Genomic DNA, 56,476 nt, shown 5'->3' with positions numbered 1-56,476 from the left:
GACATTCCGGCCGTCATCGTGCAGGGGCGCTACGACGTGTGCACCCCGGCCATGACGGCGTGGGATCTGCACAAGGCCTGGCCCGAGGCGGAGTTCCACATGATCCCGGATGCCGGCCACGCCTTCGATGAGCCGGGAATCCTCGACGCGCTGATCACTGCGACGGACCGCTTTGCGGCGTAGCGTTCTCTCATGACGTTCAACGACAACGCAGACATCTCGAGGGGCAAGGTCTCCAAGCGCGGGCGCAACACCGGCATCGCCGTCGGCGGCGGTGTCGGCGTGATCGTGCTGTTCGTGCTCTCGCAGCTGCTGGGCGTCGACCTCACCGGCCTGGCCGGGGGCGAGCAGGCCGGGCAGTCGCAGAGCGAGGAGGGCGAGAGCCTCGAGGCCTGCCTGACCGGTGCGGATGCCAACACCGATGTCGAGTGCCGGATGAAGGGTGCGGCGGCGTCGCTCGAGGCGTATTGGAGCGAGGAGTATCCACTGCTCGGCGGCACGTACGTCTCGCCCAACGACATGCAGCTCTTCACCGCGTCGACGCAGACCGGCTGCGGTGCGGCGTCGAGCGCGACAGGGCCCTTCTACTGCCCGCCGGAGCAGACGATCTACCTGGACACGAGCTTCTACGACGAGCTCCGCGGCCGCTTCGGTTCCAGCGGAGGCCCGCTCGCCGAGATGTACGTCGTCGCCCACGAGTGGGGCCACCACATCCAGAACATCGCCGGCATCCTGGAGCAGGCACAGGACGGTCAGACCGGGCCGGCCTCCAATGGTGTGCGCGTCGAATTGCAGGCTGACTGCTTCGCCGGGGCGTGGACCGCCGCGGCATCCGATGTCGAAGACTCAGCCGGCGTCGCGTTCCTCAAGCCGGTCACGCGAGCGCAGATCACCGATGCGCTGAGCGCGGCGGCCGCTGTCGGCGATGACCGCATCCAGCAGGCCGTGTCCGGGCAGGTCAACCCGGAGGGGTGGACGCATGGGTCGAGTGAGCAGCGCCAGCGCTGGTTCCTGGTCGGATACGAGAACGGTGCGGAGTACTGCAACACCTTCGACGTGAGCGGCTCAGAGCTCTAGGCGGCGCTCGCCGAACAGAAGGGAACCCTTGGGTTCGGATGAGTCACGCTCTATGCTGAGCGGAACTCTATGAGCAAAGGATGACGGATGCCCTGGCTGGTGAGGCGCGACCAGATACTTCTCAGCCTGCAGGGCGGGCTGGGCAACCAGCTCTTCGAATGGGCATTCGCCCAGGCGCTCAGCGATGCGGACCGGGACGTGCTCGTCGATCACGTGCGGTGCCGGGGGGACCGGCCGTTGGCTGTTGGCCCCTTGATCCCGGCTGGCCGGCGCCTCAGTCGAGCAAGCGGGTTGGCGCTCGCCCTCGCGCAGAAGGCAGGACTGATCAACGACTCCTCCCCGCTGCGCCTCGTCAAGCAGCGGGTGTCTGGCTTCGATCCCTCCGTCTCCGAACGTCTGGGCGGCCGGAGCTACCTGCTCGGCTACTTCCAGTCCCCGCACTATTTCGAAAGCTCGGCCGATTCGGTCCGCACCGAGGTCACCGGGCTGCTCCGCTCGATGCTCAGTCCGAGCGGGCTTGAGCTGGCGCGCCGACTGGAGAATGACGAACGCAGCGTCGCCATCCACGTGCGCCGGGGCGATTATGTCTCTGACCCGGATGCCGCGGCGCGGCACGGGGTGCTCGGCGGCGACTACTACGCACGCGCGCTCGCCCACCTCGAGGCCACAGGGGCGCGCACCAGGGTGTGGTTCGGTGACGACCCGGAGTGGATCCGGCAGAACCTGGCCGGCGACGGAGACCTGATCTGCCCCGACGACGCGGCCATCGCCGATGGCGGGGAGATCGCCCTGATGGCGGCGTGCGCCTCGCGGGTGATCGCGAACAGCAGTTTCAGCTGGTGGGCCGGTTGGCTCGGTCGGCCGAGCACCGCGGAGAACCCTGTGATCGCGCCGGTGATCTGGTTCGCCGACGGCCACAGCGATGCGAGCGACCTGGTCCCCGCCGACTGGCTGCGCCTGTGAATCACCTCAGGCGTCGTTGATCGACGCGCAGAAGAGGGGCCCTGCTGGTGCAGGGCCCCTCTTCGTGCCGGGTCAGTCACCCCCGATGTTGCCTATCTGTTGTTGCCTACTTGGCGTCGTAGTTCCAGATGCGCACGTAGTCGACCTGGTAGTCCAGGTTCTGCGTCCACTCCTTGTGGGCCGGGTCGGGGATTCCCCAGTACTGCGCCGACGGTCCGACGTGCAGGTTCATGCGAACGTGCAGCGGGCTGCCGAAGTACTTCTCGTTCCACAGGTTCGGGTGCGTCGCCGGAGTCGCCGTCGCAAGGGTCCTGCCGTCGGCGATGATCTTCGCGTACGTCGGGGTCAGCTCGAAGGCGAAGGTGTGGAAGCCGTCGTACACCGTCTTGGAGCCGCCGAAGTCGGCGTGCGTCCAGTAGTACTTCTCGTTGCCACCGGCAGAGGTCTGGGTGTGGATCGTCGTCGTTGCGCTTCCGATCCGCTGACCACCCGCGGCGGCCGTCTGGTTGAAGCCCCACGACTCCATGATGTCGATCTCACCCGAGTTGGAGTTGCGCAGCCAGAAGGCGGCGAGGGATCCATAGGTCTGCGGTCCGGTCGGGACCTTGGCGCGGACCTCCCAGCGGCCGTAACGCTGCTCGTACGACATGTTGCCCGACTTCAGCGCGCGCTGGTCCATGTAACCGGTCTTGTGCGTGAGTTCCTTCGGGCCGGCCTGGCCGTCGGGGCGGATGACCGGGGTGTCGAGCCAGTCGGCCTTGAGGTGCAGGATGCCGCTGGAGTCAACGGTCACCTGGTCGCGGCTGGGCACCGCGGCGTCAGGCAGCAGGCCGAGGTCGGTGCGGTCACGCACGTTCCACTTGGTCGGGTCGACCGCTGGCTTGCCCGTGGTCGGGCTGACGAAGGTGAACTCGTCGCGCCAGCTGGGCGAACCCCAGCCGTCGACTGCGCCGGTGCCGGCGTCGGGGGCGACGGGAGGCGTCGTGGTCGGCGGGACGACGGGAGGGGTCGTGGTCGGCGGCACGACGGGCGGCGTGGTCTCCGTCGGCGGGGCCACCGTCGACGACGTTGCCATCGTCAGCTTCGCGTCGAAGCTGCTGTTGGTGGTTGCACGCCAGTTGGACTGCACCTGCACCGAGATCAGGTTCTCGCCCTGCTTGAGCGCAGAAGCGGGAACCGTTGCGGTGAACGTCGCGGCGCGCGCAGCCTTCGACAGCGGGGCCTTGGTCGCGTAGCTGGAGTCGGTGATCGTTCCTGTCGGCAGATTCTGGCGGGTGACTTCCTTGCCGTTGACGTAGACGATGATGCCGTCATCCGCCCACGTGGTCAGGGTCATGCCGGCTGCAGGAACAGTGCTCAGTGAGAACGTCTTCTGGAAGTAGCTCGCGAGCGGCTTCTTCGTGAAGTCGTTCGGCAGCTTGGTTCCGAGCGTGCCCGGGTCGGTGCCGAAGCCGAGAGGAGCGGCACCGGTCTTCCAGGCCGCCTTCGCGGTCTTCCAGGTGCTGACGGGGGCGGTGGTGGCGCGGTAGTAGGACCAGGCCTTGTCGCCGAAGCCGACAACCGTGGTCGTCTGCTCCGCGGCAGTGCGGACGCTCGTCGTGGATGGAGCCGCGCTTGCCGGTGCGGCGGGAATGAGGATCGCAGCCGAGAGGGCGGCAACCACCATTGAGGAGAGGACAGTTGTTTTACGCACTAAGAAAGAATGCCTAACGAATACTTGAATGGGGGACAATGCCCGTATAACAAAACGCCCCCAAAACAGGGGGGTGGGCAGGACTCGTCAACGGTATACGGCATATTCTGGCAAAACCCTGAATCGTGCTCATTTCTGACTTCTGGTGACATGATTACTGCAAGGAAGTCGGATTGGCGCAACTCAGGGATCACAGAAGTGAACTGGAGGCTCGATGGCCGAGGTATTCTCGCTCGAAGATCTGGCGCGCAGCATCACGCGTCAGTGGCGTCTTCTGCTCGTCGTCATCGTCGTGGCGCTCGCCGCAGGCGTCGGTGCCAACGAGCTCTGGCCCGAGCGCTATGAGTCCACAGCGGTGATCACGGTTGAGCCGATCGCCGTCTCGACAACGGGGCAATCCAGCGAACCGGCGAACATGGACACCGAGCGTGTCGTGGCGTCGTCGACAGAGGTGTTGACCCTCGCCGCGAAGGAGCTGAACGGTCCGAGCGTGGCCGAACTCAGAGACGGCCTCGTTGTGATGGTGCCGAAGGGCGCAGAGGTGCTCTCCTTCACCTTCACCGCCGACACCGCGGATGGGGCCGCTGCCGCCGCGAATGCCATCGCGTCCGCCTACCAGGAGAACAGGGTGACGACGGCGCGCACGGTCGTCGAGGAGGCATCCGCCGGCCTCACCGCCGGAATCGCCGAGATCGCGGCGGAGGCCGCAGCCCTGCCGGCCGACAGCCCGGTCCGGGCGACGCTGGAGACGCAGATTCAGGCGTTGCAGGAGCGCCAGGCGATTCTGCGCTCGGCCTCATTCAACGCGGGCTCCATTGTGAGCCCGGCTGTCGCCCCGTCAGAGTCCACGAAGCCATCGATGCCGATCCTGCTTGCCGGGGCGCTCTTCGTCGGCATCTTCGTCGGCTGCTTCGTCGCCATGATCCGTGCCCGTTTTCAGCGGAGCCGTTCCGAGGCGGATGCCGGCGAGGTCCGCACCGGCGCCAGGCGTCAACGCCCGGCCAAGATCGGCTCGGAGAACGCCGCCTGAATCGCGGCACGCATAGTTGGAGGATCCCGCGGTTTCAGCCGGCCACGGGGCTCAGCGCCGCGACGGGCTCGCCCCAGATTTGCTCGACGAGCTGCACGGTGCCGCGGATGTGGCCGGCCGTTGACGCACCGAAGACGATCGCCGGATCGGCCGGCAGGGAGTGCAGCCACTCCAACGCCTCTCGAGGCGCGATGGCACCGGAGGCGTAGACCGACATCGCGATCGGCCGGAATCGGCGCTCGGTGAGCGCCAGCTCATAGGCGTCGATGCCGCCGGACACCCGGAAGCCGAGCTTGTTGATGTTGGAGCACACGATCGGGTTCTCCTCGCCGACCCGGTCGAGCGCGTCGAGCAGCATGGGCAGGTTCATCGTGATGAACCCGGGTTCCGCGTTGTAGCGGGAGCGCACGTGGGAGCTGAAGATCGCAAAGGCCTCATCGAAGCCGAGTCCGAGCAGCAGGTCGACGACCACGTTCTGCAGGAAGATCACGGGTGTCGAGAGTCCGGCGAACATCTTCATCTCGGCGTCGACGAGCAGGGTGACGATGCCCTCGATGTCCTTGGAAGCCAACGCCTTCCCGCCGCGGAGTGCTGCGTTCATAAAGCCGTCATCCGGCATGAACTGGCGCAAGGCCCCGAGCATCCCCTGCTCGGTCACGGCGTTCGCGTACTTGTGCGCGTAGGGCATGCACGGGTAGAAGGTGAAGCCCTCGTAGCGCTCCGGATGTGAGCGCACATGGTCGCACACCTCAGCGATGCGCTCGTGAGTTGTGCACATGAAGGTTCGGATGCCGGCGTCATACGCGATGTCGAGCACCTCGATGATCGCCTCGACCGCGTGGAATTGGATGGCCTGCGCGCGTGCCTTCTCCTCGGACATGTGGTTCACGCCGAAGAACTGGTTGTCGCCGAAGAGCAGCCGATCCATCTCCAACCCCTTTCGTGCCGCGCTCAGCGCGCGGCGGCTCTCGTGCTTCGACCACCGAACAGTGACTTGCGCGGCTTCGTCGCCGGAGGCGTCGTCGTCGTGGCGCGCACCGGATTCTCCTCGGCCGAGGCCGAGACGAGCACCATCTCGATCATCCGGTCGGTGGCAGCCGCGCTCGCGAAATCATTCTGCGTCGCCCCGCGGGACTCCGGCCGAGCGAGCACCGCTCGCACGAAGTGGTCGATCTGCGCGCTGTACTCCTCGCCGCGGAGGTAGAACCACACCGGGGGCGTGAGGGTCGTGGTGTAGCGGGAGTTCCAGCCGTGGTGGTACCCGGCCGGCGGCTCCGCCGTGTCGCGCAGGTAGACCTGGCACTCCTGACGATCGACGACGATCTTCCCCGCAGAACCCCAGATGGAGAGCTTGGTGGTCATCTTCCGTTGCGACTCATCTGACCAATCGACAGAGAGCTGTGCGCTGACGGCATCCGCGAAACGGAGGGTGCTGTACACCTGATCGTCGGTCTCGGCCGAGAACACCTGGCTGATCACCGTGCCGCCCGCGGAGACCGCCTCTCCGAAGTACCAGCTCAGCAGGTCGAGCGGGTGGGCGGCGTAGTCGTAGAGGCAGCCGCCGCCCGAGACCCGCTTGCTCCGCCACGTTCCGCCCTTCGGCTTCAGCACCACCGGCCCGTAGGACTCGGCCAGGGCGTGGCTGACGGTGCCGATCGCACCGGCGTCGAGGAGGCGCTTGACCTCCTGAAAGGCCCCGACGAAACGGTTGTGGTAGCCGACCTGCGTGACGAGCCCCTTCTCGGCCGCGACAGCGGCGAGCTCTTCCGACTCGTCGGCGGAGAGCGTCAAGGGTTTCTCGCAGAAGACGTGCAGCCCACGGCCCAGCGCTTCGCGGATGAGCTGGACATGTGAGGCGGAGGGGGTCGCGATGATGACGGCATCCGGCTTGACCGTGTCGAGCATCGTCGTGAAATCGGTGAAGGTGGTGAGGCCCGTGTACTTCGACAGAACGTCGAGCACGTAGCCGATCGAGTCGCAGACGCCGACCACCTCGACGTCGGGATGAGCGCGCACCATGGCGAGATGGGACAGGCCCATTTTGCCGATTCCGACCATTGCGACTGTGACCATGACACTCCCGAGGATCCTTCGGAAATAGCCCTGTGCTGCGGCGTTTGTTCATGCTAGCGGAAGCATGTGCCGCGACGGTAGGCTCGGTCTGCCCTCACATCCTGGGAGGAAATCGTGACTGCACCCGCCGTCAGCGCTGTCGTTCCGACGCATAACCGCCCGGACATGATGCGCCGAGCGGTGCAGAGCATCCTCGACCAGGGCTACCAGGGGCACGTCGAAGTGATCGTCGTCTTCGATGCCTGCGAGCCGGTTCTGCCCGATGTCGTCGTACCGCGCAACCGTGAGCTGAAGGCACTCGTGAACGACCGCAGCCGTGGCCTCGCCGGGGGGCGGAACACCGGAATCCTCGCCGCGGAACACGACTACGTGGCATTCCTCGACGACGATGACTATTGGATGCCGCACAAGCTGGAACGCCAGATGGCGAAGTTCCTCGAGCACCCCGACTCTCTCCTGGTCGGCACCGCCATGATCGTCGACGATGGCGAGCGCACCCATGAACGCCTCGTGCCCTCGGAGTCGATCAGCCATCGCGAGTTCCTGCACGACCGCCTCGCCGGGCTCCACTCCAGCAGCTTCGTCTTCCGGCGAGCCGCGCTGCTCGGACCCATCGGGCTGATCGACGAGGAACTCCCGCGCAGTTACGGCGAGGACTACGACATCCTGTTGCGCACCTCGGCGATCACCGACGTCGTCGTCGTGAACGAGGCGCTCGTCTCGGTCACCTGGCAGGGGCAGTCCTACTTCTTCGGTCAGTGGGCGGCGTATGCGGAGGCGCTGCAGTACCTGCTCGAGAAGCATCCGGACTTTGCCAGCAGCGGGCCGGCCATCGGCCGCATCGAATCGCAGATCGCATTCGCGCTCGCCGCGAGCGGCCAACGGAGCGAGGGCGCGCGCTGGGCACGGCGGGCGATCGCCCATTCCGGGCGCCAGACGAAGGCCTACCTCGCCCTGGCCATCGCCATGCGTCTCACCACGGCGAACGCGGTCGCGCGCACCGCCGCACGATTCGGCAAGGGGATCTAGCGCCGTGCGGGTTCTCATCGTCTGCTCGTCCGGCGGCCACCTGACCCAGGCGCTCGCGCTGAAGGAGTGGTGGGGTCGGCACGAGCGCTCCTGGGTGACGCTGCCGACCGAGGATGCCCGATCCAGACTTGTCGGCGAGAGGGTCGTCGAGGCGCACTACCCGACCGTGCGCAATCTTCCGAACCTGGCGCGGAACTTCTCGCTGGCCCGCCGGGTGCTCCGTGCCGAACGCCCCGACCTCGTTTTCAGCACCGGCGCCGCCATCGCCCTGCCCTTCTTCGCGCAGGCCCGCTTCTTCGGTGCACGCACGGCGTTCCTGGAGCCGGTCGACCGGATCACCTCCGCCTCGCTGAGCGGTCGGCTCGTCTACCCGTTCTCCGACAGTTTCTTTGTGCAGTGGGATGCGCTCGCGGAGATGTACCCGGGTTCCGAGAACATCGGGGTCGTGCTGTGATGCGCCCGTCGGTCGTCGTCAGCGCCGGAACCTACCATCTGCCGTTCAACCGGCTCACCGAGTGGATGGAGCCGTGGACGCAGGCGCACCCCGAGGTGCACGTCGTCATGCAGCATGGCCCTGGCAAGCCCCTGGGGGGCGCGGAGAACCACGCTGTGCTGCCATACGCGCAACTGCTCACCCTCTGCTCCGCCGCTGACGCCGTGGTGCTCCAGGGCGGTGCTGGAGGGGTGATGGACATGCGCGCGTTGCGTCGGATCCCGATCGTCGTTCCGCGCGTCCCCGTCGACGACGAGGTGGTCGACGACCACCAGTTGATCTTCACGGAGCGCGCGGCAGAGCTCGGGATCATCCGCAGGGTGCTGACGCGGGAACAGCTGTGGAGTGCGATCGATGCCGAGCTGGCCGGCGCACGGGAGAGCCCGTCCGCCCCGGTGCCGACGCCGGGCGTCGCGAACCTCGCGGCGGCGCTGGAGCAGTTGCCCCCGCCGCTGGGGCTCGGCGACCGCGCGCGTCGATTCGCGCGCGTGGCCCACGGGCTCCGCGCCTGATCGATCGTTCGGGCTACCGGCGCCGACTCAGCGGGCTGGTGGACTCGTCGGCACGGCCGGCGCCGTCCGGGCTGCTCTCGGCGGGGTCTGGAGACTGCTCCGCGTAGCGGCGCATGACCGGCACCTCCCGCCACAGAGCCACGATCCCGAGCCGGCCGCGGAGGAACCACAACACCACCAGGTAGATCGCGCCACAGACGAGGAGCCCGCCGATGAGGGCGGGGAACGTGGCACCGAACACGATGCGGACGGTCAACCCGCCGACGCCGAACACCGCGAGCGGGATCGTCATCGCGAGCAGCAACTTCCGCGGCTCCAGCAGCATCCTCATCCGCCTGTGCACCTGCCACGAAGCGATCGCCGTGTCGATGATCACGCACGCCGTCCACGTCAGTGCCGCGCCAAGGATTCCGAGCACGGGCACGAGGAGGAGGTTGAGGCCGACGCTGAGCGCCAGCGCGAAGGCCTTGTTGTACATCTGCCAACTGCTCTTGCCACCCTGCAACAGCACGCTCTGCAGCATGCCGGCGCTCGTCGCGATCATCATCGCCCCGGCGAGGATCGTGAGCACGATGGATCCGGCCACGAATTCGGGGCCGAACATCGCGAGCACGGCGGGGCCCATCGTCGCGAGTGTCAGGTAGAACGGCCAACTCGTGAGGATCATGGCGCGCGTGACCTTGGTGTGCAATGTACGTGCACCCAGCAGGTCTCCGCGCGCCAGCAGGCGGGAGATCGCCGGGCTCACGGCAAGCCGCATCGCCTGGTCGACGACCTGCCCCGCTCGCACGGTGCGTGTCGCGATTGCGTACACGCCGGCAGCCGACGGCGAGGCAAGTGCGGCAACGATCAGCACATCCGACCACTCCAGCGTCGTCTCAAGCGCGCCGCCGACGGCCCGCGTTCCGCTGAATGCCCAGAACCGACGGGCTGCGACGCCGGCCGGCTCAGTCGCCGCCCTGCGCGCACGCCAGTCGAGGATGACGGGGCGCGCCAGCACCGCGACGGTGACGATCAGCCACAGCGGGAGCACCGCCATCCACGCGCGGACGGCCCCCAGCGCGTCGGCGGCCCACACGAGTGCGAGGGCGACGAGCAGCACCCGGCTGAGGGGGAGCAGGATGTTCTGCAACAGGGTGAATGCCACGATTCCGCGCATCATGCGCGTCGCCGTGAGGAGCACGGCGAGGACGGCGGATGGCACGACATACGGCGCGATGTCCCGAAGCAACTCCTCAAGCTCACGGGTCTCTCCCGCCCCGCTCAGCCACTCCGCCAACGGTGCTGCGGAGAGGTAGATCCCGATGGCGACGAGTACGGAGAGGACGGCGACCGGGACGACGGCGATCACGACGGTGCGCCAGCTCTCCCCGATGCGCGTGAACGCGTGCTGTTCGGAGATCGAGCGCACGATGCTGCTGTTCGTGCCGAGGCGAAGAATCTGACTGACGATGGTGAAGAAACCGATCGCTTGGAAGAACACGCCCGTTCCGTGCGCTCCGAGGCCGTTTCCTATCAGCACGGCAAGCACGAGCGCGGCCAGAGCCGCGAAGCTCGAACCGATCAGACTGTACGAGCCACTCCTGGCCAATCGTTCAGGCCGCATGGGTGCTGATCTCTGTGCGTGGATTCGCGTTCCAGAAGCGGGAGGACGGGGCGTAGCGCTCTCTCAGCATTACTCCGAGGACGAGGCAGATCGTGAGGATGTGCCGGTCGAGCCCGTAGAAGACGCTGAGCGCGCAGGCCGACACGATCGAGGAGTGCAGCCAGAGCGCTGAAACGTTCGGCGCCGACCAGGTACGGGCGAGTCCGCCCAGCAAGAAGAAGGCAAAGAGGGCGAGGCCGACGAAACCGAAGCAGAACATCGCGTCCCAGATCATGCCCTGTGTTCCGACGGTGATCTCGCTGGTGAAGGATGGTCGGGGGGCCCCGTAGCCGAAGATCGGTGACGCCAGCGCCCGCACGAAAGTTTCTTCGTAGAGCGCCCCGCGCCCTTCCGAGGTGTCGGCGGCATCCTGCCTCTCGGCAATGCCGTTCAGTGCACCCGTCAGCGTCAGCAGCACGACGAGGATCGCACCGAGGGAGCCGACCCAGAGGAACGGCACCCATTTCCCGCGAGCGAGCAGCCGGAAGAGCACGTAACAGACGGCCGCGATGAGACCGACGAAGAGGCCGCGATTCGTCGTCGCGATGGCCGGCGGGATCGCCGCCGCGATCCCGAGCATCAGCCACACCGTCGCCGCTGCGGTTCTGCGCTCGAGTGCCGTCGCGACGGCGATCGGAGTCAAGATTGCGATCGCGGCGCCCCAGCCGTTCGTGTAGGGGAACGGGGCAGACGGGCGCTCGAATGGTTGCTCAGCGCCCCACGGCGTCTGTACCTCCGCGAAGGAGGGGAAGACGAGATCTCGCACGTACTCGTTCTCCAGGATCGACGCCGGTAGCAACTGGCCGATCGTCATGGTCAGTGTCGTCTCCGGCCAGAGCATGCCGAGGTAGCCGCCCGCGATCACGAACACCCAGGTGAACGTGAGACCCGACATGACTCGCCTCACGGTGAGCGCGTGCCTGGCATTGATGACGTACACGAGTGCGACGGCCACCGCGGCGAAGTGAGCGAACCGCATCGAGAAGCCGATCATGCGGCCGAAGGAGTCGAGCATGAGCGCGCAGGGGAGCATCCACACGACGAACGCGACGAACGGCAGCATGCCGGGTACGAGCTTCACCCGGGAGCGTTGCGAGAGGAACGCGATCATCGGCACGGCGACGATCATGGCGATGAACGGCAGCATGCCGAGTGCCCACCAGGCCGGCATGCCCCAGAGCAGAATGAGCACCGGCCAGCCAGGAAGCTCGCGTTCAGCGGGGGCAAGCGCCGCCGTGCGCGAGCGGTTCTGAGCCCTGCGCTGAAGTCCGATGCTCACGGTGTCAGCCTCCCGCGGATGCCGTCGCCCGGCGGGTCTGGGCCGCCAACATGCGGTACTTGCGCCGGAGCGAGAGGGCGGCCACCCCGAGAGTGAAGGCCAACAGCGCCAGATACAGCGCGGCGAACAGCGTCGGGAACGGCAATGCCAGCACCGTCAGATACACCGTTCCCACATCGTAGGGAGCCTTCACGAACGACATCCAGGCCGGCGCGTCTGGTGCGTCACCACCGCGCTCGCCGAGTTTCTCGGCCAGCGTCTGCGCGAAGAACCACACAGAGCTCAGCACCATGTATCCGAGCGCTGCGCCGACCAACCAGTACGAGTCGCCCCAGCGGAAGAAGTGCACGGCGATCGCCAGGTGGAATAGCGGGAGCCGTGCCGCATCGACGACGTGGTCGAGCCACTCGCCGGCCAGGCTGCCGGTTCCGGTCAACCGGGCGAGCTGGCCGTCAGCAGAGTCGAGGGCGTAACCGGCGAGGAGCAGTGCCGTCGCGCCGAGCGCGACAGCGATCGTCGGCGGAAGCAGTGCGATCACGAGGAGGGCGGCAAGCGAGCAGAGCCCGCTCAGCAGCGTGACGGCATTGGGGGAGAGGCCGAGCACGGCGGCCACCGCCGCCGCGCGGCGGCCGAGCGGGCGGTTGACCCAGCGGAGGTAGGCCGGCTGGCCGGCACCGGACTTCTGCGCCGATGCCAGCCGCGCCACCGCGGCCCGGTAACTGATCTGGACCACTTCGCCTCCGTCTACTCCTGCTGCGCCGACCGCCTCCGCGTTCGCCCCCGTGCCCGCCATGTCACCGCGTGCCGTTCAACGAGAGGTCGAAGCTCGCGTTCGCCGTGCTCCGGTAGTTGAGGTGGGTCGACGCGGCGATGACATTTGTTCCGGCGACGAGCAGGTTCACCGGGACATCGACGACGATTCGGTTGGCTGCCGCCGTCGCCGATGAGGGCGCCGCCGTCGCGTAACTGTTCTGGCCGAGAGTCCCGGTCGGCATGTTTCCGCGGGCGATCTCCGTTCCGTTCAGGTACACGACAACCCCGTCATCGGCGATCACACTCAGCTGCGCGGTGAGGATCGTGCCGGGATCGGCCACCGTGAACGGCGAGCGGAATTGCGCACTCAGCGGTCGAGGTGTCGGCACACCGACCGAGATATCGGTGGCAAGGCCGGTGGTGCCGAAGCCGAGACGCGCGGAGCCCGTCGACCACCCCGAATCATCGAAGGCCGTGGCGTTCCAGCCGGCCGGCAACGCGGTCGAGGTGTACTGCCACTTCCACGATGAGCCGTTCGCGATGAACGCCACGTTCGGGTCAACGGGCCCGGCCGGTGTCGTCACGTTCGCGGTTCCGGGTGCAGAGACCTGCCCGAATCCATTGACCGCGACGACCGAGTACGCGTAACTCGTCTCCGGCGTGAGCCCGGTGTCTGTGAACGTGAGCCCCGGTGCCGCGACCACGCCGACCTGGTTGCCGTCGCGCGACACCCGGTACTCGGTGACCGCGGAACCGGCTGGCTGGGTCCACGACAGCTGCGCCGTCGTGGAGTCGCTCGCGCTCCCGGTCACCACGGGGGCTGCCGGAGCGGCGGGCGGCTGGCCGACCTTGGCCGTGAACCGCAGGTCGAAGCTCAGATCGGGCGTCGACCGGTAGTTCGCGTGGATGGAGACGGCCACGACGTTCGTGCCCGCGACCAGGAGCGAACTCGGAACGCTGTACTCGACCCGTGCCGCCGCAGCCGGGCCGGACCGCGGGGCGGCCGTCGCGTAGCTGTTCTGGCCGAGGGTCCCGGTCGGGAGGTTGGTCCGCCCGACCTCGGTTCCGTTCACGTAGACGACAACGCCGTCATCCGCGATCACGCTGATCTTCCCGTCTACGACGGTCAGCGGGTTCGAGACGGTGAAGGCCCGGCGGAACTGGGCGCTCAGCGGGCGGGGGCTCTGCGCACCCACTCCGATGTCGGTTCCGAGTCCCGTTGTGCCCAGTCCGAGGACGGCGTTTCCGCTTGCCCAGGCCGAGTCATTGAACGCCGTCGTGCGCCAGTCTGCCGGCCATGCGGCCGTGTCGAAGCGCCACTTCCAGTTCGCATTCGAGCTGATGAAGGTGAGATCCGATGCGCTCGGCGGCGCAACCAGGTAGACGGCCGTTGTCGCGGAGCGATTGCCCGTGCTGTCGACTGCCCGCACGAAGTAGCGAGTCGGTGTCTCCTCTGTGGGCACATCGAAACTCGTCGACGTCGTCGACACCACGACCTTGTTGTCTCGGATCACCTCGTAGCTGACAGCGCCCCGGTTGTCGGTCGAGCCACCCCAGCTGAGGTGCGTCATCCCTGTACCGATCGGGGAGCCGCTCACGGCGCCCGGCTTGCTCGGGGCGACGATATCGCGGGGGGCGAAGCGAATGAATCCGCCGGACCACTGGTTGAGCTCGCCGGCGCGGACCGAGTAGGCGTAGTCACCGCCGGTCCAGAGGTTCCCGTTCGAGTCGGTGAAGAATGCCCAGGCTCCGAAGCCGCGCCGGGCCTGCACGATCGGGTTGAACTCGGGCAGGTAGGCTCCGCTCGTCGCGTCCCATGCACCCAACAGGTTGATGCTGTCGCCTTGGGCCCAATTCGAACCGACATCGGGCCAGGAGTACGCGTTCGAGTAGTTGAAGTCACCGCAGTGGCAACCGCCGAAGATCGTGTTCCCTGTCGCCTCGACGGCTTGGAAGTCACCGCCGTTCTTGGTGATGCTTCCGGCCTTCGACGCGAAAGTTGTCCGATCGTACTGAATCAAACTGTGCTCAGAACCACCGATGAAGACGTTGCCGCTGGCCTCTGCGATTCCGAGCTGCCACGTTCCGTGAGCTGTACCACCGCTGAAGATCGGGGTGAGCACGGGCTGGACCTGAGCGGCACCTGATGTCGACTGCAGTGCGACCGCGTTCCTGGCGACGTTGGCCCCGGTCTGCTGGAAGTAGCCGGAGAAGTAGGCGCGGTCGCCGGCTGTGGCGGCCTCGACTCCGACGCTGGTCCCGTTCAGGTTGGGGTTCCAATCCGTGGAGGGTGCGCCGGTCGTGACGTTGATCCTGGCACCGTTCCAGGTGCTCGCGGTCGGGCCGCTGGACGGCACGACGTGGGTGAAGCTGCCGGAGAGGTACAGCCACGGGCCGTTCATCGAGAAGCCGCGCACCTGGGTCGTTCCGCCGGTGTTGCGGTTCTCCGTTCGGGCCTGCCAACCGGATGCCTTCGCGCCCGTCTGCGCGTTCAGCACGACGAAGCCTTGCTGTGCCGCCCCGTCGACCTGGCTGAAGTCACCTCCGACTGCCAGCCGGCCATCGGGGAGCCCCATGATGGCCTTCACCTGTCCGTTCAGATTCGGCAGGAAGGTGGGGATGAACTCGCCGGTGTTGACATCGAACGCGGCCAAGAACTTCCGTTCGATCTTGTTCGCTCCCGTCGCGTTGAGCGTGCGCTGCACGTACTGGAAGTTGCCGCCGACGTAGACGGTGTTGCCGACCTGGCCGAACGCCGCAACCTCGGTGTCCAGCTCGCCGTCGATTCCATTCGCCTGCCCGGTGACGCCCCAGCGTGTCGTGATCGCGTTGCTCTCCGGCATCTCGCGGAGCGTCTGCGCCGGCGCGCCGGCATCCGGGATCGTGCCGAAGTTCATCTCAGCGATCTTCAACTTCGGCCGAATGAACACCTGCGTGAACGGCCTGGCGCCGCCGGCCCCTGTCGTGTTCGACCAGAGGTAGGAGGTCGCGCTGTTCACGCCCGCGACGGTGCTGCCGTAGGCGAAGCCACCGAGCCAGCCCTGAGCCGAGGAGATGTTCTGGTCCACCCGCCGGAAGGCGCTGTTGTTGCCGAAGTTGACGGTCTGCCCGCCGGAGCCGGAGATGCCGTCGAAGCGGTAGGTGCCGACCGGGTGTTCCGCGCGGAATGTCCATACCCAGCGGTCCCGCTTCGGCATCGTGAACCGCACCTCTTGGAAGGTCGTTCCCGTCTGGTTGCTTGCGCGGCGCAGGCGGATGCCGTCGGCCAGATCCTTCACGGCGCTGCCGTTCAGGAGCCCGTCAACCGTCTGAGCCGGCATCTGTGCCGGCTTGAACGCGGCGGTTCCGCTCGGCGTGGAGTACACCTCGGAAGGGCGAAGGCCGTTGTAATAGTTCTTCCAGCCCTCGCGGCCACGCCCGACGAGCGCCCAGCCGCCTCCGTCGGTCGTCATGTCGCAGTAGACCTGAGTCGGTGCCTTCAGCGTCGGCGTGACAACCCAGTAGACGCCATCAGCCGACGAAGGATAATTCTGCTTCGCTTCCCAACACGATCCGGCCGCGGTCGGCGACGTGAGCCCGTCGGGCAAAGCGGTCGCTGCCGTTGCCGTCTCGGCCGGGGTGACGACGCTGAGGAGCGGGACGGTTATCGCGATCGCGGCAGCCCAGACGAGCATCGGCCGGAGCCACGAACGCCGGTCACGGCGTGCGGTGTGTTGAGTGACGTTCATGGGAGTGTCCTTTTGTCACGCGCAGGGTGCGCTGTCGGGGATTTCGTGTGTCGCGATCTTCCAGAGCCCGTCGATGTACTGGGCTCCGTAGGTGTGCAGGACCGGGCCGCCGGGGTTGTACATGCGGTCCTTGAGCGAGTTGCCGTTCTCGTCGACGACGTCGATGTCTGAGGCATCGATGCACACGTCGAGGATGACGGTGGGCGGGGTGGCGGTCAGGTCGATGTCGCGCGTCGTGACGCTGGTGATCGTGGCTTCACCGATCTGCTTGAAGCCGAGTTGTTCACGTTCCTCAGCCATCGCCTGCAGCTCGCCCTGGACGAATCCAGTGGCGAACAGCTCGATGCCTTCGGTGTCGCCGTCTGCCCGCTGGGCGATCTCGGCGCTGGCCTCGATGACGGCCGTGATCGCCACATCGGCAGCCTCCGCGGACTCGGCCTCATCACCAAGAGGTTGCGGCTCGGTGGGCGGAAGCGCCAACGGTGTCACCGGGGCGGTGGGGTCATCCTCCTCATCGCCGGAGTCGATGGGCGGCGCTGCGGTCTCCGCAACGCTCGTCGGGGACGATGCCGGTGATGTGCCGAACCAGCCGAAGGCGGCACCGAGGCCCAGCGTCGTTGCAACGACGACCGCCAATCCCGTCGCCGCGAGCAGTATCACACCGGAGTGCGCACGGCGTCCTGCCCGCTCGGTGTTCTTTCCGTCTCCGGGCGCTGGCGGCTCCCAGTCGTCAGGGCCGGTGCCCCAGGACTCTGAATCGTCGTGACTCATCGTGTCGCCGCCTCTCTGCTGTGGTGCTGGGCTGTGGTGAACTGGTCGAGCCGGGCGCGCTCACGATCCGTGTCCATCACGACTCCACCGTGGCGAAGGGCAGATAGCCGAACGATTTCAGCAAGGCAGTCTGCTTCGCCGTCTCCAGGTCGGCGGCCACCATCTCTGCACAGAGTTCGCGGGCACCCACAGAGGGCATCCAGCCGAGCTCCGCCCTGGCGGCCGAGGAATCACCGAGCAGCGTCTCGACCTCTGCCGGGCGGAAGTAGCGCGGGTCGATCCGCACAATGACGTCGCCGGGTACGACCCCGGGGGCGGTGTCGCCGTCCACGGTGTCGACGATCCCGACTTCGTTGAGCCGCGTGCCCTCGAAATGCAGGCCGATGCCGGCATCCGCCGCCGCCCACCGAATGAACTCGCGCACCGAGTGCTGCTCGCCGGTGGCAATGACGAAGTCCTTCGGAACGTCGCCCTGCAACATCATCCACTGCAGACGCACGTAGTCACGGGCGTGGCCCCAGTCGCGCAGCGAGTCGATGTTACCGATGTAGAGACATGATTCGAGACCGTGCGCGATGTTCGCCATGGCCCTGGTCACCTTGCGGGTGACGAAGGTCTCTCCACGCCGCGGCGACTCGTGATTGAAGAGGACCCCGTTGCAGGCGTACATGCCATAGGACTCGCGGTAGTTCACGGTGATCCAGTACGCAAAGAGCTTGGCGACGGCATAGGGGGAGCGTGGGTAGAACGGCGTCGTCTCGCGCTGCGGAATCTCCTGAACCTGGCCGAACAGCTCCGACGTCGACGCCTGATAGAACCGGACGCGGTCGGTCATGCCGAGCAGGCGGATCGCCTCCAGAATGCGGAGTGTTCCGAGGGCATCGACGTCGGCGGTGTACTCCGGCGTCTCAAAGCTCACCGCCACGTGGGATTGTGCGCCCAGGTTGTAGATCTCATCCGGCTGTGCCTCCTGGATGATCCGGGTGAGGCTTGAGCCGTCGGTGAGATCGCCGTAGTGCAGGTGCAGGCGGCGGTGCTGCTCGTGCGGGTCTTGAAAGATGTGATCGATCCGCTGCGTGTTGAACTGAGACGAGCGGCGCTTGATGCCGTGCACCTCGTAGCCCTTCTCGAGCAACAGCTCGGCAAGGTACGAGCCGTCCTGGCCGGTGATGCCGGTGATCAGCGCGCGACGGGTCATGAGCGCACCCCCGCGGCATCCGCACGCGCCAGCTGCGCAGGCTGGCCGGTGGTCAGCGTGTCCAGTGCCCGGCGCAGTCTCGTGCTGGACGTGGTCATTGTGTAGGGGAAGTAGACGACTTCAACCCCGACATCCGCAAAGGCGAGTTCGAGAGCGTAGCCCCGCTCCGTGCCCTTCCAATCATCACCCTTGAAGTAGATGTCGAATCCGACCTTCTGCCACGTCTCCAGCTTGTCCAGCGCCGTTTCGGTGACCGCCTCGTCGACGAAGGAGATGTGACGCACGATCTCGAGCCGTTCCGTGAGCGGTACGACGGCGGCGGCCCCCTTGGTGCGCAGCAACACCTCGTCGGAGACGACGCCGGCGATCAGGTAGTCGCAGCGGCTCCTCGCGTGCCGGAGGATGTTCAGGTGGCCGACGTGGAACAAGTCGAATGCCCCTCCCGCGTAGCCAACGCGGTGCTGGATCCGACCGCTCGCTTCTGGAATGTCCATCAGTACGCCCCCTTCGACGTGATGATCGTTTTGAATGTGCGCCAGATGATCATGAGATCGCCGGTGAGCGACCAGTTCTCGACGTAGTAGAGGTCGAGCCTGACGCTCTCCTCCCAGCTGAGATCGGAGCGACCGCTGATCTGCCACAGGCCGGTGATGCCCGGCTTGATGAACAGGCGACGGTGCACGCTGCCCTCGTAGCTCTGCACCTCGCTGCTGAGCGGAGGGCGTGGGCCGACGATGCTCATATCGCCGATCAGCGCGTTCCAGATCTGTGGGAGCTCGTCGAGAGAGAACTTGCGCAGGCCGCGTCCGATGCGTGTCACGCGGGGGTCGTTGCGCATCTTGAACAAGACACCCGAGCCCTCGTTCTTGTCGAGCAGGCCGGCCAGATCGTCCTCGGCCGTCTGCACCATGGAGCGGAACTTGAGCATCTGGAAGGTGCGTCCGTTGCGACCGCAGCGTTCCTGCCTGAACAGGATCGGACCCCGGCTGTCCAGCTTGATGAGAAGGCCGATCACGAGCATCAACGGGAACAACACGACCAGGGACACCGCCGCAAGCGTGACGTCGAGTGTGCGCTTGAGGATGTGCTTGCCGCCCTCGAAACTGGGAATCTCGACGTGGATCAGCGGGAGGCCCTCGACAGGCCGGAAGTGAATGCGGGGGCCTGCGACATCCGTCAGCCGGGAGGAGAGGACGAGCTCGGCGGCGGTTCCTTCCAGGTCCCACCCGAGCGTGCGGATGAATTGGCTGCCGCCGTCGGGTTGACCGGCGACGATGACGGTGTCGGCAGAAACGGACTCGGCCGCCTCGGCGATGCCCTCAAGGTCCGACACCACAGGAACGTGCTGCGCTCCGACTGTGAGCCCCTGCCCGTCATCGTCTTCGAGCGAGACACCGACGACGTGATAGGCCGCGCCGGACTTCGACTCGATCTGCGCGATGACGTAGGCGACGTCTTCCCGCTTGCCGACGACGATCGCCCTGGCGAGGTAGTGGCCGAACAAGCGCTGGTGCAGCAGCCACTTGCGCCACAGCCAGCGGTCGAGCAGGAGGCTGATGACGCCGATCGGCAGAGCGGCGATGAAGTAGCCGCGGGCCACATCGATCTGCAGCACCAGGAATGTGATGGCGAGAAGCCCGAAGGCGAGGGCGCTCGCGTTCACGACCCGCTTGTACTCGGTCACGCCGACGCCGACGATGTGCGAGTCGCGGGTGTGGAAGGCGGCGAGGGTCAGCAACCAGGCGAACACGACGAGGCCGGCGACGAGTGCATACTCTGCGGCCAGCGACGGCGGGTGCTTGAGTGAGGTGCTCGATGCGAAGCCGATGAGTCCGACCACGCTGACGATGCCGAGGATGATGCCGACATCCGTCAGCCGGAGCCGGTCGCGGTAGAGCCGAGCCCAGCGAAGCCCGGATGCCGGGAAGTCGACGGTCGGCGCCGTGGGGAGCTCCGTCGGCACTCCGACGAGCTCAAGGCGACGGCGTCCTGATGTGGCGTCTCTGCGCGCCCGGGGGCGGGGCTCGCTCATCGCCTGGCCCCGTTTCGGCGCGGGGAGGGTCGGTGGGCGAACAGCGAAGACTGTGGGTTCGGGTCGAGGCTGTCTTGTGTTGTGGGTCGACGGAACGGTCGACGAATTATCAGTGCGATCACGAAAATCCCTGCATTTCGGGTTTACAGGTACTGCGTCGGGTTGATGCAAGATCGACCGTGCGTGGGTTGCTAGGACAACCCGGCCATCAAAGATGATGGCTGCTCAGCTCTTCTCGTGGATGACCTTACGCCTCGATTGGGGGGTGGCGATACCCCAGAATGGGGGGTGCGTTCCGTCGGAAAAGCGCTCGCGGATGCTGTAATGGGCCGGAATGGCGGGGATGTGGGCGGGGAGGAGCCGGCGCACATTCGGCTCACATTCGACGTCAAGGAGACGTGAAGCGGGCATGAAGCTGGACACGGGGCGCTCCGCCCTGCGCGTCCAGGCACACAAAAACGGCCCCGCCGAAGCGGGGCCGTTCAGTAACCCAGAGGGTTCAGCGCACGCCAACAGGTGGCGGCGCGGTACTCAGACTAGAGCGGGCGGATGTTCTCAGCCTGCAGGCCCTTGGGGCCACGGGCGGTCTCGAACTCGACCTTCTGGTTCTCGTCGAGGCTGCGGTAGCCATCGCTCGCGATAGCGGAGAAGTGCGCGAACACGTCGGCGCTTCCGTCGTCGGGGGTGATGAAGCCGAAGCCCTTTTCAGCGTTGAACCACTTAACGGTGCCGGTTGCCATTTTGTCTCTCATTCATGAGGTAATCGATCGGATCCGACCTTCGAATCCGAGCGTCGCGTGTCTTGATTCGCCCTCAGAAAAGCGCCCATGAACCGGTCGGTTCGTGGTTGCTTGAAATACAATGCGCAACACAACAACTTGAGCGTCAACACTAGCTCATGAACCCGTGATATTGGTGAATTTTTTGTGAACGTTACGCCGGATCGTTATACAAGCGCCATAAAACGCTCCGACTTCTGGGTGATTTCGCGCTCGACACCACGGGCACCGCGCACACTCGGCGACGATCAGATGCCGTCGATCACCGAGACGAGCAAGTCCAACTCGCTTTCGATCGGGTAGTGATGGTTGCCGACGAAGAGGCCGTCATCGTGGATCTTGTCGGCTGCGCTGAGGTCATCCGGGACATGGGCGTTCAGGTGCTTCATGACGGGATTCCGTGTGAAGTTGCCGCCGACGATGGGCCGCGATTCGATGCCAGCGGCCGACAGCGCGCGCACTACTTCCGCGCGACGGCCGGCGAGTACCCCGTCGAGCAGGAGCGAGAAGCCGAACCAACTGCTCTGGCCGTTCTCGCGCTGGATCCGAACCTTGTCGTTGCCTGCAAAGCGGTCGACGAACAGCGCCGCATTCTGTCGGCGCCCTGCAATGAGGCCGGGGAGCTTCTGCAACTGCGCGCGGCCGAGCGCGCCCGACATCTCGACGGGGCGAACGTTGTAGCCGGGCAGAACGAAGCGGAAGAGGTCGTCGAACGGTTCGCCGGATTTCGGGTGTACCAGGTTCTCGTCGGGAAGTTCTCTCGTCCAGCCGTGCGCCCTGAGCGAGACGGCCGCCTGGTAGGTGAATTCGTCGTCGGTCGTGACGAGTCCGCCCTCCATCGTCGAAATGTGGTGGGAGAAGAATGAACTGTAGGTTCCGGACAGGCCGAATGTGCCGGCGTGACGACCGTCAAGTGTGGCACCGAGTGACTCGCAGTTGTCCTCCATCAGGATCAGGCCGTGCTCGTCTGCCAGAGCGCGGAGCCCAATGAGGTCTGCGGGATTGCCGAGCAAGTTCACGACCAAGATCACTTTGGTCGCGGGGGTGATTGCCGCAGAGACGGCCTCGACGCTCATGTTGAGTGTGTCGAGATCGACGTCGACGAAACGCAGGCGCAGACCCAGCTGCTGCACCGGGTAGTAGGTGGTCGCCCACGAGACAGCCGGAACGATGACCTCGTCGCCCGGATTCACGTTGAGCTCCGGATTGTAAACCGCTGCGGCGAGGGCGATGAGGTTGGCGCTGCTGCCAGAGTTGACCATGACCGCGTGGCGCGTGCCCATGGCTGCGGCGAATTCCTCTTCGAAAGCGCGAACCTCGGGGCCCATCGTGAAGCGGCCCCCTTCGATCACGTTCTGGAGGGCTGCGTACTCTGCGGCATCCCAGGAAGAGGTGGCGAGAGGGAACTGAATAGTGGTCATTCTGCTGTGACACCGTTCTTTCAGCGTTCGAGTGAGTCCAGGTAGCCCGCATAGGATTGCCGCATTCCGTCGACAAGACTCGTGTTGGCCCGCCAACCGAAGTCCATTGCCAGGGACGAGTCCATGAGCTTCTGGTGCATGCCTGCCGGCTTTGTGGGATCTGTCACCAGCTCGCAGTCGTAACCGACCGTGGCGAGGGCAGCCTCGTAGTAGTCGCGCACGCTGTGATCCTCACCTTTTCCCACATTCATCACGCTTGGCCACTCGGAGATGCTGTCCAGGTGTTCCACCAGCCAGTGAGCGAGGTCTCCGACGTACGTGAACTCCCGACGGGCGAGGCCGTCTCCCCAGACGTCGATCGACGAGGCGGACTGGGTCTTCGCTGCGTGAGCTTTCGCAATCGCCGCAGCGACCAGGTGGCCGCGGTCGAGGGAATAGTCATCGTTCGGCCCGTACAGGTTCGAGGGGATCAGCACCCGGTAGTCCAGCCCGAACTGGCGAGCGACGTAGTTGCAGTAGCGTGCGGCGGCGATCTTCGAGAGGGCGTACCCCTCATTCGTCGGCTCCAGCGGGGCGGCGAGCACGTCGGTCTCGACCAGCGGCTGCCTGTAATCCTTCGGGTACATGCAGGAACTGCCGAAGTAGATGAACTTTCCGACGGAGCTCTCCATCGCAGAGGACAGCACGTTCGAGTCGAGTCGCAGGTTGTCCATGAGGAACCCGGTCGGGTCTGCAACGTTGGCTGCGATTCCGCCGACGCGAGCCGCTGCGTGAATCACAAGGTCCGGCTTGATCGAGTGCATCATCTCGTGCACTGCAACGAGATCGAGTAGATCGGCGTCCGCGCGGGTGACCGGGATGAGCTCATCCTGGCGGCCCTGATCGCGCCACGCATCCGCGATTGATCGTGCCAGCATGCCATTGCCGCCGGTGAGAAGGACGCGCATACGGTATCTCCCTAGGCGATAGGGGTGTTTATCGAGGCACGCTCAATCGAGCCGCCGCCCGACAGGAGTCTAGTTGATGGACTGCCGAATCGAGCCCGGCCTATCGGCAAGAATATGGGGACGGACTCCGGATCCAGCCGCACCCGCACCGGGGAGCAGGGGCATCGTCATGCTCTGGCGCCCCTGGCCGTGACAAGGGAAACAAAAAACCCCTACTTCCTCGCGGGAGTAGGGGTTTGTTTGTGGCTCCGACCGGCGTCGATCCGGTGACCTTTCGATTTTCAGTCGAACGCTCTACCAACTGAGCTACAGAGCCCGGAGCATTCGGAAATGCTGCCGAGAAGGAGAAAGCCCCAACTTTCGAAGGGGCTTGTCGCCTAAGCGACCCTGACGGGACTTGAACCCGCGACCTCCGCCGTGACAGGGCGGCACGCTAACCAACTGCGCTACAGGGCCTCGTAATGAAGCGTTTTGTGCTTGCGCACTGTTCAATTGTACATACTTTGTTGCTATTCAATTGTGTGACCCCAACGGGATTCGAACCCGTGCTGCCGCCGTGAAAGGGCGGTGTCCTAGGCCACTAAACGATGGGGCCGGATTGTCTTGAACTGCAGGACAACCGAGGCATAAGCATACGTACATTCTCAGTGATTGCCAAAACGGCTGCGCCCGGGCGTGTCCCCTGTTCGCGTCAAATCCCGCCACGGCCCGGAATGGCGCGGAGAATGCCGCTCTCGCGGGTTAGTCTCACCGATGTCGTGCGACGGCTGCGCCTGGGCGCAACCGCAAGCGGTTGAGGAAGCGGCGGAAGCGCGTCTGAGCGCTCTCGTGGCCGAATTGTTACTGTTGGCAGTGTTGTCATCGTTACAAATGTGACAGATGTTACTTTTCGAGGGTTTTCGGGATCCTCGAACTGGGGAGATATGAAGCGCACTAGACAGGCACAAGGACGCGGCCTCGCCGCGTTGTGGGAGATTGTCGCTCGCCATCGAATTCGGTCGAGCATCGGCGCAGGACTGGTGACCGCGCTCACCGTGACGCTTGCCCTCGGCGGTCCGGCCGCGGCCGCGGGATTCCCCAGCTGGGATGACGTCCAGGCCGCAAAGGCCAATTCGGCATCGGCTGCGGCCGCCGTGGACAACATCCGGGCGCTCATCGTCGAACTCGACGTGGCCGCACAGGCCGCCCAGGCGGAATCCGACAAGCGCAGCACGGAACTGCTCATCGCCCAGGACAAGTTCGACGAGGCCTCCGAGCGCGCGGCGGCGCTGCAAGCACAGGCCGACGCAAGCAAGGCGACCGCGGATGTCGCAACCAAGCAGGCCGGCCAGCTGGCCGCGCAGCTCTACCGCTCCGGCGGGGGAGACCTCAGCGTCAACCTCTTCCTCGACGGCAAGGCCGACGCCGCCGTCGACGAGGCCGACGGCCTGCTCTCGCGTCTCGGCAGCATGAGCAAGATGGTGGAGCGCAGCACGGACATCTACGCGAGCGCTCAGGCATCGACCAACACAGCATCGGCGCTCGGCGCTCAGGCGGAGATCGCCACGGCGGAGCGAGAGAAGCTCCGTGTCGCGGCGCAGGACGCCCTGGCGGCGGCCGTCGCCGCCCAGCAGGCCGCCGACGCCGCGCTGCAGGAATCGCAGGACCGCAGCGTCGTGCTCGACGCTCAGCTCGCGTTCATGCTCGACGAGCAGGCGAAGACGACAGCCGCATACCAGGAGGGCGAACGCCAGCGCATCGCCGCCGAGGCTGCGGCTGCTGCGGCAGCCGCTGCGGCTGCGGCGGCCGAAGCCGCGGCAGGCGGCGGCGGAGGTGGCGGTGGCGGCGGTGGCCCTGGAGCCGGCCTCGGCGGCGGGTACATCAGCAACGGCTGGGCGGTTCCGGCATCCGGTCGGATCACCGACAGCTACGGACCCCGCCCGGTGATCTGCGGTGGGGGAGGGTGCAGCAGCAGCTTCCACCGTGGCACCGACATCGGCACCGGTTGCTACTCCCCGATCTACGCGGCCGCGTCTGGCACCGTGATCTACTCTGGCTGGAATGGCACGTACGGCAACTGGATCCAGATCGACCACGGCAACGGCGTGAGCACCGGCTACGCACACATTCGCGATGGTGGCCGGTTCGTCGGCGTCGGAGACTGGGTGGACGTCGGGCAGAACATCGCCAGCTCGGGTACGACGGGTGCGTCGACCGGCTGCCACCTGCACTTCGAGGTGTACATCAACGGCGGTCGCATCGACGCCGCTCCATTCATGGCAGATCGTGGGGTTCCCCTTGGCTGATCCACGCACACGACCGCTCTCACGCGTCAAGCCGGTCACGGTCTTCTCGGCCGTGACGATCGGTGCTCTGGCGGCAACCGGCGGACTGGTCGGCCCCGTTGTCGCCGCGCCCGACTATCCCTCGTGGGACGACGTGCAGAACGCGAAGAAGAACGAGGCGACGAAGAAGGCCGAGATCGACAAGATCACCGGCTTCCTCGACGGCCTGCGCGCGAAGGCGGATGCCGCGATGAAGCAGTCGCTGATCGCCTCAGAGGCCTGGCGGGTGAATCAGGAAGATCTCGCCTCCGCCACGGAGCGCGAGGCGAAGCTCAAGGATCAGCAGGCTGCCGCAGCGAAGAAGGCGGAGACCTCCAAGATGCGCGCGGGTCTGCTCGCCTCGCACCTGGCGCGCTCCGGCGGCCAGGACATGTCGATCAACCTGTTCCTCGAGGGGGACGGGGCCGATGACCTGCTGCGTCAGCTCGGGGCGGCGAGCAAGCTCAGTGAGCAGTCGCAGAAGATCTACAGCGAGGCGATTCAGGACAGCAACACCGTCGCCGCCCTCGCCGAGCAGGCTCGAACGGCAACGGCCGAGCGGGAGCGTCTGGCCGCTGAGGCCCAGACCAAGCTCGACGCCGCCAACGCGCTCGCGCAGGTGGCGGTTGACGCCTACGACACGGAGCAACGCAAATCGGATGAGCTCTACGCACAGCTCGCGGTTCTGCGCGACAGCACCGCGCAGCTTGAGCGCGAACGCGTCGAGGGTGAGCGCGCGGCCGAAGAAGCGAAGAATCCGCCGCCCGTGGTGCAGCCGCCGGCCGGGGGCAATGGTGGGAACGGCGGGTCGACGCCAACGCCCAAGCCGAGCAACCCCGCCGTGAATCCCCCCGTGAATCCACCGGTCACGCCTCCCGTGACGCCGCCCGTCACACCGCCCGTGACGCCGCCGGTCACGCCGCCTGTGACTCCGCCGGTCACGCCTCCCGTGACGCCCCCCGTGACTCCTCCGGTCAACAACAGCGCCGCGGAGCAGGCCATCTCCTTCGCGCTCGCCCAACTGGGCGACCGCTACGTGCTCGGCGGTGCCGGCCCGGACGTGTGGGACTGCTCCGGCCTGACCCGCGGAGCCTATGGCAGCGCCGGTGTCTGGATCGGCACCCACTCCGCGACCAACCAGTACAACACCATGGCCGCGCAGGGTCGCCTCGTGCCGTTCAGCGAACGCCAGCGCGGCGACCTGATCTTCTGGGGTGGCGGTGGGGATTACTACCACGTCGCGATCTACCTCGGAAACGGCCGCATCGTCGAGGCTCCGAACGAGACCAGGCCGGTGCGCGAGTACTTCATCTGGGGCATGGGCGACGTCGCGTCATACGTCGGCCGCCCGGGCTAGACAGTCGGCTTAACGCGAGAAGGGGCACGCCATGCGGCGTGCCCCTTCTTCGTGCGGTTTGTCAGTGGCCGGGGAAGGCGACGATTCCGGCCTCGATGATCGCGGTGGCCTCGGCGGCGTCGCCCCAGCCCTCGGTCTTGACCCACTTGCCGGGCTCGAGGTCCTTGTAGTGCTCGAAGAAGTGCTCGATCTCCTTGCGCTGGAACTCGGGGATGTCGGTGACGTCCTGGATGTGGTTCCAACGGGGGTCGCCGGCCGGGACCGCGATGACCTTGGCGTCGCTGCCGCCGTCATCGGTCATGTTGAACACGCCGACGGGGCGCACCTTCACGCCGACGCCGGGGAAGAGCGGGTAGTCGAGCAGCACGAGCACGTCGACGGGGTCGCCGTCGAGGCCGAGGGTGTTCTCGAAGTAGCCGTAGTCGGTGGGGTACACGAAGGTCGTGTAGAGCACGCGGTCGAGGAACACGCGACCGGTCTCGTGGTCAACTTCGTACTTGTTGCGGCTTCCCTTGGGAATCTCAATGACGGCGAGGTAATCGGCCATGGCGGGGTCTCCTTGTATCCATGAAGAATGAGCGGATGCTGCGCAAACCCCGAGAGGGGAAAGTCCGGAATAAGGTTACTTGATGGATTCTGCACGCCGCCCCCGCCTGACTCCGGCCATCGCCGATGTGCGCCGCGCGGTGCGCGGGGTGCTCGAAACGCTGGACGAGGCCGCATCCCCGCTTGTGCTCGTTGGGCTGAGCGGTGGTGCCGACTCCCTCGCCATGGCCGCCGCGACGGCGTTCGAAGCGCCGCGTGCGGGGGCTCGAGCCGGCGCGGTGATTGTCGACCACGGACTGCAAGCGGGCTCGGATGCCGTGGCGGAGCGCGCGGCGGAGCAGGCGCGCGGTCTCGGCCTCGATCCGGTGCTCGTGATGCGCGTGGATGTTGACGGTGGCGCGGGCGGGCCGGAGGCCGCAGCGCGGGCGGCACGCTACGACGCCTTCGAGCGTGCGCTCGGTGAGACCGGAGCCGTCGGCATCCTGCTGGCTCACACCCTTGACGATCAGGCCGAGACCGTGCTGCTCGGCCTCGCCCGCGGTTCTGGGCCGACGAGCATGCACGGCATGGCCCCGAGGAGCGGTCGCTACCTGCGGCCGCTGCTCGGCATCCGCCGCGGCGACACCGTGCAGTTCTGCGCCGATTCCGGGATCGAGCCGTGGCACGACCCGCACAACGCCGACCCCGCGTACGCCAGGGTGCGGGTGCGGCAGAGCGTGCTTCCCGTGCTCGAGACCGAGCTCGGCCCCGGCGTCGCTGAGGCGCTCGCCCGCACGGCCGAGCAGTTACGCGAGGACTCGGCTGCGCTCGACGAGATGGTGCTCGAGTTCATCGAGGAGATCTGTGAGCCGGCCGAGGCCGGCATCGCGGTCTCCGTTGCCGCCCTCGCCGCGAACCCGGCCGCGCTTCGGCAGCGCGTCATCCGCTTCGTCGTGCAGAGCGAGTTCGGGGTGAGCCTGGACCGCGCGCACACGTTGTCGGTGGCGCGCCTGGTCACCGACTGGCACGGGCAGAAGGCGCTCAACCTCCCAGGCATTAGAGTTGAGAGGAACGCCGGGCTCCTCGTCTTCACGGCCGCGTAGCCTCGTCCCCCACCCCGCACGACAGCTCAGCAGCAGGGCATCAGCGCAGCCGATGCCGGAACGGATCAACGTCCATGGATTCCCACCACTTCGCAGGCGACCTCGACGAGATTCTGCTGACGGAAGAGCAGATCCACACGCGCCTGGCCGAACTGGCCCGCCAGATCGAGGCCGACTACGCGGGAGAGAACGTGCTCCTGGTCGGGGTGCTCAAGGGCGCCGTCATGGTGATGGCCGACCTCGCACGCGAGCTCGACATGCAGGTGACGATGGACTGGATGGCGGTCTCCTCCTACGGCTCCGGCACCGCGTCCAGCGGCGTCGTGCGCATCCTCAAGGACCTCGACAGCGACCTGACCGGGCGCAAGGTGCTCATCGTCGAAGACATCATCGACTCCGGCCTCACGCTCAGCTGGCTGATCTCCAACCTCAAGTCCCGCGGACCGGAGTCAGTCGAGATCTGCGCGCTGCTGCGCAAGCCGGAGGCAGCCCGCGTCGACATCGACGTCAAGTACCTCGGCTTCGACATCCCCAACAAGTTCGTCGTCGGCTACGGCCTCGACTACGACGAGAAGTACCGCAACCTCCGCAGCGTCGGCATCCTCTCGCCCCACATCTACAGCTAGTTCGCGAGGCGTCAGCGTCGCGAAAGGCAGCAGCCTCAAGCCAGGAAACCCCGGGAACAGCCACCGCTGCTCACGGGGTTTCTGCGTTCGCGAACGCCACACGGTGAGCCTGCAGCGAACATGCGGCAATCGTGCAGCACGGTCGCGGTAGCCTTGCAGCACCATGAACGTCAAGAAGCTTCTTCGGGGTCCGCTGCTCTACATCGTGCTCGCGGTTGTTGCCGTGTGGATCGGGTCAAGCCTGATCACTATGTCTGGATTCCGCGAGGTCTCCACCCAGGAGGGCTTGCAGTTCCTCAAGGACGGCAAGGTCGCCAGTGCGAAGATCGTCGACGGCGAACAGCGCGTCGACCTCACTCTGACCAAGGCAGACCCCAAGCTGGGCGAGCAGGTGCAGTTCTACTACGTCACGCCGCGCGGCACCGAGGTCGTCGACGCCGTGACGGCCGCCGACCCCGCCGATGGCTTCGACGACGAGGTTCCGCAGCCCAACTGGCTGCTCTCGCTGCTCGGCATCCTGCTCCCCGTGCTGCTCATCGGCCTGTTCTTCTGGTGGATGCTCTCCAGCATGCAGGGCGGCGGCAACAAGGTGATGCAGTTCGGCAAGTCGAAGGCCAAGCTCGTCTCCAAGGAGAGCCCCAAGGTCACCTTCGAGGATGTCGCCGGCGCCGACGAGGCGATCGAAGAGCTCGAAGAGATCAAAGACTTCCTCAAGGACCCGGCCCGCTTCCAAGCCGTCGGAGCCCGCATTCCGAAGGGTGTGCTGCTTTACGGCCCTCCGGGAACAGGCAAGACGCTTCTCGCCCGCGCCGTCGCAGGCGAGGCAGGCGTTCCGTTCTACTCGATCTCCGGATCCGACTTCGTCGAGATGTTCGTCGGTGTCGGTGCCAGCCGCGTTCGCGACCTGTTCCAGCAGGCCAAGGAGAACGCCCCGGCCATCATCTTCGTCGATGAGATCGATGCCGTCGGCCGGCACCGCGGTGCCGGTATGGGGGGCGGCCACGACGAGCGCGAACAGACGCTCAACCAGCTGCTCGTCGAGATGGACGGCTTCGACCCCAAGGCCAACGTCATCCTCATCGCGGCGACGAACCGCCCCGACATCCTCGACCCCGCGCTGCTGCGCCCTGGCCGTTTCGACCGCCAGATCGGCGTCGACGCCCCCGACATGCTGGGCCGCAAGAAGATCCTCGAGGTGCATGGCCGCGGCAAGCCGCTCGCCCAGGGCGTCGACCTCGAGGTCGTCGCCCGCAAGACGCCCGGTTTCACCGGTGCCGACCTGGCGAACGTGCTCAACGAGGCCGCGCTGCTGACGGCGCGCTCGCACGCCCAGCTCATCGACAACCGTGCCCTCGACGAGGCCATCGACCGCGTCGTCGCCGGCCCGCAGCGCCGCACGCGCGTGATGAAGGACAAAGAGAAGATGATCACGGCGTACCACGAGGGCGGTCACGCCCTCGCTGCTGCGGCCATGAACTACACGGACCCGGTCACCAAGATCACGATCCTTCCCCGTGGACGCGCCCTCGGCTACACGATGGTGATGCCACTCGAAGACAAGTACTCGATCACGCGCAACGAGTTGCTCGACCAGCTCACCTACGCCATGGGCGGCCGCGTCGCCGAGGAGATCGTCTTCCACGACCCGACCACCGGGGCCTCGAACGACATCGAGAAGGCCACGGCCACCGCGCGCAAGATGGTGACCGAGTACGGCATGAGCACCGATGTCGGCGCCGTCAAGCTCGGCCAGTCGAGCGGCGAGATGTTCCTCGGCCGCGACATGGGCCACCAGCGTGACTACTCCGAGCGCATCGCGGAACGCGTCGACCAGGAGGTGCGTGCCCTGATCGAGCAGGCGCACGACGAGGCCTGGGCAGTGCTCAACGACAACCGCGACGTCCTCGACCGACTGGCCGCGGAGCTGCTCGAGAAGGAGACGCTCGACCACAACCAGATCGCCGAGATCTTCAAGGACGTCAGGAAGCTCCCGGAGCGCCCGCAGTGGCTCTCGAGCGACAAGCGCCCGCTCTCGACGGTGCCGCCGATCGACTACCCCGTGCTCACCTCCCCGGTGAACCCGGGCGCCACCGATGGCGGAGTGCTCTCAGAGGATGTTTCGGGTGCTGCTGCGGTCGAGGCTCCAGACCAGCACCCCCGCGCCACGAACCCGCGCCCGGCCACGGCCTAGGCGGCGCTCGTGAGCGGAGTCGACAGGGCACGCATCGAGGCAGCCGTGAGCGAGATCATCCTCGCGATCGGTGAGGACCCGGCGCGGCCGGGGCTGGCCAGGACACCGGCCCGCGTCGCCGATGCCTACGCCGAGTTCTTCAGTGGACTCAGCGAGGACCCGCTCGAGCACCTGCTCGACTCGGTGCCGATCGGGGAGGACGTCGACGGCGTCCCCCAGACCAGCGACGTCGTGCTGCTGCGCGGCATCGACTTCCGCTCGGTCTGCGAACATCACCTGCTGCCCTTCGTCGGTGTCGTGCACATCGCCTACCTCCCGAGTGATCGCATCGTGGGTCTCGGCAGGCTTCCGGCCGTCGTTGACACGCTCGCGGCCCGCCCGCAGTTGCAGGAGCGCCTCACCGAGGAGATCGCCGACGCCCTGAACGACGGCCTCGCCCCGCGTGGCGTGCTCGTCGTACTCGACGCCGTGCACCGGTGCGTCGTGGCCAGAGGATCCCGCCAGACGAACAGTTCAACGGTCACGATCGCGAGCCGCGGCGAGCTCGCCGAACCGGTGGCCCGCGCCGAGCTGATGGCGTTGATCGGCAGCGCGGCCCCCGCCGGGCGCCCGCGTGAGGGTTCGACCGCAGGCGGGCACGGTGCCTAGCCTGCCGGATGCCGGTGCCACCCCGCTCATCATGGGCATCGTCAACGTCACACCGGACTCCTTCAGCGACGGCGGGCGGTGGGCCGACCCTGTGGCGGCCCTCGCGCACGCCAGGCAACTCGTGGCATCCGGCGCCCACATTATCGACGTCGGCGGCGAATCGACCAGGCCGGGCGCCGCGCGGGTCGATCCGGCAGCGGAACAGGCTCGGGTGATCCCGGTCATCGCGGCCCTCGCGGATGCGGGCATCGCGGTGAGCGTCGACACCATGAACGCGGCGACCGCCGTCGCGGCGGCATCCGCCGGAGCGCTCATCATCAACGACGTGTCCGGCGGCCTGGCCGACCCGGCCATGGCCGACGCCGTCGCCGCGAGCGGGCTGCTCTACATCGCCATGCACTGGCGCGGCCACTCCGAGAACATGCAGGAGCTGGCCAGCTACGGCGACGTCGTTGCCGACGTCTGCGCGGAGCTCTCCGCCCGCGTTGACGCGTTGACGGCGGCCGGCGTCGCGGCGGAGAAGATCGTGCTCGACCCCGGACTCGGCTTCGCCAAGAACGCGGAGCACAACTGGGCGCTGCTCGGCCGGCTCGGCGAATTGCGCGCGCTCGGCTACCCCGTGCTGGTCGGCGCCTCGCGGAAACGCTTCCTCGGAACGCTGTTGCCGGAGGGTGCGGCCCCCGCCGAACGGGACTTGCCGACGGCCGTTGTGAGCGTGCTGTCTGCGCAAGCGGGAGCCTGGGCGGTGCGGGTGCACGACGTGGCCGGCACGCGTGTTGCCCTCGAAGTGCTCGCTTCGTGGCAAAGTGGAGAACGTGCCTGATCAGAACGCAGTCCGCAGCTCCTCCGACGGTGCTCCCCTCTCCTCCGGCGGCACCGTCGTCGACTGGAGTGCGCGGGACCACATCACGCTCACCGGGCTCCGGGTGCAGGCCAACCATGGTGTCTTCGACTTCGAACGGGCGAACGGCCAGCTCTTCGTCGTCGATGTAACGGTGTGGCTCGATTTCGCCAGAGCGGCAGCCGGCGACGAGCTCGACGCGACCATCCACTATGGCGAGCTCGCGGAGGAGGTCGCCGCCGCCGTGCAGCGCGACCCCGTCGACCTCATCGAAACCGTCGTCGAGCGGATCGCGGCAACCGTGCTCGAGCACCCGGCCGCCCAGCGCGTGCGCGTCAGCCTGCACAAGCCCGATGCGCCGATCGCGGTGCCATTCGGCGATGTCGCCGTGACGATCACGAGGGAGCGATCATGAGCGCGCAGAACGTCGAGACAACCGAGGGGCCCGCGGTGATCGCCCTCGGCGCGAACCTCGGTGACCGCCGCGCGACCCTGGCCGCCGCCGTGCGCGCCATCGCCGATCTGCCCGGCGTCGAGCTCACGGCCGTGTCGAGCTTCATCGAGACGCCCGCCCTGAAACCGCACGGCGTCGACACCGATGCGCCCGCCTACCTGAACGGCGTTGCAACGGTGCTCAGCGCGCTGCCCCCGCACGCACTCCTCGACGCGCTCAACGCGATCGAGCACGCCAATGGGCGCGTGCGCGACGAGCACTGGGGTGACCGCACCCTCGACCTCGACCTGATCACCTTTGCCGAATTGCAGCAGAGCGACGAACGGCTCACGCTGCCGCACCCGCGGGCGGCCGAGCGCGACTTCGTGCTGCGGCCGTGGTTGGAGATCCAACCGGATGCCGTGCTGCCCGGTCGCGGCCGCGTCGACGCGCTGCTCTCCGCGCTGACGGGGGAGACGCCGACTGAAGGCGCCGAGACGGGGGAGGGGCGATGAAGCGCACCTCGCCCGCGGCGCTGGCGCTGCTCGCCCTCGGCGGCGGAGTCGTCGCGTTCCTCGCCGAGCTGGCGATCGCGGCATCCGGGCTGCCCATCATCATTCCGCCGATCTCGCTCGGCTTCACGCTCGTCGCCATCGGCGTCATCGTTGTGCTGCTGGCCTGGCCCGTCCGACGCGCCGTGCGGGCAACCGTCAAGGTGCACATCGACCCATTCCGGGCGATGCGTGTCGCGGTGCTCGCGAAGGCGTCCGCGTTCTCCGGAGCGCTGTTCACCGGTGCGGGGATCGGGCTCCTGTTCTACCTGCTCAGCCGTTCCGTCGCCCCCATCACGACGTCGCTCTGGCTCGCGGTCGCAATGGCGGCGGGCGGGCTCATCCTGCTGATCGCCGGCCTGGTCGCCGAGTATTTCTGCGTGCTCCCGCCGGATGACCGCGACAACGAAGCGCCGCAGCCGCACGGTTCGCATGCCTGAGCGCGACGCACGTGATCCGGATCACGCCATGAACAACGCCGAAGTGAGAGAAGCCACGATGAACGAGCTGCCAACGAGCCCTGCGCCCGAGGCGGATGCCGCCCAGCGCCTCGATCTCGGCGACCCCGCCGCCTGGCACCGCGTGTCGCCGAAGTACCTCGTCGTGGAGATCGTCGGCACGGTGTTCGGCGGCTTGCTGTTCTGCGCGGGTGCCGCGGCGGTCTGGATCCTCGGCGAGCAGCAGTGGGCGCTCTGGGTCCTGATCGGAATCGCGACCGTGTTCATCGTGACGCTGACCGTCGAGCCACGCCGGGTGCGCTCGATCGGCTACCAGCTGCGCGCCGATGACCTGCTGTTCCGCCGGGGCATCATGTTCCAGCGCTTCGTGTCTGTGCCCTACGGCCGCATGCAGCTCGTCGACATCACGCGCAGCCCCGTTGCGCGGGCGCTCGGCCTGGCCGAGCTGAAGTTCGTGACCGCGGCAGCGGCCACCGGGGTCATCATCCCCGGGCTGCCCATGGATGAGGCCGAAGCGCTGCGCGACCGGCTGGTCGCACTGGCCGAGAGTCGCCGGGCGGGGCTGTGAGCCTGAACGACGTGGCTGCCCCCGGCATCCCTCCGCGCGGGGTGTCGAACCTCGCCGACGGCGAGTGGCACCGCCTGCACCCGGCCACGCCGCTCTTGAAGGGCGGCGTCGCGCTCATCGCCATCACCGGCATCGTGATCGCGAATCTGCGCGAGCGCCTGGTCGAGCTGTTCTTCGGGGTTCCGAGTTACGGCGGCGACCCGATCGACGAGATCTACAGCCGCGGCGCCGTGGGCTGGGCGCTGCTCGCGATCCTCGGCGTGCTGCTCGTGGTGATGGCGGGCTTCTACCTCTCGTGGCGCATGCACAGCTTCCGGGTGACGGAGGAGGCCGTCGAGGTGCGCAGCGGAATCCTGTTCCGCACCAGCAGGAAGGCCAGACTGGACCGGATCCAGGGCGTCAACATCGACAGGCCCCTGCTGCCCCGCATCTTCGGTGCGGCCAAGCTCGAGGTCGGCGTCGCCGGCCAGGACGCCAATGTGCAGCTGGCCTACCTGGGGTCGAGCCACACGGACGCCCTGCGCCGCGACATCCTGCGGCTGGCATCCGGCATGCGCCAGAACGCTGCAGCGCCGGCCGGTGCCGGAGCGGGCGCGGCAGCAGCCACGGCGGCACCGTCCGCTGAGCCCGCAGCCGGCACGGCCGGTGCCGCGGGCGCCCAGGCGCAGAGCGGCGAGGCGCACGCCCTCGACTCGCACGCCCCCGAGACACCCGGCGCCGTGCCGCACGCAACCGGGGCGCACGGCCTTGCGGCATCCGCCGGCGCGCTGATCACCCAGCGGGCCAACGAGTTCCTGGCTCCGGAGCTCGACCCGGATGCCGCGCCGCCGGAGTCCGTCGTGCACATCCCGCCGCTGCGACTCATCGCCTCGATCGCGGCGAGCGGGTTCACGCTCGTGCTGATCGCACTCGTGGTCGCCGTTCCGATCGCCCTGGCGAACCAGCAGTACTGGGTCATCTTCGGATTCGTGCCAGCCCTCATCGGTGGTGCCAGCTACTACATCAACCGCTTCACCAAGGGGCTGCGCTACACGATCGCCGGGACCGCCGACGGCGTGCGCGTCGGCTTCGGCCTGCTCTCGACGAGCAACGAGACGATTCCGCCCGGCCGCATCCACGCGATCGCCGTCACCCAGCCGCTGCTCTGGCGCCCATTCGGCTGGTGGACGATCCGCATCAACACCGCAGGGCACTCGCAGCAGAACGGGCAGAACGCCTCGAACACGACCGTGCTGCCGGTCGGCCGCATCGATGACGTCGAGCGCGTGCTTGCGCTGCTGCTGCCGGAATCCGGGCTCCTCCCCGCCGGGAGCGGGTTCACCGCCCTCGCGCCCGGCGCCGTGCCGGTCGAGCCGGTCGAGCGACCGGCCCTCACGATCGAGCCGCCCGCCGAGCCACCGGCCGATTTGGCGACCGGGCCATCGGCCGAGTCTCCGACCGAGCTCGAGTTGCCGACCGTCGCCGACGCCGCGATCCCCAGCCTGATCGAGCGCGGCCTCGTGTCCAAGGGCGGCGCAGATGGCTTCACGAACGCGCCGCGCCGTGCGGCCTGGCTGCGACCGTTCTCGTGGCGCCGCACCGGTTTCGCGCTCACCGAGAACACGGTGCTGCTGCGGCACGGGGTCGTCGCGCGCGAACTCGCACTCGTGCCGTTCGCCCGCATGCAGAGCGTCGGCGTCACCCAGGGGCCGATCCAGCGCAAGCTCCGTCTCGGTGGCGTGCACCTGCACACGGTCGCCGGTCCCGTCTCCGCGCGCCTGAGCACGATCGACGACGCGGTCGCCGCCGAACTCTTCGAGACGCTCGCGGCCGGAGCCGTGGCATCCGACGCCAGCGACACGAGCCACCGCTGGGGCTCCAGACAGGGAGCACAGTGATGGCGCAGCGTGCGGGCCGGCTCGGTGTCGGCATCGTCGGGGCCGGCAACGTCGGACCGATTCTCGGCGCCGCGCTGGCCGGCGCCGGCCACGCCATCGTGGGTATCTCGGCCATCTCCGCCGCGAGCCGCGAGCGGGCCGAGGCGATCCTGCCCGGCGCCCCGATCCTCGACGTCGACGTGCTGGTTGAGCGCAGCGAGCTGGTGATCCTGGCGGTTCCGGATGCCGAGCTCGCGCCGCTCGTGGCCGGGCTCGCCGCACGCGGCGCCTGGCAGCCGGGCCAACTCGTTCTGCACACGGCCGCCCGCTACGGGATCGGCGTGCTCACGCCCGCCCTCACCGCCGGCGCGATTCCGCTCGCCGTGCACCCGGCGATGACCTTCACCGGAACGAGCCTCGACCTGGCCAAACTCGCCGGCACCTGGTTCGCGGTGACAGCCCCGAGCCCTGTGCTGCCGATCGGTCAGGCGCTCGTCGTCGAGATGGGCGGAGAGCCACTCATCATCGCCGAGGCCGACCGCGCGGCCTACGCGGAGGCCGTCGACACCGCCGTCTCCTTCTCCACCGCCATCGTCGACCAGGCCGTCGCCCTCTTGGCCGGCATCGGCGTCGAGGCGCCCGGCCCCGTGCTCGCGCCGCTCGTTCGCTCGGCCGTTGAACGTGCACTCGCCAAGGCCGGTGGGGCGGATGCCGCGGACCCGACGCTGTTTGGCGGGCAGGCATTCGGCGGCCAGGAGTTTGGCGGGGACAGCGACGGCGCGTACGGCACCGACTACTACCTCAATGACGACCCAGAGGACCCCGCATGACCTTCTCCAGCCGGCCGAGCGCCCCCGCGACCCCCGTCGTGCTGACGACGGTGGCCGAGGTGCGCAGCGCCCTCGCCGCCGGGCGGGCGGGCGATTCGGCATCCGATGCCGGCATCGCACTCGTGCCGACCATGGGCGCGCTGCATGATGGACACCTCAGCCTGGTTCGCCGCGCGCGGGAGCTCGCAGGAACCGTCGTCGTGTCGATCTTCGTCAACCCGCTGCAGTTCGGCGCCGGCGAGGATCTCGACGCCTACCCCCGCACCCTGGATGCCGACCTGGCGGCCCTCGCGGCGGAGGGCGTCGAGTACGTATTCGCGCCGACCGCGCGGGAGATGTACCCGTCCGGGCCGAGCGAGACGCGCGTCACCGCCGGCCACATCGGGACGCTGCTGGAGGGCGCCACCCGGCCGGGGCACTTCGACGGCATGCTCACGGTCGTCGCGAAGCTCTTCAACATCGTGCGGCCGGACGTCGCCGTGTTCGGGCAGAAGGACGCCCAGCAGGTGTTCCTGGTGCGCCGCATGGTCGACGAGCTGAACCTGCCGCTCGCGATCGAGGTCGTGCCGACCGTGCGGGAGAGCGACGGCCTGGCCCTCTCCAGCCGCAACCGCTTCCTCGATGCCGGCGCGCGGCGGGCGGCGTTGGCGCTGAGCGGCGCGCTCCAGGCGGCGGATGCCGCGGCATCCGATGGCCTCGTCGAGTTGCTCGCCGAGGCGACAGCCAATTTCGGCGACCACGACGACGTGACGCTGGACTACCTGGTCGTCGTCGACCCGGCCAGCTTCCTGCCCGTCGACGAGCACTTCCGCGGCCCGGCGATCGCACTCGTCGCGGCCCGCGTCGGCGCGACTCGCCTGATCGACAACACGCCGATCACGCTCGGCTAGCGTTCCCGGTAGGGCTGGGAGCAGAGGCTCAGCTCGCGGCGACTACTCTTGACTACTGCGTGCGTATACGTCTCGATACCCGCATCACGCCCCAGTTCACGGAGAAGACATGGCCGACGCCCCCACCACGACCGAGCTCACCGCCGAGGAGATCGCTGCAGAGCAGCAGGACATCTCCGAGCAGAAGGCCGTGCGTCTGGCCAAGCGTGAGCGGCTCATCGCAGCCGCGGCCGACCTCGGTGGCGGCGCCTACCCGGTGAGCGTTCCCGTCACGACGACGATCCCCGCGCTCCGCGCCCGCTTCGGCGAGCTCGAGGCCGGCGCGGAGACCGGTGAGATCGCCGGCATCGCCGGCCGCGTGATGTACCTGCGCAACACCGGCAAGCTCTGCTTCGCCACGCTCCAGGCCGGCGATGGCAGCCGCATCCAGGCCATGGTGAGCCTTGCACAGGTCGGCGAGGAGAGCCTGGCCGAGTGGAAGGAGCTCGTCGACCTCGGCGACCACGTCTTCGTCGAGGGTGAGGTCATTTCCAGCCGCCGCGGCGAACTGTCGATCATGGTGACGAGCTGGCAGATCGCGTCGAAGACGCTGCTGCCCATGCCGAACCTGCACAACGAGCTCTCGGAAGAGAACCGCGTGCGCAGCCGCTACCTCGACCTGATCGCCCGCGAGCAGGCCCGCACCAACGTGATCGCCCGCGCCAAAGCGGTCGCCAGCCTCCGCCGCACCTTCGACGACCTCGGCTTCATCGAGGTCGAGACCCCGATGCTGCAGGTCATGCACGGCGGCGCATCCGCCCGCCCGTTCGTCACCCACTCCAACGCCTTCGACACCGAGCTCTTCCTGCGCATCGCGCCGGAGCTCTACCTGAAGCGCGCCGTCGTCGGCGGCATCGACCGCGTGTTCGAGATCAACCGCAACTTCCGCAACGAGGGTGCAGACTCCACGCACAGCCCCGAGTTCGCCATGCTCGAGGCCTACGAGGGCTACGGCGACTACAACTCGATCGCCGACCTCACCCAGAAGCTGATCCAGGATGCCGCCAGTGCCATCGCCGGCGGACACGTCGTCACCTGGGCCGACGGTACCGAGTACGACCTGGGCGGCCAGTGGGACCGCATCTCGATGTACGACAGCCTGAATGCGGCGGCCGGCACCGCGTTCACTCCGGAGACGCCGCTCAACGAGCTCAAGGCTCTCGCCGAGCGCGAGGGCATCGAGATCGATCACCCGATCCACGGCAAGTACATCGAAGAGCTCTGGGAGCACTTCGTCAAGGGCGGCCTCGTGCGCCCGACGTTCGTCATGGACTTCCCCGTCGACACGAGCCCGCTCGTGCGCGGCCACCGCTCCATCCCGGGCGTCGTCGAGAAGTGGGACCTCTACATCCGCGGCTTCGAGCTGGCCACCGGCTACTCCGAGCTGGTCGACCCGGTGATCCAGCGCGAGCGATTCATCGAGCAGGCCACTCTCGCCGCCGGCGGCGACCCGGAGGCGATGCGCCTCGACGAGGAGTTCCTGCGTGCGCTGGAGTTCGGCATGCCGCCGACCGGTGGCATGGGCATGGGCATCGACCGCCTGCTGATGGCGCTCACCGGCCTCGGCATCCGCGAGACCATCCTCTTCCCGCTGGTCAAGTAAGACCGCAGTCGGCACCGCTGCCGGCGACTCTGAGAACCGGAGACACAGATATGAACGACGAATTCCTCCCCAAGAGTGAGCTCGAGCCCGAGAAAGACCCGAAGAAGGTCTCCAACGGGCGCCTCGCGATCTGGATCATCGTCGGCGGTGTCGGGCTCTACCTGGTCGGCAGTGGCGTGTGGGGCATCATCACCGGAGGCTAGGTCTCGGGTCGGCCCCGCCAGCCCGTGGCTGTGCGTTCGTCGCCGGAACAGGCAGATGTGCGCCTGCGGCCGGAACAGGCAGATGTGCGCCTGCGGCCGCGAAAGCAGGCGGATGCGGCCGTTTCTGGCCGGAGCTGCCTGTTCTCGCTACGCGCTCAGTTGTGGGCGGCCGGACGCCAGAAGCGCCCGCACCACGGCGACGCAGCCGTCCAGGTCGAACATCACCTGCTCGTAGCCAAAGCGATGCCATCGGAATCCGCGAAGCACGAGGGCCGAGTTGCGCAGCCGGTCTCGCTGCGCTGACCGAGGGTCGTCGTGCCAGGCCTTGCCGTCTGCCTCGATCACCAGCCAGCCGTTGATCACAAGATCGACACGGCCGACGCCGTCGATTCGAACTTGGAGCTCGACGCTCCACCCCTCACGCTCGAAGGCCAGACGGAGCAGCGACTCGAGCCCCGACTCGGCGCGCGCATCGACGTGCCGCACGAGGCGGCGGACACGTCGCGGCATTCCAGGGCCGATGGTGAGCAGCCACTGTCGGCTCACCGCGCCCGAGTGCAGCGCGCTGTCGAAGGACGCCACGATCTGATCGTCGCTGAGGCAGCAGCGCGCATGCTGAAGAAGGGCATCGACGAGGCTCACTCGCCACTGCGGAGAACGTGGGCCGAGGGTTTTTGCCGGACCAGCGCCGGGGATCCTCAGCCGCCACTCGGTGTCTCGCATCGGCGGCAGACGGCTCGCGCTGTGCGGCGTTGCGACGCAGAGCGGGACCTCGTGTGGAACCCAAACACCGTAGCTCGCGAGTGCGCTGGCCCCGCCGAGCGTTCCCCGCAGCTCGACGGCCCGCACCGCGTCCGCTCTTGCCGCGGCTGTCGCAACCCAGCTGCGAGCGACGACGCGCAGCGCGCGTGACTCGATTTCCGCTCGAATGCTCCGAGCCGAGTGGCCAAGCTGCTGGAGCTGTCTGCGACGGGCGAGCCCGCCGAGTTGCTGCATGTCGTCCGCCAATGCGCGTGCCATCAGGCCAGCCTGCCGCGGCCGGCTCGCCGCCACTGGAGCCGGACGGAACCTGTGGATGGCGTCCGCCGGATGTCGCGCTGTGCACAACAGACGCCGCCGCCGCGCGAGCATACGGACCTCTTCGCGCCGGCTTCGCTGTGCGAGCGTGCTCTCGCTGGGCGATGGCGGCATCCGCGCGACGTCGCGGAAACAGGCAGCCGGCGTCATCCGGACGCGAAAGCAGGCGGATGCGGCCGACGGCGCATCCCCGGCCTGCTTTCGCAAGGTGGCACGCCCGGACCGCGGCAGGATGCCGTGGCACCCGCGCGCGGCAAAAGCAACGTATTCTGGAGGGGCTATGGATAATTTCTGGGTGAACGCGATCTTCTCGATTGTTCCGACGCTGCTCGTCGGAGTGATCTTCTGGATCATCATGCGCTCGATCATCCGAATGGACCGTACGGAACGCAAGGTGTACGCCCGTATCGAAGCAGAAGAGCGCGCGCGTCTGGGCCTCGACTCTCCGGCCCGATAGCCGCAGATGCTGATTGACTTCACGGATCCATCGGACACGTCGCTCGTCATACTCAGCCTCCTGCTGCTCGTGGACTTCGCCGTCCGCGTCACGGCGATCATCATCATCCCGCGCAATCGCCGGCCGACTGCCGCGATGGCCTGGTTGCTCGCCGTGTTCTTCATCCCCTACATCGGCATCGCGCTGTTCCTCCTGATCGGGAACCCGAAGCTTCCACGCAAGCGGATGGCGAAGCAACGCCGGATGGACGCATTCATCCGTGCGAACTCGGATGTCCCCGGCGGGCGACCACACAACGAGGACTGGCCGGAGTGGTTCGCCTCCGTCGCCCAGCTGAACCGCAATCTCACCTCGATGCCGATGGTCGACGGCAACACGGCGACCCTGCTCGAGCACTACGACGACACGATCATGGCGATGGCAGCCGAGATCGACAAGGCCGAGAAGTTCGTGCACGTCGAGTTCTACATCCTCTCCTGTGACCAGACGACGAGGGTGTTCTTCGACGCGCTCGAGGCGGCCGTCGCGCGCGGCGTCACCGTGCGCGTGCTGATGGACCACTGGGCCTCCTGGCGCACCCGCGACTACAAGCACACCGTCAAGCGACTCACCGCGATGGGGGCGCAGTGGCACCTGATGCTGCCCGTGCAGCCGTTGAAGGGCAAGTTCCAGCGCCCGGATCTGCGCAACCACCGCAAGATCCTCGTCGTCGACGGGCACGTCGGCTTCATGGGGTCGCTGAATGTGATCGACCGCAGCTACAACAAGCGCTCCAACATCAAGCGCGGGCTCAAGTGGCAGGAGCTGGTGACCAGGGTCGAGGGCCCCGTCGTCGATGCGCTCAATCTGATCTTCATCACCGACTGGTACATCGAGTCGGAGGAGCTGCTCGAGAAGGAGGTGCGGGTTCTCGAGTCGATCGACGACCCCACGCTGCTGGAGTGCCAGGTCGTTCCGAGCGGCCCGGGCTTCGAGGGCGAGAACAACCTGCGTCTCTTCCTCGCCCTGCTCTACGGCGCGCAGCACCGCATCGTCATCACGAGCCCGTACTTCGTGCCGGACGAGTCGATGCTCTACGCCATCACCACGGCGGTCGACCGTGGCCTCCGCGTCGACCTGTTCGTCTCCGAGATCGGCGACCAGGCCCTGGTCTGGCACGCCCAACGCTCCTATTACGAGGCGTTGCTGCGCGCCGGCGTGCGCATCTACATGTACAAGGCGCCGTACATCCTGCACTCCAAGCACTTCACGATCGATGACGACGTGGCCGTGATCGGATCGAGCAACATGGACATGCGCTCATTCGGCCTCAACATGGAGGTCTCCATGCTCGTGCGCGGCGAGAGCTTCGTGCGCGACATGCGAGTGGTCGAGGACCACTACCGCTCCGTCAGCAAGGAACTCACCCTCGACGAGTGGATGAAGCAGCCGCTGCGCTCGACCGTGCTGGACGGGCTCGCCCGCCTCACCTCGGCGCTGCAGTAAGACATCGCCTCGGCGGATCTCGATACGGCCGCAACGCGACGCGAAGCGTCGCGAAAGGCGGCAGCCCGAATCAGGCAGCCTCAGGCGCCGTCACCGATGCTGGCCCCGGTTTCAGTCGGCTCGCCCTAGCCGCGGGGCTTGAGCCGCACGGTGGGCAGCGCGGGCGCGGGCAGCGCCGATCCCGGGTAGTCCGCGACGATGCCGAAGCGACCGGATGCCGTGGCCGCCCCGGCCTCATTGATCACGTCGTGCTGCCAGTCGTGGCGGTAGTCGACGATCTCGTCGTGGTTGCGCCCGATGAAGTTCCACCACATCACGATCTCCTCCGTGAACGGCTCGCCGCCGAGCAGCATCACCCGCACGGGGTGCTCACCGGCCCGGAGCGTGACCGCGTGCCGGCCGGGTGCGAGGTAGCCGAGCTCCGAGCGTGCCAGCGTCGTCTCGGAGTCGCCGGCGTCGGCGTCATCCTCGTCATCGTGGAGCGTCACCGGGCCGGCGTCCACGAGCACACCGTGCTCGAAGGCGGGGTCGAGCGGCAGGGTGACGCTGCCGTGCGCCGGCAGATCGAGCTGGGCACCGAGCAACCGGCTGAAGACGATCGGGCCGGCAGGGAGCGGAACGTTCAGGCCCGGTCCTGCGACGCCGGCGGGTGCCGCGGCCGTGCCGGACTCCTGGTGCTCCGACGGCGTCTCCGCCTCGTCGGCGATGGCGCCGATGAACACGCGCAGCTCCGCGTCGCCGCGGCGCAGTGGCCGGGCGTCGTGACGCTCGAAGAACGGCTGGGTGGCGCGCGCGGCATCCGGGAGAACGATCCAGAGCTGCACGCCGTGCAGGGTGGTCGTGGCCGGGGTGGAGACCTCGGAGTGCGAGATGCCGCTGCCTGCTGTCATCAGGTTGAGCTCGCCCGGGCGCACCATGGCGTGGCTGCCGACGCTGTCGCGGTGCTCGATCTCACCCTCGAACAGCCAGCTCGCCGTCTGCAGACCCGTGTGCGGGTGCGGCGGGACGACCATCCCGCCGGTGGCGGCGACGTCGTCGGGGCCGTAGTGGTCGGCGAAGCACCAGGCCCCGATGGTGGTGCGCCCGCGCTGCGGAAGGGTGCGCCGCACCGGCATCGCCCGCGGCCCACCGAGGGGCACATCGCGCGGAAGCAGCACCTCGACGGGGGCCGGGCGGGCGGATGTCGCCGCCTCGATGTACTCGCAGATGAGCTCTGCCGGCTCGCGCTCAAGATTGCTCATATCCACAGCCTATGCCCGCGTGCAGAGGGCTAGTCTGGCGGCATGACACCGAGTCTCCGCTCCATTCGCCCCGCTGCCGCAGTGCTGCTTGCGGCATCCGTCGTGCTCACGATCAGCGCCTGCGCCAGCTCGGAGGGCGGAGTGGGAGGCGCCGGTGCGACGTTCAGCCCGGAGGAGGACTACGCCGGGCTTCCGGAGGGCATGGTCGGACTGCCGCAGAACCCGAGCGGCGAGCCGCAGCTGTATTGGTTGCAGGATGCCAGCCAGATCGGGATCACGCTGTGGGGGAGTTCGAGTTGCCCGCCGATCGTCGAATCGCTGACGCAGACCTCGGCAAACGCCTTCGAGGTGACGCAGCAGGAGATCCCGCCGAAGCCGTGCACACGCGACCTCGTGCCGCACACGACCGTCTTCGCGACGCCGACCGGGACGACGCCGAGCTCCGATGTGACGATCGTGCTCGACGGCACCAGCCTCACCCTCCCCGCCGAGCGCTAGCTCCGCGGAACGCCCGCCACTGAGCGTCTGGTTTCGGATGGTGTGGACGTTCTCAGGGTCCCGATGGGCGGTCGCGGCGCGCCCAAATCGGTGCTGTGGTGCGCCGCTCCTCTGGCGCTAGAGTGGCGGCATGGCTACTACCGTGCGCAACCGCTTCGTCATCGCAACCGTGGTTGCGGCATCCGCTCTGCTGTTGACGGGCTGCACGCCCGTCCCCAACACGCCGACCGGAGACTTCCCCGGTTTCCCGGAGGGCGTCGACGTCGAGAGCGATGCGCCGACAGGTGAGCCGCAGGCCGCCTGGATCGGCATCGGCAACAAGATCGCCATCACGATCTTCGGCAGCTCGACCTGCCCCTACGTCGGCAGCGCCATCAACGTCGAGAAGCAGGCGGGCGAGGGTAACGCGGTGAGCATTGAGGTCCCGCCGCTGCCCGACCAGCCGTGCACCATGGATCTGGTGCCCCACACGACCGAATTCTGGACCCCGCAGGACGTCACCACGACGGAGCCGCTCGAGATCACGGTGCTGGAGCAGACCATCGTGCTGCCGACGAAGGAATACAAGCCGGCCGAAGGCAAGCCCGCCGAAGACGAGCCGGAAGAAGACGCCGAGCACTAGCCAGCCGCGGCTCGCGCGTTTCTCAGGACTTCGCGCGGTTACAAGGACTGAATCCGCGATTCGATCCTTGCAGCCGCGCGAAGTACTTTTTTTGCAGCGGAGGTCCGCAGTCGAGGGGAGCGCTCAGCCGCGCCGGGTGCGCACCAGGAGCTCGCCCACCTCGCAGTCCAGCGCGTCGCAGATCGCCTGCAGGGTCGAGAAGCGGATGGCGCGGGCCCGGTCGTTCTTCAGCACGCTGAGGTTCACGATGCTCACGCCCACCAGCTCGCTCAGCCGCGTCAGCGTCATGCCGCGCTCGATAAGCAGCTCGTCGAGTCGGCAGCGGATGCCGTCGTCATCGCTCTCGGCGGGGGCCATCAGACCAGCCCATCGGTGTCGCGCTGCAGGCGTTCGCCGATCGCGAAGACCGTGCTCATCAGCGCGGCGACGAACGCCAGGAGCATGAGGCTGAACGGCTCGACGGAGATGATCACGTTATCGAAGGTGCGCTCGCTCAGCACCGCGAAGGCGCCATTCGCCGCCATGTTGCCGAGGAAGGGCACGGCGGCGTAGCCGACCAGCCCCACGATTCCCGCCGTGCTGACGAGCACGGTGTTGGTGCGGCTGAACACGACGCTGCGTGTCACGTTCCGGCCGAGCCAGATTAGCGCGACCACCACGGTGAGCACGGTGATGACAACCACGATCTGCTGGATCACGATCGCCCAGAGCGCCGCGACCGGTAGGGCGGGCACGGTGAGCATGGCCTGCTCGAGCTCGACGTCCACGGGGGAACCGTCGACGCCGATCGGAGCGGACGCGATGGTGCCGGCGAACTGCCCGAGCACGGCGACATCCCTGTTCGGCAGCACCTCCATGATCCGCTGGAACGCGGCGATGCCCGTCCACAGGGCGATCGCGGCACCGGCCACCATGAAGATCCACAGTCCGACGGCGTCTGACCGCTTGATGGTGTAGTTGGGCGCAGTGCGCATTGTCATGCTCCTTCACGTTTATCGATAACAACGATTATCGTTAAGGTACGGCCGGATGCCGGGGCTGTCAACTGTGCGGCGGCTGTGCGTTGTATCGGGCGTCCGCGGCATCCCGTGTCACATCGTCATGCTCTGGGCGAACACAGGCACACGCGGACTCTGCGCTGGTTACTCTCTATGTATCGGCGCCGCATACCTGCGTGGCGTCGCGAGGAGTGATGATGTTCGAGAGATTTACCGACCGTGCCCGCCGCGTCGTTGTCTTGGCCCAGGAAGAGGCCAAGATGCTCAACCACAACTACATCGGAACCGAGCACATTCTGCTCGGGCTGATCCACGAGGGCGAGGGTGTCGCGGCCAAGGCGCTCGAGTCCCTCGGCATTTCGCTCGACGCCGTGCGCGAGCAGGTGCAGGACATCATCGGTCAGGGTCAGCAGCAGCCGACCGGCCACATTCCCTTCACGCCGCGCGCGAAGAAGGTGCTCGAGCTCTCACTGCGCGAGGCGCTGCAGCTCGGCCACAACTACATCGGAACCGAGCACATCCTGCTCGGCCTCATCCGCGAGGGTGAGGGCGTCGCAGCTCAGGTTCTCGTCAAGCTCGGCGCCGACCTCAACCGCGTGCGCCAGCAGGTCATCCAGCTTCTCTCCGGCTACCAGGGCAAGGAGCAGGTCGCCGTCGGCGCCAACGAGCAGACGCAGGCCCAGGGCGGCTCGCAGATCCTCGACCAGTTCGGCCGCAACCTCACGCAGGCTGCCCGCGACGGCAAGCTCGACCCCGTGATCGGGCGCGAGAAGGAAATCGAGCGCGTGATGCAGATCCTCTCGCGTCGATCCAAGAACAACCCCGTGCTGATCGGTGAGCCCGGCGTCGGCAAGACCGCCGTCGTCGAGGGCCTCGCCCAGGCCATCGTCAAGGGCGACGTGCCCGAGACACTCAAGGACAAGCAGCTCTACTCGCTCGACCTCGGTTCGCTCATCGCCGGAAGCCGCTACCGCGGTGACTTCGAGGAGCGCCTGAAGAAGGTCACCAAGGAGATCCGCACCCGCGGCGACATCATCATCTTCATCGACGAGATCCACACGCTCGTCGGTGCCGGTGCCGCAGAGGGCGCCATCGACGCGGCCTCGATTCTGAAGCCGCTGCTGGCCCGTGGCGAGCTGCAGACCATCGGTGCGACGACCCTCGACGAGTACCGCAAGCACTTCGAGAAGGATGCCGCACTCGAGCGTCGCTTCCAGTCGATCCAGGTAGCGGAGCCGAGCCTGCCGCACACGATCAACATCCTCAAGGGTCTCCGCGACCGCTACGAGGCGCACCACAAGGTGTCCATCACCGACGGTGCCATCGTCGCGGCGGCGAACCTCGCCGACCGCTACATCGCCGACCGCTTCCTGCCGGACAAGGCCATCGACCTGATCGACGAGGCCGGCGCACGCCTGCGCCTCTCGATCCTCTCGAGCCCGCCCGAGCTGCGCGAGTTCGACGAGAAGATCGCCGTCGTGCGTGGCAACAAGGAAGCCGCCATCGAGGACCAGGACTTCGAGAAGGCCGCCAGCCTGCGTGACGAGGAGAAGAACCTCCTCGGCGAGCGTCTGCGCCTCGAGAAGCAGTGGAAGTCCGGCGACGTCAAGACGACCGCCGTCGTGGATGAGGGACTCATCGCCGAGGTGCTCGCTCAGGCCACCGGCATCCCCGTGTTCAAGCTCACCGAGGAGGAGTCCTCGCGACTCGTCTTCATGGAGAAGGCCCTGCACCAGCGCGTCATCGGTCAGGAGGAGGCCATCTCGGCGCTCTCCAAGACGATTCGCCGCACCCGTGCCGGCCTGAAGGACCCGAAGCGCCCCTCCGGCTCGTTCATCTTCGCCGGTCCGACCGGTGTCGGAAAGACGGAGCTGGCCAAGGCGCTCGCCGAGTTCCTGTTCGACGACGAAGACGCCATCATCTCGCTCGACATGAGTGAGTACGGCGAGAAGCACACGGTCTCGCGCCTGTTCGGTGCTCCTCCTGGATTCGTCGGCTTCGAAGAGGGTGGCCAGCTCACCGAGAAGGTGCGCCGCAAGCCGTTCTCCGTCGTGCTCTTCGACGAGATCGAGAAGGCCCACCCGGACATCTTCAACTCGCTGCTGCAGGTGCTCGAGGAGGGCCGCCTGACCGACGGTCAGGGCCGAGTCGTCGACTTCAAGAACACCGTCATCATCATGACCACGAACCTCGGTTCGAAGGGCATCTCCGGCGGTCCCGTCGGCTTCCAGGTCGAGGGTGACAGCGCGGTCGGGTACGACATCATGAAGGGCAAGGTCGTCGAAGAGCTGAAGAAGCACTTCAAGCCCGAGTTCCTCAACCGTGTCGACGAGACGATCGTCTTCCCGCAGCTGAGCAAGCCGGAGCTGCTGCAGATCGTGGACCTGTTCATCAAGCGTCTTTCCGAGCGGATGCTGGACCGCGACATGACGGTCGAGCTCACCCTCGCCGCCAAGGAGCGCCTCATCGAGGTCGGCTTCGACCCCGCCCTCGGTGCGCGTCCGCTCCGTCGTGCCGTCCAGCACGAGGTGGAGGACCTGCTCTCCGAGAAGATCCTGCACGGCGAGCTCAACTCGGGCGACCACGTGCACGTGGACTTCGTCGATGGCAAGTTCGTCTTCACCACCACGCAGCGTTCGGTCGCCGCGACATCCAACGTGAACGCCGGAGCCGCACTCGGCACCGGTCCGGTCACGCCGGGCATCGCGATCGCCGGCTAGGCACAGCACAACCACCGCGCCCCCGCGCGTCACAGGCCCCGACAGCTCCGGCTGCCGGGGCCTGTTGCGTGCCACCGCATCGCAACGCGCTGTCTCACAACGTGCGGCTGCTGCTGGGCACGCGCGGCGACGGAGTGTGGCGGCAGTACGCTGGATGCACGCAGACAGAAGGGTGCCAGGGTGGCTCAGCAATTCACGGTGCGTCGCGCACGCACGAGCGACGTCCCCGACATCCAGCGCCTGATCGAACCGCTCGTGCAGGAGCGAATCCTGCTCGGCAAGGACCTCGTCGTCTTCTACGAGGCGGTGCAGGAGTTCCGGGTCGCCGAGAGCGATACCGGTGAGATCATCGGATGCGGCGCGCTGCACGTGATGTGGCAAGACCTCGCCGAGGTGCGCACGCTCGCCGTCTCGCGGGCGTGGCGCGGCACCGGCGTCGGTCACGCCCTGCTCGACCGGCTGATCGACGATGCCCGCGAGCTCGGCCTCTCCCGCGTGTTCTGCCTCACCTTCGAGGTGCCGTTCTTCGTGCGTCACGGATTCGCCGACATGGGCACGGAGACGGTGGCGCCCGAGGTCTACGCCGAGCTCGTGCGTTCACCGGACGAGGGCGTCGCCGAGTTCCTCGATCTGGCGAGGGTCAAGCCGAACACCCTTGGCAACACCCGCATGCTCAAGCGCCTCTGACGCGCCCGGCCCAGCCTGCGAAAGCGCTGAATCACCGGGTAAATGCCGGGCAAAGCGCATGTGGCGTTCTAGCCTGATGGCATGTCGACGATCAAGAATCCCGTCGGCCCCCAGCCCAGCAAGGTCTACTGGCGCCGGAGGCTCGTAGTCCTGCTCGGTCTGCTCGCCGTCATCGTTGTCGTCGTGCTGATCATCGTGCGGCCCGGTGGCAACGCCGAGGCGCAGAAACCCGATTCCACCGGCTCTTCCAATCAGACGACGGATCCCGGCAGCAGCACGGGCCCGACGGCCCCTGCCTCCGCCGACGGGGCGTGCGCGCCTGAGGTTGTCACGGTCGAGGCCGTCACCGACGCCGGCGACTACGCGGCCGACCAGCAGCCGGAGCTCTCGCTCGTCGTGACGAATACCGGAGCAACGGCGTGCACCCTCAACGTCGGCACGGCTGCCCAGGTCTTCACCGTCAAGAGCGGCGAGGACGTCTACTGGACCTCGACCGACTGCCAGACGGAATCCAGCGATGTGCCGTTCGAGCTGAAACCGGGGGAGCCCGTGAAGTCGGCCGCGCCGATCGTCTGGGACCGCACCCGTTCATCGCCTGACACCTGTGACTCCGCCGAACGCGACTCGGCTCCAGCCGGGGGCGCCTCCTACCACCTGTCGGTGAGTGTCGACGGCGTGGAATCAGCCAGCTCGAAGCAGTTCATCCTCAACTAGCGGCCTTCGGCGCTGAGCTGCTGTTCGGTGTCCCTCCGTTGTCCTCCGCTGGCCCTCCTGCGCGGGCGCTCGGCCGGTGATTCTGGCGCCACGCCGCACGAACGGGCGCCCCGCTCGGCGTGTTCACCGCAACACCGGCCGAGCGCACGCCGCGAGCGAACGGCCGGGGGCCGGGCGATCGGCTTTGGCTAGGCTGGAGTCATGGCATCCGGAGCTCAGAAGAAGACCAAGCGCGTGGGCGGGCACCCGGCGAGCAAGGCGGCCAAGGCCGCGAAGAAGGGCCCGGGCGCCGAGGAGTTCCGTTCGCAGGCCCTCGCCGAGGCGCTCGAGCGCCAGGACATGGCCGCGGTCGCACTCGCGTTGCGCAACGGCAACACGATCGTCCCGCTGATGAAGGCCGGTGACCGGGATCGACCGCTTGAGTCGGGTGAGGTGTGGACATACCGCGACCCGAACACGGGCGAGATCGCGCTGCTGCTCTTCAGCGATGCGCGCAATAAGCCGGCGAACCTTCCGCCCGCCGTCGGCCTGCAGGGCCCGGAGTGGCTGAAGACCTTCCTGCGTCGCTACAGCGAGCAGATCACGACGGTGTTCTTGGACATCGCCGGCCCCCACCCGATGCAGGCCTCGCCGGCCGAGCTGCTGGCCGCGCTCGAGCTCTAGGCTCGGCTTCAGGGCTCCGACTCAGAACGCGCCGTCGAGCTCCCGTTCGCGACTCTCCGCCCGTTGCTGGCGCTGCTCGGCCGGGGTGCCCGGCCCGGCGAGCCGCAGCCGTTCGAGTGCGGCCGTGACGCTGCCGAGTTCGGCATCCAGGATCTTGTTGAAGCCGAGCCGTCTGGCCTCGGCCCCGCGGAGCTTGCCGGCCGTGACCGGGCGCACCTCCCCGGCCAGGCTGATCTCGCCGTAGGCGGCCATATCGTGGGGGACCGGGCGGTCATGCATCGCGGAGGCGATGGCGACGGCAATGGCGAGGTCGGCGGCGGGTTCGCTCAGCCGCACCCCGCCGACGGTGGAGATGTAGACATCGAGCTGCCCGACGCCGGAGAGCTTGGCCCGGCGCTCGAGCACGGCGAGGATCATCGCCACCCGCGAAGGGTCGACGCCGTTGACCACGCGCCGCGGCTGGGGCCCGGTGGACTTGACGAGCAGCGCCTGCACCTCGACGGGGAGCGCACGCCGCCCCTCGAGGGCGACGGTGACGCAGGTGCCGCTGACGCCGGTCGCGCCCCGGCTGAGGAAAAGCCCGCTGGGATCTGGCACCTCGGCGATGCCGTCTCCGGTCATCTCGAAGCAGCCGACCTCGTCGGTCGGTCCGAATCGGTTCTTCAGCGCACGCACGAAGCGCAGCGCTGTCTGCCGATCGCCCTCGAACTGGCACACGACGTCAACGAGGTGCTCAAGCAGTCGCGGCCCGGCGATCGAGCCATCCTTCGTCACGTGGCCGACGAGCAAAACGGGAAGGTGGCGGTCCTTCGCCACGCGGATGAGCGTCGACGCGACCTCGCGCACCTGGCTGGGCTGGCCGGCGAGACCGTCGGAGAGCGAGCTGGCGACGGTCTGCACCGAGTCGACGATGAGCAGCTGTGGTTCGACGGCGTCGATCTGGCCGAGGATCGTCGCGAGATCGGTTTCGGCGGCCAGGTAGAGGGTCGGTACGAGCGCATTCGTGCGTTCGGCGCGCAGACGAACCTGCTGCACCGATTCCTCGGCGCTGACGTAGAGCACCTTCTGGCCCGTCGCCGCCGCACGGGCCGCCACCTCCAGCAGCAGCGTGGACTTGCCGACACCGGGTTCGCCGCTCAGCAGGATCGCCGCACCGGGAACGATGCCGCCGCCGAGAACGCGATCGAACTCGGCGATGCCGCTCGGCCAGTGCTGCACGGACTCGGTCGTCACCGCCGTGATCGGCCGGGCGGAGCGAGCGTCAGAGATCTGCACCGGCCGCAGAGTGCGTGCCGGTCCGGCCTGATCGGCGAGGTCCTGAACGGAGCCCCACTGCTGGCATTCACCGCATCGCCCGACCCAACGAATGCTGGTCCACCCGCACTCGACACAGCGGAAGGAACTCACGGATTTGGCCATGCTCCGAGGTTAGCCTGCTGCTCTGACAGGGGTGCCTGTCGGGGCCGGTGCCAGGCCAGAGAGCACGGATGCCGCATCGCGCGACGCGCGCGGCATCCGTGATTGACGCCCTCGATTCGCGCTCGGCGCCTCTCGCAACTAAACTAATCCGCGGTACCGTGTCCGAGCGGCCGAAGGTGCAACTCTCGAAAAGTTGTGTGGGTGAAAGTCCACCGTGGGTTCAAATCCCACCGGTACCGCCATTGGGCCCTTCTAGGGTCTGGTCGATTTCGTTCTAAGAACTGGGATCAAAAGAAGAGGGCCTCCGCATTGCGGAGGCCCTCTTCTTCGTTTCTTGACCGTTATCGGTTTTCTTCACCGGCCAAGTCCTGTACGGACCTCGCTGCTGGGCCCAAGCGCCAGTTTTACGGCAGGCTGGCGCCGTCTGTCCTTGACCCGGGTGTGAATCTGTCGATCGGGGGCAGCACAAATAGCGCCCTGTTCGGCGCGAATGAATCAGTTGGGTGGCCTGGAGGCAGGCCTATGTTCTCAGAGGGTCGGATCTGCCTTCAACGATGACCACGTCTGGTGCCGGTCCCCAAGTGCGCTTGTACTTGCTGTGTGCCTTCCGGTCCCGTCGACGCGACTCGGGGTAGCGCCTCTCAATCTTCTGGAAAATCTCGCGCCCCTCCTCCGCGAGGAACGACTGTAGCTTCCGCATGTTCGCCGAGATGACGAGCATTGTGATGAGAACTTGTTGCGCGGCCATTCCGCGCGCAGAACGACGTTGTGGGTTCGAGAGCGACTCGTGGGCATCGTTCTTGATATACCCGTTCATGCCCTCGACGGCATTTCGATCGAACTTGTAGATCTGGGCCCATTCCGAAGATTGGAAGCGATACCTTTGCGCAAAGCGGATCGTGTCGTCGTTCTCCTCGAACACGGCTGAAGATTGGCAGCAGATCGCCGGCGGCTTCTCCGGGAGGTTCTTCTTCAGCACTCGAGGCTTCGTCTTCTTTGAGGACTCGGGGTGGATTTCTCGCAGTGGGCACTCGATCTTTGCTTGGGGACCAAGTGCCGGGCACATCTTCTTCACTTTGCCGTCCGCGTCAGGCTTCTCCTTGTTGCGCGCTGCGTATCGTGCTCGTTCGTCGATGAGGGTTCTGTATGTGTGCTCATCGAATTCTTTCGCCTCCGCGCGAACGGAAAGGTTGATGAGGTCTTTCGGGGTGCCCGGGCAGAGGTGCTCGCCCTCGACATAGATCGTGCCGTTTTGCCCACCGTCTTGTTTTCCGAACTCGGTGCGCTTCATATCAAACACGAGGTCGAATTCCATGTCCCGGAGCGGACGATGAAGGTTGGACACCTTCTCGTTTGGGAAGTATCCACGGTCGGCGGTGAAACGCCCCGGCACATGCCCGGCCTGTACGAGCTGTCGCGCGAGCTTGACAGCTTCTTCACCTATTTGCTCACCCGGCTTGCTGAGGTTGAATGCGCGAATGGTGATCGGGTAGTTGGGCTTCGTCCCTGGAGTGTCTGCGGTGTTAATGATGAAGTTTGCGGCGAATCCCCAGATGTACTCTTCACCCTTGACATACCAGGCGGCATCAATCTCGGCGACAAGTCGCTCTTCCATGCCCTTAGCTTGCTTGTCGCGTTTGGTGCCCTTCTTGCTGAAGACTGGAATCGGGGTCTGGTCGACGGAAAGATTAGCCCGACGCTGCAACCTCCGGAGGCGTCGTGGCTGCATCGTGAATGTCATCTGCACGAACTTCTCTGAGAACAGGTCGAGCCGTTCTTTGCGGCGCCGCATCATGTTTCTGTCGCGGCCCGTGAAGATCTTCTCGCGCTGCTCGTTCGTGAGGAGGTATCGCCGCGTCTTCTTTGTGTCGAGATGTGGGTCCATGGTGTCGACCAGGCGGTGGAACGCGTTGTACGCCTGGTTGAACCAGTTCTTCCTCTCGGTGCCGCCACCTCCTTGGCGCGGCGGAAGCGAGTTTGGAATCCTGAGGAACTCGCGCGATTCCGGAGAAAGGCGCCGGTGTAGAACGTTCGCCATTTCCGTGATGTTTAGTGGTGCATGCTCTCGAGCCAGCAGTAACATCACGACAAGCATTGCGTGATCGTTCACGTACGGGGCTGGCCCGCCCGGGTGTTTTCCCAACCGATCTTCCGCACGCCACTCGAGGACCCGACCAAGCAGGCCTGTCATCTGGATGCACTTGTCGACGGTGAGCACGGCAGAGTGCGGGAACACAGAAGTCTTGCCGGAGAAAGTCGCGAGTTCCGCATCCGTGAGGCGCTCGGCGAGATCGAGCTCGAACCCTTCGACGAGATCAGTCATTCGCCAAGCTCCCGTGCGCGAGCTCGCGATCAATGGGTGAGACCGCCGGGAGGCTGGCTACATATGGAACGAGTGCCGAGAGCTTGTGTAGACCCGCAATCTCCAGCACGAGGTCGATGCGAAGCCCGCAGGTGAGATGACCGATGATCCAGGTCGCCCGCATCCGTGATGCAGTCGGGCGAGGAGCCTTCGGGCCGTTTGTGGTGAGCGTAGAAAGGAGCGGGGCCGGCTTTGCCGATCGGTGGCCGATGATGACGAAGTCTTCGGAGGCGCGGCTGGCAAGGGCCTGGCGAAGGGTTTCGCACCATTCGCGGCGCATCGGGACGATGCGGGGTGATGAGCCCGCGCGGACATGGATGTTCATGTCCGTGCAGTCATCGCTGATGTCTTCAACGCGGACTGCGACAAGTTCCACGGCGCGCAGCCCGGCACCCAGGCCAAGCGCGACGAATGCAAGATTGTTAGAGCGACGGTGCTCCGACCCGCGCGCATGGGCAGCGGCCAAAAACGCTGCTTGTTCGCGTGAGGTGTACGGAAGCAGCGGTGGGAGCGGAGCGACCGGAATAGCCCTCCGGGAGTCTTCACCGTCTCCGCAGCGTCGCACAAACGTGTTCAGTCTCCTCAACACTGCCGCTCGGTAGCTTGCGCTTGTGCCTGTCCCGAGCTCCATGGCGGCGAAACGTTGGACTTGGTGAAAGGTCCAGTAGTCGGCGGGCTCGTCGAGGCTTGCGCCAGTACTGGTCCGGAGCCAGAGGGCAAAGCGAGTGGCGACGGTCAGGTGAAACCTGATCGAGGCTGGCGATTGTGGTTCGAGCTGATTCACGCTGGCAACCACGAAAGACCTGATCGCGTCCCAGTGCGCACCAGCCGAACGGGAGACATAGTTCGCGACGACATGGCGGGTAACCTCAGAGTGGTCATTGTATTCGACAGGCGTGCCAATGTCGACACGGACGGCGGTGGGGGCGACTTCAGGCGCGGGGATCATCACGCACTGTTAGATGCGAACGCGAGGTGCCCCAATAGGCAATGTGCCCCTTTGGGATACATGGAGATTTCGGCCTAGGCTCGTTCTGTGACCGCCCCTCGTTTCGTACCGCGCAGCTACGCACTCTCCGCCAAGG

The 56,476-nt window shown here is 66.9% G+C and carries 53 protein-coding genes and 4 tRNA genes (2 of these 57 running past the window's edge); 32 read left to right on the top strand and 25 right to left on the bottom strand.

Annotation, left to right across the window (positions count from 1 at the left end):
• The 3 genes from pip to ASC66_RS04720 all read left to right on the top strand — a co-directional run.
• Nucleotides 1-183: the end of a prolyl aminopeptidase gene (pip, locus tag ASC66_RS04730; protein ID WP_055835288.1), read on the top strand. 774 nt of this gene lie to the left of the window's left edge; the window shows 183 of its 957 coding nt (coding positions 775-957); its start codon lies off the left edge, out of view; the stop codon is at nt 181-183.
• A gap of 9 nt (nt 184-192) precedes the next feature.
• Nucleotides 193-1,077: a KPN_02809 family neutral zinc metallopeptidase gene (gene ypfJ / locus ASC66_RS04725; RefSeq protein WP_055835284.1), complete on the top strand. Its 885-nt coding sequence runs from the start codon at nt 193-195 to the stop codon at nt 1,075-1,077.
• 87 nt (nt 1,078-1,164) lie between these two features.
• Nucleotides 1,165-2,040, top strand: a complete 876-nt coding sequence (locus tag ASC66_RS04720; protein ID WP_055835281.1) for an alpha-1,2-fucosyltransferase — start codon at nt 1,165-1,167, stop codon at nt 2,038-2,040.
• Between the two features lie 106 nt (nt 2,041-2,146).
• On the opposite strand, the gene ASC66_RS04715 is transcribed toward ASC66_RS04720, so the two are convergent.
• A complete protein-coding gene (locus tag ASC66_RS04715; RefSeq protein ID WP_157509649.1) occupies nt 2,147-3,733 on the bottom strand; it encodes a glycoside hydrolase family 16 protein in 1,587 nt (528 codons plus the stop codon).
• 214 nt (nt 3,734-3,947) lie between these two features.
• Here ASC66_RS04715 and ASC66_RS04710 point away from each other — a divergent pair, with 214 nt between their 5' ends.
• Entirely contained in the window at nt 3,948-4,763 is an 816-nt protein-coding gene (locus ASC66_RS04710) for a Wzz/FepE/Etk N-terminal domain-containing protein (RefSeq protein ID WP_055835274.1), read from the top strand.
• A 34-nt stretch (nt 4,764-4,797) separates the two neighbouring features.
• Here the strand turns inward: ASC66_RS04710 and ASC66_RS04705 are convergent, their stop codons facing one another.
• Nucleotides 4,798-5,691, bottom strand: a complete 894-nt coding sequence (locus tag ASC66_RS04705) for a hypothetical protein (RefSeq protein ID WP_200944696.1) — start codon at nt 5,689-5,691, stop codon at nt 4,798-4,800.
• A gap of 23 nt (nt 5,692-5,714) precedes the next feature.
• Nucleotides 5,715-6,836, bottom strand: a complete 1,122-nt coding sequence (locus tag ASC66_RS04700; RefSeq protein WP_055835268.1) for a Gfo/Idh/MocA family protein — start codon at nt 6,834-6,836, stop codon at nt 5,715-5,717.
• Between the two features lie 114 nt (nt 6,837-6,950).
• On the opposite strand from ASC66_RS04700, the gene ASC66_RS18415 reads away from it, so the two are divergent.
• From ASC66_RS18415 to ASC66_RS04685, 3 genes are read left to right on the top strand one after another with little or no spacing between them, the layout of a single operon-like run.
• Nucleotides 6,951-7,865: a glycosyltransferase family 2 protein gene (locus ASC66_RS18415; RefSeq protein WP_055835265.1), complete on the top strand. Its 915-nt coding sequence runs from the start codon at nt 6,951-6,953 to the stop codon at nt 7,863-7,865.
• 4 nt (nt 7,866-7,869) lie between these two features.
• Nucleotides 7,870-8,319, top strand: a complete 450-nt coding sequence (locus ASC66_RS18410) for a glycosyltransferase family protein (protein WP_235496675.1) — start codon at nt 7,870-7,872, stop codon at nt 8,317-8,319.
• On the top strand, nt 8,319-8,870 hold the full coding sequence (locus ASC66_RS04685) for a glycosyltransferase (RefSeq protein WP_055835262.1): 552 nt from the start codon (nt 8,319-8,321) through the stop codon (nt 8,868-8,870). Before ASC66_RS18410 ends, ASC66_RS04685 begins: the two co-directional genes overlap by 1 nt.
• A 13-nt stretch (nt 8,871-8,883) precedes the next feature.
• Here the strand turns inward: ASC66_RS04685 and ASC66_RS04680 are convergent, their stop codons facing one another.
• The 14 genes from ASC66_RS04680 to ASC66_RS04615 all read right to left on the bottom strand — a co-directional run bounded on the left by ASC66_RS04680 (nt 8,884) and on the right by ASC66_RS04615 (nt 24,018).
• A complete protein-coding gene (locus ASC66_RS04680; protein ID WP_082492009.1) occupies nt 8,884-10,476 on the bottom strand; it encodes an oligosaccharide flippase family protein in 1,593 nt (530 codons plus the stop codon).
• The gene (locus ASC66_RS04675) at nt 10,466-11,794 is read right to left on the bottom strand and encodes an O-antigen ligase family protein (RefSeq protein WP_157509647.1); all 1,329 of its coding nucleotides are present in this window, start codon (nt 11,792-11,794) and stop codon (nt 10,466-10,468) included. Before ASC66_RS04675 ends, ASC66_RS04680 begins: the two co-directional genes overlap by 11 nt.
• 4 nt (nt 11,795-11,798) lie before the next feature.
• A complete protein-coding gene (locus ASC66_RS04670) occupies nt 11,799-12,527 on the bottom strand; it encodes a CDP-alcohol phosphatidyltransferase family protein (RefSeq protein WP_055836354.1) in 729 nt (242 codons plus the stop codon).
• Between the two features lie 61 nt (nt 12,528-12,588).
• On the bottom strand, nt 12,589-16,275 hold the full coding sequence (locus ASC66_RS04665) for a fibrinogen-like YCDxxxxGGGW domain-containing protein (RefSeq protein ID WP_055835253.1): 3,687 nt from the start codon (nt 16,273-16,275) through the stop codon (nt 12,589-12,591).
• A 15-nt stretch (nt 16,276-16,290) separates the two neighbouring features.
• Entirely contained in the window at nt 16,291-17,046 is a 756-nt protein-coding gene (locus ASC66_RS04660) for a hypothetical protein (protein ID WP_157509646.1), read from the bottom strand.
• A gap of 76 nt (nt 17,047-17,122) precedes the next feature.
• Nucleotides 17,123-18,244 carry a GDP-mannose 4,6-dehydratase gene (gene gmd / locus ASC66_RS04655; RefSeq protein ID WP_055835247.1) on the bottom strand — a complete coding sequence of 374 codons (1,122 nt, stop codon included), beginning with the start codon at nt 18,242-18,244 and terminating at the stop codon, nt 17,123-17,125.
• Nucleotides 18,241-18,738 (bottom strand): FAD synthase family protein, encoded by a 498-nt coding sequence (locus tag ASC66_RS04650; protein WP_055835244.1) that lies wholly within the window; start codon nt 18,736-18,738, stop codon nt 18,241-18,243. Before ASC66_RS04650 ends, gmd begins: the two co-directional genes overlap by 4 nt.
• Complete coding sequence (locus ASC66_RS04645) at nt 18,738-20,276, bottom strand: sugar transferase (protein WP_055835242.1); 1,539 nt, start codon at nt 20,274-20,276, stop codon at nt 18,738-18,740. The genes ASC66_RS04650 and ASC66_RS04645 overlap by 1 nt, the downstream gene beginning before the upstream one ends.
• Before the next feature lie 536 nt (nt 20,277-20,812).
• Complete coding sequence (locus ASC66_RS04640) at nt 20,813-21,016, bottom strand: cold-shock protein (protein WP_055835239.1); 204 nt, start codon at nt 21,014-21,016, stop codon at nt 20,813-20,815.
• Between the two features lie 287 nt (nt 21,017-21,303).
• Nucleotides 21,304-22,476, bottom strand: coding sequence for a DegT/DnrJ/EryC1/StrS family aminotransferase (locus tag ASC66_RS04635; protein WP_055835236.1), 1,173 nt, complete (start codon nt 22,474-22,476; stop codon nt 21,304-21,306).
• A 20-nt stretch (nt 22,477-22,496) separates the two neighbouring features.
• The gene (locus ASC66_RS04630) at nt 22,497-23,423 is read right to left on the bottom strand and encodes an NAD-dependent epimerase/dehydratase family protein (protein WP_055835233.1); all 927 of its coding nucleotides are present in this window, start codon (nt 23,421-23,423) and stop codon (nt 22,497-22,499) included.
• Between the two features lie 243 nt (nt 23,424-23,666).
• A tRNA-Phe gene (locus ASC66_RS04625) sits at nt 23,667-23,739 on the bottom strand.
• 66 nt (nt 23,740-23,805) lie between these two features.
• A tRNA-Asp gene (locus ASC66_RS04620) sits at nt 23,806-23,879 on the bottom strand.
• Between the two features lie 66 nt (nt 23,880-23,945).
• A tRNA-Glu gene (locus ASC66_RS04615) sits at nt 23,946-24,018 on the bottom strand.
• A 328-nt stretch (nt 24,019-24,346) separates the two neighbouring features.
• Here ASC66_RS04615 and ASC66_RS04610 point away from each other — a divergent pair.
• Nucleotides 24,347-25,708: a peptidoglycan DD-metalloendopeptidase family protein gene (locus tag ASC66_RS04610; protein ID WP_082492007.1), complete on the top strand. Its 1,362-nt coding sequence runs from the start codon at nt 24,347-24,349 to the stop codon at nt 25,706-25,708.
• Nucleotides 25,701-27,083 (top strand): C40 family peptidase, encoded by a 1,383-nt coding sequence (locus ASC66_RS04605; RefSeq protein WP_055835229.1) that lies wholly within the window; start codon nt 25,701-25,703, stop codon nt 27,081-27,083. Before ASC66_RS04610 ends, ASC66_RS04605 begins: the two co-directional genes overlap by 8 nt.
• 61 nt (nt 27,084-27,144) lie before the next feature.
• On the opposite strand, the gene ppa is transcribed toward ASC66_RS04605, so the two are convergent.
• Nucleotides 27,145-27,630, bottom strand: a complete 486-nt coding sequence (gene ppa / locus ASC66_RS04600) for an inorganic diphosphatase (protein ID WP_055835226.1) — start codon at nt 27,628-27,630, stop codon at nt 27,145-27,147.
• A gap of 82 nt (nt 27,631-27,712) precedes the next feature.
• On the opposite strand from ppa, the gene tilS reads away from it, so the two are divergent.
• The 14 genes from tilS to ASC66_RS18045 all read left to right on the top strand — a co-directional run bounded on the left by tilS (nt 27,713) and on the right by ASC66_RS18045 (nt 40,448).
• A complete protein-coding gene (gene tilS, locus ASC66_RS04595) occupies nt 27,713-28,711 on the top strand; it encodes a tRNA lysidine(34) synthetase TilS (RefSeq protein ID WP_055835223.1) in 999 nt (332 codons plus the stop codon).
• A 74-nt stretch (nt 28,712-28,785) separates the two neighbouring features.
• Nucleotides 28,786-29,337, top strand: a complete 552-nt coding sequence (gene hpt, locus ASC66_RS04590) for a hypoxanthine phosphoribosyltransferase (protein ID WP_055835220.1) — start codon at nt 28,786-28,788, stop codon at nt 29,335-29,337.
• Nucleotides 29,338-29,500: 163 nt separating this feature from the next.
• Nucleotides 29,501-31,528: an ATP-dependent zinc metalloprotease FtsH gene (gene ftsH / locus ASC66_RS04585; RefSeq protein ID WP_055835217.1), complete on the top strand. Its 2,028-nt coding sequence runs from the start codon at nt 29,501-29,503 to the stop codon at nt 31,526-31,528.
• A gap of 9 nt (nt 31,529-31,537) precedes the next feature.
• Complete coding sequence (gene folE / locus ASC66_RS04580) at nt 31,538-32,176, top strand: GTP cyclohydrolase I (RefSeq protein ID WP_055835214.1); 639 nt, start codon at nt 31,538-31,540, stop codon at nt 32,174-32,176.
• A gap of 31 nt (nt 32,177-32,207) precedes the next feature.
• Entirely contained in the window at nt 32,208-32,999 is a 792-nt protein-coding gene (gene folP, locus ASC66_RS04575; RefSeq protein WP_055836347.1) for a dihydropteroate synthase, read from the top strand.
• Nucleotides 32,992-33,432 (top strand): dihydroneopterin aldolase, encoded by a 441-nt coding sequence (folB, locus tag ASC66_RS04570; protein WP_082492075.1) that lies wholly within the window; start codon nt 32,992-32,994, stop codon nt 33,430-33,432. The genes folP and folB overlap by 8 nt, the downstream gene beginning before the upstream one ends.
• Entirely contained in the window at nt 33,429-33,965 is a 537-nt protein-coding gene (folK, locus tag ASC66_RS04565; protein WP_055835210.1) for a 2-amino-4-hydroxy-6-hydroxymethyldihydropteridine diphosphokinase, read from the top strand. The genes folB and folK overlap by 4 nt, the downstream gene beginning before the upstream one ends.
• Nucleotides 33,962-34,441 (top strand): DUF3180 domain-containing protein, encoded by a 480-nt coding sequence (locus ASC66_RS04560; RefSeq protein ID WP_055835207.1) that lies wholly within the window; start codon nt 33,962-33,964, stop codon nt 34,439-34,441. The genes folK and ASC66_RS04560 overlap by 4 nt, the downstream gene beginning before the upstream one ends.
• Nucleotides 34,442-34,499: 58 nt before the next feature.
• Nucleotides 34,500-35,027: a PH domain-containing protein gene (locus tag ASC66_RS04555; protein WP_055836342.1), complete on the top strand. Its 528-nt coding sequence runs from the start codon at nt 34,500-34,502 to the stop codon at nt 35,025-35,027.
• Nucleotides 35,024-36,904, top strand: a complete 1,881-nt coding sequence (locus ASC66_RS04550) for a PH domain-containing protein (protein ID WP_055835205.1) — start codon at nt 35,024-35,026, stop codon at nt 36,902-36,904. Before ASC66_RS04555 ends, ASC66_RS04550 begins: the two co-directional genes overlap by 4 nt.
• The gene (locus tag ASC66_RS04545) at nt 36,904-37,713 is read left to right on the top strand and encodes a Rossmann-like and DUF2520 domain-containing protein (protein WP_082492006.1); all 810 of its coding nucleotides are present in this window, start codon (nt 36,904-36,906) and stop codon (nt 37,711-37,713) included. The genes ASC66_RS04550 and ASC66_RS04545 overlap by 1 nt, the downstream gene beginning before the upstream one ends.
• On the top strand, nt 37,710-38,603 hold the full coding sequence (panC, locus tag ASC66_RS04540; RefSeq protein ID WP_055835201.1) for a pantoate--beta-alanine ligase: 894 nt from the start codon (nt 37,710-37,712) through the stop codon (nt 38,601-38,603). The genes ASC66_RS04545 and panC overlap by 4 nt, the downstream gene beginning before the upstream one ends.
• A 109-nt stretch (nt 38,604-38,712) precedes the next feature.
• Nucleotides 38,713-40,245 carry a lysine--tRNA ligase gene (lysS, locus tag ASC66_RS04535; protein WP_055835199.1) on the top strand — a complete coding sequence of 511 codons (1,533 nt, stop codon included), beginning with the start codon at nt 38,713-38,715 and terminating at the stop codon, nt 40,243-40,245.
• Nucleotides 40,246-40,295: 50 nt separating this feature from the next.
• Nucleotides 40,296-40,448: a hypothetical protein gene (locus tag ASC66_RS18045; protein ID WP_157509645.1), complete on the top strand. Its 153-nt coding sequence runs from the start codon at nt 40,296-40,298 to the stop codon at nt 40,446-40,448.
• Nucleotides 40,449-40,595: 147 nt separating this feature from the next.
• On the opposite strand, the gene ASC66_RS04530 is transcribed toward ASC66_RS18045, so the two are convergent.
• Nucleotides 40,596-41,894 (bottom strand): hypothetical protein, encoded by a 1,299-nt coding sequence (locus tag ASC66_RS04530; protein WP_157509644.1) that lies wholly within the window; start codon nt 41,892-41,894, stop codon nt 40,596-40,598.
• A gap of 94 nt (nt 41,895-41,988) precedes the next feature.
• On the opposite strand from ASC66_RS04530, the gene cls reads away from it, so the two are divergent.
• Entirely contained in the window at nt 41,989-43,467 is a 1,479-nt protein-coding gene (cls, locus tag ASC66_RS04525; RefSeq protein WP_055835193.1) for a cardiolipin synthase, read from the top strand.
• 125 nt (nt 43,468-43,592) lie between these two features.
• Here cls and ASC66_RS04520 read toward each other — a convergent pair whose 3' ends face one another.
• Entirely contained in the window at nt 43,593-44,708 is a 1,116-nt protein-coding gene (locus ASC66_RS04520; protein ID WP_055835190.1) for a pirin family protein, read from the bottom strand.
• 42 nt (nt 44,709-44,750) lie between these two features.
• Between ASC66_RS04520 and ASC66_RS04515 the strand changes: the two genes are divergently transcribed.
• Entirely contained in the window at nt 44,751-45,206 is a 456-nt protein-coding gene (locus tag ASC66_RS04515; protein WP_157509643.1) for a hypothetical protein, read from the top strand.
• A gap of 130 nt (nt 45,207-45,336) precedes the next feature.
• Nucleotides 45,337-45,828: a hypothetical protein gene (locus ASC66_RS04510; protein ID WP_157509642.1), complete on the top strand. Its 492-nt coding sequence runs from the start codon at nt 45,337-45,339 to the stop codon at nt 45,826-45,828.
• Between the two features lie 123 nt (nt 45,829-45,951).
• Here ASC66_RS04510 and ASC66_RS04505 read toward each other — a convergent pair whose 3' ends face one another.
• Both ASC66_RS04505 and ASC66_RS04500 read right to left on the bottom strand, forming a co-directional pair.
• Nucleotides 45,952-46,185 (bottom strand): helix-turn-helix domain-containing protein, encoded by a 234-nt coding sequence (locus ASC66_RS04505; RefSeq protein WP_055835181.1) that lies wholly within the window; start codon nt 46,183-46,185, stop codon nt 45,952-45,954.
• Entirely contained in the window at nt 46,185-46,802 is a 618-nt protein-coding gene (locus ASC66_RS04500) for a hypothetical protein (RefSeq protein WP_055835178.1), read from the bottom strand. Before ASC66_RS04500 ends, ASC66_RS04505 begins: the two co-directional genes overlap by 1 nt.
• Nucleotides 46,803-47,023: 221 nt before the next feature.
• Between ASC66_RS04500 and ASC66_RS04495 the strand changes: the two genes are divergently transcribed.
• The 4 genes from ASC66_RS04495 to ASC66_RS04480 all read left to right on the top strand — a co-directional run bounded on the left by ASC66_RS04495 (nt 47,024) and on the right by ASC66_RS04480 (nt 51,610).
• On the top strand, nt 47,024-49,546 hold the full coding sequence (locus ASC66_RS04495; RefSeq protein ID WP_055836339.1) for an ATP-dependent Clp protease ATP-binding subunit: 2,523 nt from the start codon (nt 47,024-47,026) through the stop codon (nt 49,544-49,546).
• 180 nt (nt 49,547-49,726) lie between these two features.
• Nucleotides 49,727-50,233 (top strand): amino-acid N-acetyltransferase, encoded by a 507-nt coding sequence (locus tag ASC66_RS04490; protein ID WP_055835176.1) that lies wholly within the window; start codon nt 49,727-49,729, stop codon nt 50,231-50,233.
• Nucleotides 50,234-50,314: 81 nt separating this feature from the next.
• Complete coding sequence (locus tag ASC66_RS04485) at nt 50,315-50,947, top strand: hypothetical protein (protein ID WP_055835173.1); 633 nt, start codon at nt 50,315-50,317, stop codon at nt 50,945-50,947.
• Between the two features lie 201 nt (nt 50,948-51,148).
• On the top strand, nt 51,149-51,610 hold the full coding sequence (locus tag ASC66_RS04480) for a hypothetical protein (protein ID WP_055835170.1): 462 nt from the start codon (nt 51,149-51,151) through the stop codon (nt 51,608-51,610).
• A gap of 21 nt (nt 51,611-51,631) precedes the next feature.
• On the opposite strand, the gene radA is transcribed toward ASC66_RS04480, so the two are convergent.
• Nucleotides 51,632-53,029, bottom strand: a complete 1,398-nt coding sequence (gene radA, locus ASC66_RS04475; protein WP_055835168.1) for a DNA repair protein RadA — start codon at nt 53,027-53,029, stop codon at nt 51,632-51,634.
• A 152-nt stretch (nt 53,030-53,181) separates the two neighbouring features.
• On the opposite strand from radA, the gene ASC66_RS04470 reads away from it, so the two are divergent.
• Nucleotides 53,182-53,271 (top strand) — tRNA-Ser (locus ASC66_RS04470).
• Between the two features lie 278 nt (nt 53,272-53,549).
• Here ASC66_RS04470 and ASC66_RS04465 read toward each other — a convergent pair.
• Together ASC66_RS04465 and ASC66_RS17750 are read right to left on the bottom strand one after the other, a co-directional pair.
• Nucleotides 53,550-55,352, bottom strand: coding sequence for a hypothetical protein (locus tag ASC66_RS04465; protein WP_055835165.1), 1,803 nt, complete (start codon nt 55,350-55,352; stop codon nt 53,550-53,552).
• Entirely contained in the window at nt 55,345-56,340 is a 996-nt protein-coding gene (locus tag ASC66_RS17750) for a tyrosine-type recombinase/integrase (RefSeq protein ID WP_082492005.1), read from the bottom strand. The genes ASC66_RS04465 and ASC66_RS17750 overlap by 8 nt, the downstream gene beginning before the upstream one ends.
• A gap of 87 nt (nt 56,341-56,427) precedes the next feature.
• On the opposite strand from ASC66_RS17750, the gene ASC66_RS04460 reads away from it, so the two are divergent.
• On the top strand, nt 56,428-56,476 hold the beginning of the coding sequence (locus ASC66_RS04460; protein WP_055835162.1) for a hypothetical protein. 335 nt of this gene lie beyond the right edge of the window; the window shows 49 of its 384 coding nt (coding positions 1-49); its start codon is at nt 56,428-56,430; its stop codon lies off the right edge, out of view.

This window comes from Leifsonia sp. Root4 (genome assembly GCF_001425085.1).
In the GTDB taxonomy this organism is placed as follows: Bacteria; Actinomycetota; Actinomycetes; order Actinomycetales; family Microbacteriaceae; genus Microterricola.
The sequence above is the reverse complement of the archived record's forward strand: the minus strand, read 5'-3'. Positions and strand labels throughout refer to the sequence as shown.

Excerpts from the sequence above, each read along its gene's own strand:
- ypfJ (WP_055835284.1), top strand. The coding sequence starts at position 193 with ATGACGTTCAACGACAACGCAGACATCTCGAGGGGCAAGGTCTCCAAG.
- ASC66_RS04720 (WP_055835281.1), top strand. The coding sequence starts at position 1,165 with ATGCCCTGGCTGGTGAGGCGCGACCAGATACTTCTCAGCCTGCAGGGC.
- ASC66_RS04710 (WP_055835274.1), top strand. The coding sequence starts at position 3,948 with ATGGCCGAGGTATTCTCGCTCGAAGATCTGGCGCGCAGCATCACGCGT.
- ASC66_RS04705 (WP_200944696.1), bottom strand. The coding sequence starts at position 5,691 with ATGGATCGGCTGCTCTTCGGCGACAACCAGTTCTTCGGCGTGAACCAC.
- ASC66_RS04700 (WP_055835268.1), bottom strand. The coding sequence starts at position 6,836 with ATGGTCACAGTCGCAATGGTCGGAATCGGCAAAATGGGCCTGTCCCAT.
- ASC66_RS04685 (WP_055835262.1), top strand. The coding sequence starts at position 8,319 with ATGCGCCCGTCGGTCGTCGTCAGCGCCGGAACCTACCATCTGCCGTTC.
- ASC66_RS04680 (WP_082492009.1), bottom strand. The coding sequence starts at position 10,476 with ATGCGGCCTGAACGATTGGCCAGGAGTGGCTCGTACAGTCTGATCGGT.
- ASC66_RS04665 (WP_055835253.1), bottom strand. The coding sequence starts at position 16,275 with ATGAACGTCACTCAACACACCGCACGCCGTGACCGGCGTTCGTGGCTC.
- ASC66_RS04660 (WP_157509646.1), bottom strand. The coding sequence starts at position 17,046 with ATGAGTCACGACGATTCAGAGTCCTGGGGCACCGGCCCTGACGACTGG.
- gmd (WP_055835247.1), bottom strand. The coding sequence starts at position 18,244 with ATGACCCGTCGCGCGCTGATCACCGGCATCACCGGCCAGGACGGCTCG.
- ASC66_RS04650 (WP_055835244.1), bottom strand. The coding sequence starts at position 18,738 with ATGGACATTCCAGAAGCGAGCGGTCGGATCCAGCACCGCGTTGGCTAC.
- ASC66_RS04645 (WP_055835242.1), bottom strand. The coding sequence starts at position 20,276 with ATGAGCGAGCCCCGCCCCCGGGCGCGCAGAGACGCCACATCAGGACGC.
- ASC66_RS04640 (WP_055835239.1), bottom strand. The coding sequence starts at position 21,016 with ATGGCAACCGGCACCGTTAAGTGGTTCAACGCTGAAAAGGGCTTCGGC.
- ASC66_RS04635 (WP_055835236.1), bottom strand. The coding sequence starts at position 22,476 with ATGACCACTATTCAGTTCCCTCTCGCCACCTCTTCCTGGGATGCCGCA.
- ASC66_RS04630 (WP_055835233.1), bottom strand. The coding sequence starts at position 23,423 with ATGCGCGTCCTTCTCACCGGCGGCAATGGCATGCTGGCACGATCAATC.
- ASC66_RS04610 (WP_082492007.1), top strand. The coding sequence starts at position 24,347 with ATGAAGCGCACTAGACAGGCACAAGGACGCGGCCTCGCCGCGTTGTGG.
- ppa (WP_055835226.1), bottom strand. The coding sequence starts at position 27,630 with ATGGCCGATTACCTCGCCGTCATTGAGATTCCCAAGGGAAGCCGCAAC.
- tilS (WP_055835223.1), top strand. The coding sequence starts at position 27,713 with ATGGATTCTGCACGCCGCCCCCGCCTGACTCCGGCCATCGCCGATGTG.
- hpt (WP_055835220.1), top strand. The coding sequence starts at position 28,786 with ATGGATTCCCACCACTTCGCAGGCGACCTCGACGAGATTCTGCTGACG.
- ftsH (WP_055835217.1), top strand. The coding sequence starts at position 29,501 with ATGAACGTCAAGAAGCTTCTTCGGGGTCCGCTGCTCTACATCGTGCTC.
- folP (WP_055836347.1), top strand. The coding sequence starts at position 32,208 with ATGGGCATCGTCAACGTCACACCGGACTCCTTCAGCGACGGCGGGCGG.
- folK (WP_055835210.1), top strand. The coding sequence starts at position 33,429 with ATGAGCGCGCAGAACGTCGAGACAACCGAGGGGCCCGCGGTGATCGCC.
- ASC66_RS04560 (WP_055835207.1), top strand. The coding sequence starts at position 33,962 with ATGAAGCGCACCTCGCCCGCGGCGCTGGCGCTGCTCGCCCTCGGCGGC.
- ASC66_RS04555 (WP_055836342.1), top strand. The coding sequence starts at position 34,500 with ATGAACGAGCTGCCAACGAGCCCTGCGCCCGAGGCGGATGCCGCCCAG.
- ASC66_RS04545 (WP_082492006.1), top strand. The coding sequence starts at position 36,904 with ATGGCGCAGCGTGCGGGCCGGCTCGGTGTCGGCATCGTCGGGGCCGGC.
- panC (WP_055835201.1), top strand. The coding sequence starts at position 37,710 with ATGACCTTCTCCAGCCGGCCGAGCGCCCCCGCGACCCCCGTCGTGCTG.
- lysS (WP_055835199.1), top strand. The coding sequence starts at position 38,713 with ATGGCCGACGCCCCCACCACGACCGAGCTCACCGCCGAGGAGATCGCT.
- ASC66_RS18045 (WP_157509645.1), top strand. The coding sequence starts at position 40,296 with ATGAACGACGAATTCCTCCCCAAGAGTGAGCTCGAGCCCGAGAAAGAC.
- ASC66_RS04530 (WP_157509644.1), bottom strand. The coding sequence starts at position 41,894 with ATGATCGAGCGCATGATGATCCAGAAGATCACTCCGACGAGCAGCGTC.
- cls (WP_055835193.1), top strand. The coding sequence starts at position 41,989 with ATGCTGATTGACTTCACGGATCCATCGGACACGTCGCTCGTCATACTC.
- ASC66_RS04520 (WP_055835190.1), bottom strand. The coding sequence starts at position 44,708 with ATGAGCAATCTTGAGCGCGAGCCGGCAGAGCTCATCTGCGAGTACATC.
- ASC66_RS04515 (WP_157509643.1), top strand. The coding sequence starts at position 44,751 with ATGACACCGAGTCTCCGCTCCATTCGCCCCGCTGCCGCAGTGCTGCTT.
- ASC66_RS04510 (WP_157509642.1), top strand. The coding sequence starts at position 45,337 with ATGGCTACTACCGTGCGCAACCGCTTCGTCATCGCAACCGTGGTTGCG.
- ASC66_RS04505 (WP_055835181.1), bottom strand. The coding sequence starts at position 46,185 with ATGGCCCCCGCCGAGAGCGATGACGACGGCATCCGCTGCCGACTCGAC.
- ASC66_RS04500 (WP_055835178.1), bottom strand. The coding sequence starts at position 46,802 with ATGCGCACTGCGCCCAACTACACCATCAAGCGGTCAGACGCCGTCGGA.
- ASC66_RS04495 (WP_055836339.1), top strand. The coding sequence starts at position 47,024 with ATGTTCGAGAGATTTACCGACCGTGCCCGCCGCGTCGTTGTCTTGGCC.
- ASC66_RS04485 (WP_055835173.1), top strand. The coding sequence starts at position 50,315 with ATGTCGACGATCAAGAATCCCGTCGGCCCCCAGCCCAGCAAGGTCTAC.
- ASC66_RS04480 (WP_055835170.1), top strand. The coding sequence starts at position 51,149 with ATGGCATCCGGAGCTCAGAAGAAGACCAAGCGCGTGGGCGGGCACCCG.
- radA (WP_055835168.1), bottom strand. The coding sequence starts at position 53,029 with ATGGCCAAATCCGTGAGTTCCTTCCGCTGTGTCGAGTGCGGGTGGACC.
- ASC66_RS04465 (WP_055835165.1), bottom strand. The coding sequence starts at position 55,352 with ATGACTGATCTCGTCGAAGGGTTCGAGCTCGATCTCGCCGAGCGCCTC.
- ASC66_RS17750 (WP_082492005.1), bottom strand. The coding sequence starts at position 56,340 with ATGATCCCCGCGCCTGAAGTCGCCCCCACCGCCGTCCGTGTCGACATT.